The sequence below is a fragment of the Corallococcus sp. CA041A genome, assembly GCF_003612075.1.
GTDB classification, from domain to species: domain Bacteria; phylum Myxococcota; class Myxococcia; order Myxococcales; family Myxococcaceae; genus Corallococcus; species Corallococcus exiguus.
The window spans coordinates 1-52,302 of sequence record NZ_RAWF01000024.1 but is presented as its reverse complement, the minus strand read 5'-3'; the positions used below and the strand labels follow the sequence as shown (position 1 = coordinate 52,302).

General features: G+C 69.1%; 38 protein-coding genes and 1 pseudogene. 22 read left to right on the top strand and 17 right to left on the bottom strand.

What is annotated here, in order from left to right; all coding sequences use genetic code 11:
- From D7V77_RS07040 to D7V77_RS07000, 9 genes and pseudogenes are all read right to left on the bottom strand, one after another.
- Positions 1 to 679 (bottom strand): annotated as a pseudogene (locus tag D7V77_RS07040) (DUF2380 domain-containing protein); the annotation flags it as partial.
- Between the two features lie 211 nt (positions 680 to 890).
- Positions 891 to 2,147 (bottom strand): protein kinase, encoded by a 1,257-nt coding sequence (locus D7V77_RS07035; protein ID WP_120575494.1) that lies wholly within the window; start codon positions 2,145 to 2,147, stop codon positions 891 to 893.
- Positions 2,148 to 2,320: 173 nt separating this feature from the next.
- Positions 2,321 to 4,144 carry a serine/threonine-protein kinase gene (locus tag D7V77_RS07030; RefSeq protein ID WP_233596737.1) on the bottom strand — a complete coding sequence of 608 codons (1,824 nt, stop codon included), beginning with the start codon at positions 4,142 to 4,144 and terminating at the stop codon, positions 2,321 to 2,323.
- Positions 4,145 to 4,153: 9 nt separating this feature from the next.
- Positions 4,154 to 5,038 (bottom strand): DUF2381 family protein, encoded by an 885-nt coding sequence (locus D7V77_RS07025; protein WP_233596738.1) that lies wholly within the window; start codon positions 5,036 to 5,038, stop codon positions 4,154 to 4,156.
- Positions 5,039 to 5,297: 259 nt separating this feature from the next.
- Complete coding sequence (locus D7V77_RS07020; protein ID WP_120575493.1) at positions 5,298 to 7,577, bottom strand: RTX toxin; 2,280 nt, start codon at positions 7,575 to 7,577, stop codon at positions 5,298 to 5,300.
- Positions 7,578 to 7,643: 66 nt separating this feature from the next.
- On the bottom strand, positions 7,644 to 10,049 hold the full coding sequence (locus D7V77_RS07015; protein WP_233596736.1) for an RTX toxin: 2,406 nt from the start codon (positions 10,047 to 10,049) through the stop codon (positions 7,644 to 7,646).
- Positions 10,050 to 10,132: 83 nt separating this feature from the next.
- A complete protein-coding gene (locus D7V77_RS07010; RefSeq protein WP_233596735.1) occupies positions 10,133 to 12,478 on the bottom strand; it encodes an RTX toxin in 2,346 nt (781 codons plus the stop codon).
- A 580-nt stretch (positions 12,479 to 13,058) separates the two neighbouring features.
- On the bottom strand, positions 13,059 to 14,354 hold the full coding sequence (locus tag D7V77_RS07005) for a serine/threonine-protein kinase (protein ID WP_120575490.1): 1,296 nt from the start codon (positions 14,352 to 14,354) through the stop codon (positions 13,059 to 13,061).
- A 114-nt stretch (positions 14,355 to 14,468) separates the two neighbouring features.
- The gene (locus D7V77_RS07000; RefSeq protein WP_120575489.1) at positions 14,469 to 15,683 is read right to left on the bottom strand and encodes a serine/threonine-protein kinase; all 1,215 of its coding nucleotides are present in this window, start codon (positions 15,681 to 15,683) and stop codon (positions 14,469 to 14,471) included.
- A 230-nt stretch (positions 15,684 to 15,913) separates the two neighbouring features.
- On the opposite strand from D7V77_RS07000, the gene D7V77_RS06995 reads away from it, so the two are divergent.
- The 6 genes from D7V77_RS06995 (at position 15,914) to D7V77_RS06970 (ending at position 23,777) form a co-directional block, all read left to right on the top strand.
- Positions 15,914 to 16,291 (top strand): helix-turn-helix domain-containing protein, encoded by a 378-nt coding sequence (locus D7V77_RS06995; RefSeq protein ID WP_120575488.1) that lies wholly within the window; start codon positions 15,914 to 15,916, stop codon positions 16,289 to 16,291.
- A gap of 53 nt (positions 16,292 to 16,344) precedes the next feature.
- Positions 16,345 to 16,800, top strand: coding sequence for a helix-turn-helix domain-containing protein (locus D7V77_RS06990; RefSeq protein ID WP_233596734.1), 456 nt, complete (start codon positions 16,345 to 16,347; stop codon positions 16,798 to 16,800).
- Positions 16,801 to 16,937: 137 nt separating this feature from the next.
- Entirely contained in the window at positions 16,938 to 18,518 is a 1,581-nt protein-coding gene (locus D7V77_RS06985) for an ATP-binding protein (protein WP_120575486.1), read from the top strand.
- A 68-nt stretch (positions 18,519 to 18,586) separates the two neighbouring features.
- Positions 18,587 to 18,961 (top strand): response regulator, encoded by a 375-nt coding sequence (locus D7V77_RS06980; protein ID WP_014400722.1) that lies wholly within the window; start codon positions 18,587 to 18,589, stop codon positions 18,959 to 18,961.
- Complete coding sequence (locus D7V77_RS06975) at positions 18,961 to 21,753, top strand: ATP-binding protein (protein WP_120575485.1); 2,793 nt, start codon at positions 18,961 to 18,963, stop codon at positions 21,751 to 21,753. Before D7V77_RS06980 ends, D7V77_RS06975 begins: the two co-directional genes overlap by 1 nt.
- Positions 21,750 to 23,777 carry a response regulator gene (locus D7V77_RS06970; protein WP_120575484.1) on the top strand — a complete coding sequence of 676 codons (2,028 nt, stop codon included), beginning with the start codon at positions 21,750 to 21,752 and terminating at the stop codon, positions 23,775 to 23,777. The genes D7V77_RS06975 and D7V77_RS06970 overlap by 4 nt, the downstream gene beginning before the upstream one ends.
- A 10-nt stretch (positions 23,778 to 23,787) precedes the next feature.
- Here the strand turns inward: D7V77_RS06970 and D7V77_RS06965 are convergent, their stop codons facing one another.
- The gene (locus D7V77_RS06965; protein WP_120575483.1) at positions 23,788 to 25,353 is read right to left on the bottom strand and encodes an LVIVD repeat-containing protein; all 1,566 of its coding nucleotides are present in this window, start codon (positions 25,351 to 25,353) and stop codon (positions 23,788 to 23,790) included.
- Between the two features lie 117 nt (positions 25,354 to 25,470).
- Between D7V77_RS06965 and D7V77_RS06960 the strand changes: the two genes are divergently transcribed.
- Entirely contained in the window at positions 25,471 to 26,229 is a 759-nt protein-coding gene (locus D7V77_RS06960) for a hypothetical protein (protein ID WP_120575482.1), read from the top strand.
- 8 nt (positions 26,230 to 26,237) lie between these two features.
- Here D7V77_RS06960 and D7V77_RS06955 read toward each other — a convergent pair whose 3' ends face one another.
- On the bottom strand, positions 26,238 to 27,854 hold the full coding sequence (locus D7V77_RS06955) for an LVIVD repeat-containing protein (RefSeq protein ID WP_120575481.1): 1,617 nt from the start codon (positions 27,852 to 27,854) through the stop codon (positions 26,238 to 26,240).
- Between the two features lie 262 nt (positions 27,855 to 28,116).
- Here D7V77_RS06955 and D7V77_RS06950 point away from each other — a divergent pair, with 262 nt between their 5' ends.
- The 7 genes from D7V77_RS06950 (at position 28,117) to D7V77_RS06920 (ending at position 38,411) form a co-directional block, all read left to right on the top strand.
- Positions 28,117 to 29,400, top strand: a complete 1,284-nt coding sequence (locus D7V77_RS06950) for a hypothetical protein (protein WP_147452005.1) — start codon at positions 28,117 to 28,119, stop codon at positions 29,398 to 29,400.
- On the top strand, positions 29,397 to 31,286 hold the full coding sequence (locus D7V77_RS06945) for a hypothetical protein (RefSeq protein WP_120575479.1): 1,890 nt from the start codon (positions 29,397 to 29,399) through the stop codon (positions 31,284 to 31,286). The genes D7V77_RS06950 and D7V77_RS06945 overlap by 4 nt, the downstream gene beginning before the upstream one ends.
- Positions 31,283 to 34,006: a helicase-related protein gene (locus D7V77_RS06940; RefSeq protein WP_147452004.1), complete on the top strand. Its 2,724-nt coding sequence runs from the start codon at positions 31,283 to 31,285 to the stop codon at positions 34,004 to 34,006. The genes D7V77_RS06945 and D7V77_RS06940 overlap by 4 nt, the downstream gene beginning before the upstream one ends.
- Before the next feature lie 89 nt (positions 34,007 to 34,095).
- A complete protein-coding gene (locus tag D7V77_RS06935; protein WP_120575477.1) occupies positions 34,096 to 35,190 on the top strand; it encodes an AAA family ATPase in 1,095 nt (364 codons plus the stop codon).
- Positions 35,187 to 36,083 (top strand): tRNA pseudouridine(55) synthase TruB, encoded by an 897-nt coding sequence (gene truB / locus D7V77_RS06930; protein WP_120575476.1) that lies wholly within the window; start codon positions 35,187 to 35,189, stop codon positions 36,081 to 36,083. The genes D7V77_RS06935 and truB overlap by 4 nt, the downstream gene beginning before the upstream one ends.
- 12 nt (positions 36,084 to 36,095) lie before the next feature.
- Complete coding sequence (locus tag D7V77_RS06925; protein ID WP_120575475.1) at positions 36,096 to 36,692, top strand: GNAT family N-acetyltransferase; 597 nt, start codon at positions 36,096 to 36,098, stop codon at positions 36,690 to 36,692.
- A 207-nt stretch (positions 36,693 to 36,899) separates the two neighbouring features.
- Entirely contained in the window at positions 36,900 to 38,411 is a 1,512-nt protein-coding gene (locus tag D7V77_RS06920; protein WP_120575474.1) for a hypothetical protein, read from the top strand.
- Between the two features lie 104 nt (positions 38,412 to 38,515).
- Here the strand turns inward: D7V77_RS06920 and tkt are convergent, their stop codons facing one another.
- From tkt to D7V77_RS06900, 4 genes are all read right to left on the bottom strand, one after another.
- The gene (gene tkt / locus D7V77_RS06915; protein ID WP_120575473.1) at positions 38,516 to 40,573 is read right to left on the bottom strand and encodes a transketolase; all 2,058 of its coding nucleotides are present in this window, start codon (positions 40,571 to 40,573) and stop codon (positions 38,516 to 38,518) included.
- 137 nt (positions 40,574 to 40,710) lie between these two features.
- Positions 40,711 to 41,643, bottom strand: a complete 933-nt coding sequence (locus D7V77_RS06910) for an arginase family protein (RefSeq protein ID WP_120575472.1) — start codon at positions 41,641 to 41,643, stop codon at positions 40,711 to 40,713.
- An 8-nt stretch (positions 41,644 to 41,651) separates the two neighbouring features.
- Entirely contained in the window at positions 41,652 to 42,857 is a 1,206-nt protein-coding gene (locus D7V77_RS06905; protein WP_120575471.1) for a VWA domain-containing protein, read from the bottom strand.
- Between the two features lie 20 nt (positions 42,858 to 42,877).
- On the bottom strand, positions 42,878 to 43,726 hold the full coding sequence (locus D7V77_RS06900) for a MoxR family ATPase (RefSeq protein ID WP_120575470.1): 849 nt from the start codon (positions 43,724 to 43,726) through the stop codon (positions 42,878 to 42,880).
- 72 nt (positions 43,727 to 43,798) lie between these two features.
- Between D7V77_RS06900 and D7V77_RS43630 the strand changes: the two genes are divergently transcribed.
- The 6 genes from D7V77_RS43630 (at position 43,799) to D7V77_RS06865 (ending at position 49,524) form a co-directional block, all read left to right on the top strand.
- Positions 43,799 to 44,488, top strand: coding sequence for a vegetative protein (locus D7V77_RS43630; protein WP_158624350.1), 690 nt, complete (start codon positions 43,799 to 43,801; stop codon positions 44,486 to 44,488).
- A gap of 131 nt (positions 44,489 to 44,619) precedes the next feature.
- Positions 44,620 to 45,144, top strand: coding sequence for a hypothetical protein (locus tag D7V77_RS06885; RefSeq protein ID WP_120575467.1), 525 nt, complete (start codon positions 44,620 to 44,622; stop codon positions 45,142 to 45,144).
- Between the two features lie 507 nt (positions 45,145 to 45,651).
- Entirely contained in the window at positions 45,652 to 46,761 is a 1,110-nt protein-coding gene (locus tag D7V77_RS06880) for a 3-oxoacyl-ACP synthase III family protein (RefSeq protein ID WP_120575466.1), read from the top strand.
- Between the two features lie 45 nt (positions 46,762 to 46,806).
- Positions 46,807 to 47,424 (top strand): DUF2378 family protein, encoded by a 618-nt coding sequence (locus tag D7V77_RS06875; RefSeq protein ID WP_120575465.1) that lies wholly within the window; start codon positions 46,807 to 46,809, stop codon positions 47,422 to 47,424.
- A 54-nt stretch (positions 47,425 to 47,478) separates the two neighbouring features.
- Complete coding sequence (locus tag D7V77_RS06870; protein ID WP_120575464.1) at positions 47,479 to 47,994, top strand: hypothetical protein; 516 nt, start codon at positions 47,479 to 47,481, stop codon at positions 47,992 to 47,994.
- A gap of 87 nt (positions 47,995 to 48,081) precedes the next feature.
- Complete coding sequence (locus D7V77_RS06865) at positions 48,082 to 49,524, top strand: hypothetical protein (RefSeq protein ID WP_120575463.1); 1,443 nt, start codon at positions 48,082 to 48,084, stop codon at positions 49,522 to 49,524.
- Between the two features lies 1 nt (position 49,525).
- Here D7V77_RS06865 and D7V77_RS06860 read toward each other — a convergent pair whose 3' ends face one another.
- Positions 49,526 to 50,008, bottom strand: a complete 483-nt coding sequence (locus tag D7V77_RS06860; protein ID WP_120575462.1) for a nuclear transport factor 2 family protein — start codon at positions 50,006 to 50,008, stop codon at positions 49,526 to 49,528.
- Positions 50,009 to 50,067: 59 nt separating this feature from the next.
- Between D7V77_RS06860 and def the strand changes: the two genes are divergently transcribed.
- Both def and D7V77_RS06850 read left to right on the top strand, forming a co-directional pair.
- Positions 50,068 to 50,607 carry a peptide deformylase gene (gene def / locus D7V77_RS06855; RefSeq protein ID WP_120575461.1) on the top strand — a complete coding sequence of 180 codons (540 nt, stop codon included), beginning with the start codon at positions 50,068 to 50,070 and terminating at the stop codon, positions 50,605 to 50,607.
- A gap of 3 nt (positions 50,608 to 50,610) precedes the next feature.
- Entirely contained in the window at positions 50,611 to 51,315 is a 705-nt protein-coding gene (locus D7V77_RS06850) for a sterol desaturase family protein (RefSeq protein ID WP_120575460.1), read from the top strand.
- Positions 51,316 to 51,928: 613 nt separating this feature from the next.
- Here the strand turns inward: D7V77_RS06850 and D7V77_RS44625 are convergent.
- A partial coding sequence (locus D7V77_RS44625; RefSeq protein ID WP_233596733.1) for a hypothetical protein occupies positions 51,929 to 52,302 on the bottom strand: 374 nt, incomplete at its 5' end.

Sequence of the window (52,302 nt, the reverse complement as noted above, 5' to 3'; positions counted from 1 at the left end):
CGCGATGAAGGTCCACGAAGAGCTTCTCGGCGCTGCACATGGGGCAGTTTCTGAGAATGGCGTCCGCGAGGTGGAGGAAGTCCACCCAGGTGGCCAGCAGGAGCGTCCCGAACTGAGCCGCCTGGAGCTTTGGCCCCGTCATGCGCAGCAGGCCCAACTCCATGTCAGTGTCGCCAACTTCCGAGGCCGCCTCCGTCAACGCGGTGGCGCTCCCAAGCGCGCCATGAAGCCACGTCACCTGCTTGGAGCCCTGGTCGAGGTAGCGCGTGAAGACGCCGGTGAGGCTGAAGCCCCAGAGGTCCGGAGGACGGGCCGCCAACTGGGTGAACGCGGCCTCGACGCGGGACAGGGAGCCCTTCACGTCTTTCGTCGCGTCGAGGACTGCCTGCCGCGTCAATGCATTGCTCCGGGCCCCGCCCCCGACAGCGCCGTCTCCCACGGCGGTCACGTCGTCACGCGGCTGCTGGCGGCGCAGGAGCCGTTGCTCAGACCCGGAGAGGACGCGGGGGAGAGCGTTCCATGCGCGCGGGGGCTCGTCGTTCGGAGCCTCCACCCAGGCGGGCGAGGAGTCCTCTCGCGGCGCATGGCTCAAGCTTCGGCCACGCCCATGCGCTTGCGGCACGGAGGCGCATCCCATGGCCATCAGCACCAGGGCCAGCAAGAGGGCATCAGCGCGCATGGTCCACCCCCAGGCCCACCGAGGCGAAGGCCCCCGGCCGCGGCGTCCCCTGCGGCGTGGGGGAGAGCAACTTCGTGTCATTCGCATCCACGCCCCCTGGGCGTGACACCTCCGAGGAGAGCAAAGGACACACGTCTGACATTCAGCCCGGCACCCGCGGGCCCAGCGCTGCCACACAGGGGGAAGGTCGGCTGCGTCGAGCCAGCGACTGTTAATGCCGTGGCAGGCGCAAGGCGCCCGGTCCCGGCTCTGTCGTCGTCTCGTCCGCGCTGCGCAGCGGGTGCGGCTCCGTGCGGATGGCGTCCTGACTCAGCGACGGAAAGGCCGGGACGATGCCGCCCTCGTCCTCCAGCAGATTCAGCTCCTCCAGGGCCTCGCCGCCTTCAAAGAGGGCGGTCTCTACTTCCTTCACCGCATCCGCCGCGCTGTACGGCCCCAGCCGCGCGAGCTGCCCGCGCAACTCCAGCTCCAGCGCCGCCGCTGTCGGGTAGCGAGACGCGGGCTCGCGGCACAGCAGCCGGAGGAAGACGGAGCGCGGCGAGGTGGACAGCCCGAACGCGGCCTCCTTCACGTCCTTCCCGCTGAACACCATGGCGCGTTGGACGGCGTCCTCCACGAAGGGCGGCAGGTTCATGTCCATTGTCGTGGTCATGGCCGCGAGCACGCGTTGGCTCTGCTCCCGCGAGAGCCGAGGGGACTCGTCCTCCACCTTGAGATTCCCCGGGTAGTAGAGGTGTCGCCCCGTGGCGAACTCCAGCAGCACCAGCCCCAGGGAGAAGAGGTCGCTTCTCGCATCCGTCACCGCCCCCACCAGCGCCTCGGGTGAAGCGTAGATGACTTCTCCTGGAGGACGCGGCAGCGTCGTAGCGAGGCGCCCTTGCAGACTGGAGCAAGCGACGCCGAAGTCCGTCAGCACCACGCCCCCACCAGGCCGCAGGCGGATGCAACCGGGGTTGATGTCCCGGTTGACGATGCCCAGCGAGTTGCCCGCGTCGTCCGTGCGGGTGTGTGCATGCGCAAGGGCCGCCGCCACCTCCGCGCCCACGTAGAGGACGAAGGCCTCGGAGAAGTAGCGCCCGCGCAGCTGAGCGATGGTGAGGAGGGTGTCCAGGCTGAAGCCTTCCACGCACTCCATGACGGCGCCCAGGCCTCGTGCCTCTCCAAACTTCATCTCGAAGAGGCCATGGACGCGGGCGATGTTGGGGTGCTGGAGGAATTGCGCCAGCCGCACCTCCTCTTCCAGCCGCGCCCGCGCCCGCTGGAACTTCTCCGGCGCGGCCCCTTCCGGCAGGGGCACGCACTTCACGAGGACCTTCCCCCTGTAGCCGGAGGGCGTTCGGGGCCGGGCGAAGAGGACTCGCTCGCCATTGCGGCCAATGCCCAGCTCCTGGAAGAACTCGTAAGCGGTTCCCGCGTGGGAAAAGAGGACCGTGCCCCCGGCGAGCCGGGAGTCAGCACCACTGGACATGAAGGGGGCTCCTGAATGCCCGCGCGAGGGAGCCGCGCAAAGGCAGACGGAAAGCTACCTCCGGCTGCCTCCACGCGTGAACGACGCTACGGGTCATCTAGTTCGAATTTCCCTGCTATCCCCGGAATGGCCTCCGCAGCGACGGAAACGCAACGAGTCTTTACGTTCCAGACTCAGGGCCAGCGGTCCATGGAATAGGCATACCCGACACGAGAGTAGACAACTGCCCCCGGCTTGGAGCCCTCCCAAGCTCCCTCGGGGCCCTCATCCCCAATGGCAAAGCACACCGGCAGCGTGCGTCCGTCCGGGAGGTGCGCTTCGGTGTAGCGGGCCAGCAGGAACGTCCCGTCTCCCGTCCACAACCGGCCGGAGAACACCGTTCCCTTGGGGATGGTGCGATTGCCCTTGAAGACAACGCCTGTCACGGGGCCATCCCTGAAGACCCCCAAATCACCAGGATCGCCCGGCTGGCTCCTGTCGATGGTGACCTGCACAGAAGAACGGTTCGGCATCAGATCGAGCCCTCCATTTCCAGTTCCTCGGAACATGGCGTTGCGTGCTTCCTCGGGGCACGCTCCTGATTCAGGACGCACCTGGGAGCTGCTAGGGCAGCCGAGTTGCAGGGCGACGGCGGCGCTCGCCGCAGCACACTTCGCGAGGAACTCCGCCCTGGTGCTGGAGGTGGAGTCCTTCTTGGACGGGCTTGCGACGATGGGAGCACGCTTCACGGCGGAGCTTTCCTTCCGGACAGAATCGAGTGGGGGCAAAGCTACCCCAGGGGACGACGCAGCCAGCATGTCGCCCGCGTCAGGCGAGGGGCCCGCATCCTGGAGGGACATGGGTCCTGGAACGAGGGAGGCAACTCCCGCATCCCCAGGCGAAGTGGGCGCGGGCGGATGCTCAACGTCCTCACTGGAGACAGAATGCGACGCAGGACGCAGCCACATGAAGGCCCCCGCCACGGCCGCCACGACGAGGAGCGCCACTCCGGCATCCACGGCGCGGGCCCGCCTCACGCGGCGGGCGGGGGGCGTTTCCTCATCCGTGTTGGAGGCGGGAGCGGTAGGGGGCTTCAAGGAGGGGACGTGGACGGGAACGGTCCATTCCGGTCCCGCTTCGCCCGCGAGGGCCGCCAACTCGCGGCGCATCACCTCCGCCGTGGGGGGGCGCTGCTCGGGCTCGCGCGCGATGAAGCGCATCGCCACGTCACTGAGTCCCGCCGGCACCCGCGCGTTCAACTCCCGGGCGGACCTGGGCACCCAGCGTCCCTCCACGGCCGCCTTCGGGGAACCGCTCGCGGGCTCCGCCGTCGTCAGCACGTCATAAAGGCAGACGCCCAGCGCGTAGACGTCATCCGTCACCTTGAACTCATAGCGCGCGCCCCGCTCGTCTCCATGCTCCTTGAAGAAGCGCGCAGCCTCGGGCGAGCGATAGCGCCGGGTGCCGGGCGGCAGGGGCGCATCCGTCAAATCCTCGGCGTGCGTGTAGTCGCCTGCGCTGAAGTCGAGGATGGCGGGCTCGCCGTCCTTGGCGCGCACCATGATGTTGGCGAGCTTCAAGTCGCGGTGGAAGACGCCGCGCCCGTGCATGTAGTCCATGGCGCCCGCGAGCTTCTCGAAGACGCGGACCACCTCCTGGGCCGTGGGGTGCACCCGCTCCACCCACTCCGCCAGGGTGTAGCCCTCTACGAAGGTGAGCAGAACGTAGAGCCACCCTGTTTCGAAGTCCGGGAAGCGACCGTGACCGTGCACGCCGACGATGTTCGGGTGCGTCAGGTGAACGAGGCAGCCCAGCTCACGCTTCAACCGTGCGTCCGCCTGCTCCGCGTCGCCGCTCCCGGGCCGGTGCATCGCGATCTTCATCGCGAAGTGGCGGCCGTTCATCTCCACGCGATAGACGGCACCATAGGTGCCCGCGCCCAGCAGCTTCACCACGCGCCAGCCGTGAATCATGTACCCGGGCGGGAGCTGCGCGGGGTGGTGAATGACCGTCAACATGACCAACCTCTACAGCGCGACAGATGGAACGAGAAGAGGACGCGTGCCCGTGGCATCCACCAACTCCAAGCGGAACAACGTACCCGCATCCCAGGCAGGCACCTTCGTCTCCACCACAACGGTGCCAACCTCTCCGGGCCCAATCTGCGGCTGCTTCATGTGAACGCCGAGCACCTGCACCGGCACACCGCCCGTTGAATGGGTGAGACGCGCTTCCGTGGGCGTCCAAGGTGTCTTTCCGTAGTTCTTCACCTCCACGGACACCACTCTCCAGGCAGACGCGCGAAGGCTGAGGCCGTCCATGACACGCAGTGAGGACTGCATCTCCGTCTCGGGCTGAAGGCCAACGTTCCTGGCCGATACCCCGTCCGCGCCGAGAAGCCCCGCCAGAGCGAGAGCCGCAGGGCTACCCGCATCGCCGCGTGCACGGAGTGCGGCAAGCTCGGCCTCCTTCGCCGCAAGCTGGGCGCGCACCTCGGACAACTCCGCCTGAAGCGCCTCGGGGGCCAGTGGACGACGGGATACTTCCACGCGGGTGTCCACCACGGCTGGGTGAGACACGAGAGCGAAGACCGCATGCTCGGGGAAGGCTCCATCCGCGAAGCGCACGCGGAGCATCAGATGCTCACCCGCGCCCAGCTCCACCACCGGCTCCAGGTTGATGGAGCGCTCGCCCACGTCTACGAGCTTGAAGCGAGTGCGGCCCTCCAGTTCCATGGAGGCCCGGTCCAGCGCCGAATCGAGGACGAGGGTCGTCAGGATGCCCGCCGCGACTGGAACCTCCAGGATGGGCTCACCAGGGCGAGGGAGCACAACCCGCCTATCCCTGCGCTCGCGAACAGATGATGCTGACTGAGCCTGGGCCGCCGTGAAGAGAAGCAGTCCCCCAAGCACCAGGGGCAGGTTCAACGCGGAGAAGGAGAAGGGCAAGCGGGACGGCCTCCGCCCGAGAAACTACCAGACCAGAAGGAATCACAGGCCTGGAAGCTCCGCTTCCGGTCCACGCGCGCGGGGGGCCGTTCCACGGGCAGGTGCTCCTCATTCAGCTCCTGCGTCACGTCATCGCCCCCTGTGTCCGGCACCCCGCTCCGGAAGCGCCCGCCCGGGCCTGGAGGGCAGGCCGCAAGGCATCAGGGCCCTCCCGTGCGCGGTGTCAGGGCGACACGAGGAGGATGCCCCCGGCGAGCGCGGGTGCCTCGTCATCGCCGATGGCGCGCATGTGGCCGTAGCCGAGCTGTCCGGAGGTGTTGAAGCCCCAGCACAGCGCACGGCCGGAGGAGAGCACTGCGCACGTGTGCTGGCCGCCCGCGGTGACGGAGGTGGCGGGAGCGCCGCCCACGTCGATGAACGCGGTGCCGGGAGCGGAGAGGGAACGAGTGTTGGCGTATCCCAGCCGTCCCCGGGCGCCGTTGCCCCAGCACTGGAGTTGGCCGGACTCGAGCAGGGCGCAGGTGTGCTGCGCACCGGCTGCGACCTGGACGGCGCGGAGGCCCGAGCCCAACGTCACGGCGGTAAGGGGCGTGGCGTAGTCGGGGTTGCCGTTGCCCACCTGTCCGTAGGCGTTGGCGCCCCAGCAGCGCAGGGCGCCGGTGTCCAGCAGGGCGCAGGTGTGGTTCGTGCCCAGGGCCAGCTGCACGGCGGTGCCGCCCACGTCCACGTCACCCGCTGACGACGGCAACTCGGTGTCACCGACATCATCATCACGGTTGTAACCCAGTTGTCCGTAGGCGTTGGCGCCCCAGCAACGTGGGCGGCCGGAGAAGAGCAGGGCGCAGGTGTGGTCGCCGCCCGCGACCAGGTCCTGCACGGGAGCGCCGACGGGGACGTCGGTGGTGGGCGGAGGCTCGTTGTCGCCCAGGGTGTCGGTGTGGCCCAGGCCCAGCTGTCCGTGGGTGTTGTCGCCCCAGCAGCGCACGTGGCCGGAGGAGAGGAGCGCGCAGGTGTGGCGGTCGCCCGCGGTGATGCGCAGCGCGCGTGCGCCGCCCAGGTCGACGGTGCCCACGCTGGCGATGGGTTCGTCGTCGCCGATGGTGCGCGTATGGCCCAGGCCGAGCTGTCCGGAGGCATTGGCGCCCCAGCAGCGCACGCGCCCGGTGGAGAGCAGGGCGCAGGTGTGGCCCAGGCCGGTGGCCAGCTGCACGGCCTTCTCGCTGGGAGCGAGGGGCACGGGGCCCTTCGACGCGGGCGTCTCGTCGTCGCCGACGTTGGCGGTACCGGTGTAGCCGAGCCGGCCCTGCGCGCCGCTGCCGAAGCAGCGCACGGAGCCGTCGTTGAGCAGGGCGCAGGTGTGGCTGTCCCCAGCGCGGAGCTGGGCGACGTCGGTGGGGCCGCCGGTCTGCACGGGAGCGTCGGGGAACTGCTGCGCGCCCAGGCGGTAGGTGGCGGTGGTGCGGGCCCCGGCGGCGTCGGTGACCTGGAGGGACAGCCGGCCCTGGAGCGAGGGTGCGTAATGCTGGAGGACGGTGGGGTTGGCCTGGGTGGTGAAGCCCGGAGCGGGCGTCACGGGCGCGTCCGGGATGAAGTTCCACGCGTAGTCGAGCGTGCGGGCGGGTTGATCATCCGACACGGTGGCGGACCACGCGACCTCGGAGGTGCCCGCGAGGCGGGACGCGGCCAGCCCCTGGATGACGGGCGCGAAGAGGATGCGCACGGTGGTGCCCAGCGAGTCCGTGGATTGATCCGCGGGAAGGACGCGCGTCACGAACGTGGTGCTGACCGAGTGCCCCGCCGGGTTCGTGACGGTGAGCGAGTGCGTGTAGTCCGTGGGGCTGGGGATGCCGAAGGGCGGCAGGTAGCGGGCGACGAAGGCGCCGGAGGTCCCGGTGAGCGTGAACGTCCCGCTGGAGGGCACGAAGGCGCCGCCGTCGTTCGCGGCGGTGAGGGCGAAGGTGAGGGACTCGCCGGAGGTGGCCTCGACGAAGAAGGTGACGGTGGCGGGCTGGCCGAAGACGAGCTCACCGGGGAGCTGGATGCGGGGGATGCGCGGCAGGGTGATGGGCGCGCCGTCGTTGGTGGGCGCCAGCGTGATGGCCACGGACTCCCGGTCCGCGATGAGCGTCTGCGTGGTGCTGCCCTGGAAGAGGAGCGCGCTGTTCCCGTCGTAGGCCCGCGCGATGAAGGTGAGGGATTGATGGCGCGGCAGGGACGGCATGGTGCCGGACCACCCGGAGGGGGAGGGCACCAGGTCGAAGTTGGAGAACAGCGCGCTGTGGCTGGCCGCGTCCTCCACGTCGATGCGGATGCGGGTCACGTCCGCGAAGGAGAAGCCCAGCGCGCGCCGGGTCTGGGATTGGGAGCCGGTGCTGTCCGCCGTGATGTTGAACGTCACCGCGGATGTGGGCTCCAGAGGTGTGTCACCCGTGGACGACGGAGCGGTGCACGCGGCGGCGGTGCACAACAGCAGGAACGTGAGGGCGGCGGCAGGCTTCGTCATGGCTCACACGGGAAGACGGCGAAGCGGGCGCCCGGTGTGTGCCAGGCGCCCGCGAGTGCTCAGGAACTACGGCGTGGGAGGCAGGAGCTGGACGTCGCCGAAGGGCAGCTCGTTGTCACCGATGTGGTTGGTGTTGCCGTAGCCGAGCTGACCGTAGGTGCCCCGGCCCCAGCAGCGCGCCTTGCCCGTGGAGAGCAGCGCGCAGGTGTGATTTCCGGAGGAGGCACTGATCTGGTAGGCCGTCGCGCCGTCCAGGTCCACCGCGCCGCCCGGAGTGCCCAAACTCGTGGTGTTGCCGTATCCGAGCTGTCCGTAGTTGTTGAGGCCCCAGCACCGCACGGTGCCGGTGGAGAGCAATGCGCACGCGTGCTCCGAGCCCACGGACACCTGCAGGGCGGTGACTCCGCCGAAGTTCACCGCGGACGTGGCGTTCTGCACGCCCGGGCCAGGGAGCCTCCGGAACGTGCACCAGCCGGAGTAGTCAGCGCAGGAGGAGTAGTAATCGTAGGTGGGGCTATCTCCTCCCAGCTTGCCGTTGGTGGCGCTGCCCCAGCAGATGACGGAGCCGGAGCGAAGCAGCGCACAAGTGAAGTTGTGGCCCGCGCCGAGCTGGGCCACAAGTCCCGTGGGCTCCACCGGCGTCTGGCTGCTGGGCTTGTTGGAGAGGCCCACGGTCTGGAGGTGCGTGTAGCCGAGCTGCCCGAAGGTGTTGAGGCCCCAGCACAGCACCTTGCCGGTGGAGAGCAGTGCACAGGTGTGCTCTTCGCCTGTGACGACGTCGGTGGCGGTGTTGTCGCCCAGGTCGACGTCACCCGCGCTCCAGGGCTGCTCGTTGTCGCCGATGTTGTCCGTGTTGCCGTAGCCCAGCTGGCCCGCGTTGTTGCGTCCCCAGCAGCGGACCTTGCCGGTGGCCATCACCGCGCAGGTGTGGTCCTTGCCAGCCGCGATGCGGATGGCGGGCCCGCCCAGGTTGACATAGCCGAACTCGGTCACGGCCTCGCCGTCGCCCAGGTTCTGCGTGGTGTTGTAACCGAGCTGACCGAAGTCGTTGCGTCCCCAGCAGCGCACCAGGCCCGTGTCCAGCAGGGCGCAGGAGTGGTCACCGCCCGTGGCCAGCTTGGTGGCCTTGCCCAGGATGCCCACCGGGCCCGCCAGATACGGCAGCCGCGGCTGGGTATCACCCCAGTTGTTGGTGCTTGCGTAGCCCAGCTGGCCGAAGTTGCCGTAGCCCCAGCACCGCACCGTGCCGTCATTCAGCATCGCGCAGGTGTGATTGCTGCCGCCGCGGATGGCGTTGGTGCCGTCGAGGGGCCCTTCGGCGACAGGGTTGTCCGGGAACTGATCCGGGGTGAGCTTGTACGTGAGCGTGGTGGTGCCGTTGTTGCCGTCTGTCACGGCGAGCTTCAGGTCACCCTGCACGGCGGTGGTGTAGTTCTGGAGCGTGGAGGGGTTGGTGTCCCCGGTGAACGCGGGCGCGGGGTCGAAGGTGGTGCCCGTAGCGGGCGTGAAGCTCCACGCGTAGGTGAGCGCTTCCTGGGCACCGTCGTCACTCACGTCCGCCGTGAAGATGACGTTCTGCGTGTCGCGCACCCGCAGGCCGTTGAGGCCGTTGATGACGGGGTTGAAGAGCACGGCGACGGAGGTGTCGATGACGCCGTTGGACGTCTCCGGGGGCTTCACCTTCGTGGTGAAGGTGGTGCTGATGGAGTGGCCCGCGGGGTTGGTCACGGTGACGGTGTGGTTGAAGACCGTCTCCGTGCTCACGGTGGGGGGCGTGTACTGGGAGACGAAGGCACCCGCGGTGTTCAGCAGCGTGATGGAGCCATTGAGCGGAGAGAAGGTGCCGCTGCCCGTGACAGCGGAGGTGATGGCGTAGCGCAGCGCCTCACCGTTGGTGGCCTCCACCGCGAAGGTGATGTTGCCGGACTGCGAAGAGGCGAAGGCGCTGGGGATGCTGATTTTGCGGATGCGCGGCAGGGAGATGACCGCGTTGTTGTTGGCCGGGGCCAGCGGGATGGTGACGGTCTCGAAGTCGAGGTTCAGCGTGGCGTCGAGCGAGCCGGAGAACAGAAGATTCCCGGAGGCATCGAGCGCGCGGGCGAAGAACGTGAGGGCCTTGGCCTTGGGGAGGAAGGGGAGCTTCCCGGTCCACGCCCCGGCGGAGGTGAAGAGGTCGAAGTTCTTGAAGATGACGAGGCCACCAGCGCCCTGCTCGGAGACATCGACGCGGATGCTCTTCACGTCGCTGTAGGAGAAGGCCTGGGCGGAGACGCGACCCTTCACGGCCTGGCTGAAGAGGTCCTGAGCGCCAATGGAGACGGTGACCTGGGACTGCGTCTGGTCGGCGGGCGCGGAGGGCTCGGGTGTACTGGAGCCAGCACTACACGCGGCGATCCACGGCGAAGACAGGGACAGCAAGAGCGCGCCCAACATGCCGCGCGAACGGAACCAACGAGGGGATGACCTCTGCACGGAAGACTCCTGAAGGCGAAGGGAATGACAGGCGAAAACAGGCGGGCGCCCGGTCCTGAGGGCGCCCGCGAGGGAGACGGCGACTACGGCGCGGGAGGCAGGAGCTGGATGTCGCCCGCGGCGGAGGGCTGCTCGTTGTCACCGATGTGATTGGTGTTGCCGTAGCCGAGCTGACCGGAGTTGCCCTGGCCCCAGCACCGCGCCTTGCCCGTGGAGAGCAGCGCGCAGGTGTAGTTTCCGGAGGAGGAGGCCGCCACCTGGTACGCGGTGGCTCCGTCCAGGTCCACGGCCGGGCCCGGCGTGTTGCGCGCCGTCGTGGTCCCGTAGCCCGTCTGTCCGAAGTTCGCCTGCCCCCAGCACCGCACGCTGCCCGTGGAGAGCAGGGCGCAGGTGTGGCTCACGCCCGCGGTGACCTGCAGGGCGCCGGTGCCCAGGTCGATGCTGCCGGAATCCTTGAACAGGAAGTTGCCGCCGGCCTGCCCGGTGCCCAACTGGCCCAGGCCATTGGCGCCCCAGCACCGCAGGGTGCCCGTCTTCAGCAGGGCGCAGGTGTGGTTGTTGCCCAGGGCGAGCTGTGCAATCGGACCGCTCGGTTCGACCGCGGTCTGGCTGCCCGGCACCTCGTTGTCGCCAATGTGGCTGGCGTGGGTGTAGCCGAGCTGGCCCTCCAGGTTGTAGCCCCAGCAGAGCATCTTGCCGTTGGAGAGCAGCGCGCAGGTGTGGTTGGAGCCCGCGACGACATCCGTGGCCGTGACGCCACCCAGGTCCACGTCACCCGCGCTCCAGGGCTGCTCGTCATCACCGATGTTGTTGGTGTGGCCGTAGCCCAGCTGTCCGTACTGGTTGCGGCCCCAGCAGCGCACCTTGCCCGTGGCCATCACCGCGCAGGAGTGCGTCTCGCCCACGGTGATGCGCGTGGCCGGGCCGCCCAGGTTCACGTAGCCGAAGCTGGCCACCGGCTCGCCATCACCCAGGTTGGCCGTGTTGTTGTAACCGAGCTGCCCGTAGTTGTTCAGGCCCCAGCAGCGCACCAGGCCCGTGTCCATCAGCGCGCACGAGTGGTTGCCACCCATCGCGATCTTCGTGGCCTTGCCAAGCAGCTTCACCTCGCCGGCCGTGTAGGGCAGCTCGTTGTCACCGATGCTCTGGGTGTTCTCGTAGCCCAGCTGTCCGAAGGCGCCGTAGCCCCAGCACCGCACCGTGCCGTTGTTGAAGAGGGTGCACGTGTGGTCCCGGCCGTTGCGGATGCTGTTGATACCGTCCAGCGGGCCTTCGGCGACGGGGTTGTCCGGGAACTGATCCGGGGTGAGCTTGTACGTGAGCGTGGTGGTGCCGTTGTTGCCGTCTGTCACGGCGAGCTTCAGGTCACCCTGCACGGCGGGGGTGTAGTTCTGGAGCGTGGAGGGGTTGGTGTCCCCGGTGAACGCGGGCACGGGGTCGAAGGTGGTGCCCGTGGCAGGCGTGAAGCTCCACGCGTAGGTGAGCGCTTCCTGGGCCCCGTCGTCACTCACGTCCGCCGTGAAGATGACGTTGCTGGTCTCCCGCACCCGCAGGCCGTTGAGGCCGTTGATGACGGGGTTGAAGAGGACGGCGACGGACGTGTCGATGACGCCGTTGGACGTCTCCGGCGGCTTCACCTTCGTGGTGAAGGTGGTGCTGATGGAGTGGCCCGCGGGGTTGGTCACCGTGACGGTGTGGTTGAAGACCGTTTCGGAAGACACCGTCGGCGGCGTGTACTGGGAGACGAAGGCGCCCGCGGTGTTCTGCAGCGTGATGGCTCCGTTGAGCGGGGAGAAGGTGCCGCTGCCGGTGACGGCGGAGGTGATGGCGTAGCGGAGCACTTCGCCATTCGTTGCTTCCACCGCGAAGGTGATGTTGCCCGACTGCGAAGAGGCGAAGGCACTGGGGATGCTGATCTTTCGGATGCGAGGGAGGGAGATGACGGCGTTGTTGTTGGCCGGAGCCAGCGGAATGGTGACGGTCTCGAAGTCGAGGTTCAGCGTGGCGTCGAGGGTGCCGGAGAAGAGGAGATTCCCCGAGGCATCGAGTGCACGGGCAAAGAAGGTGAGGGCCTTGGCCTTGGGCAGGAAGGGGAGCTTCCCGGTCCACGCTCCGGCGGAGGTGAAGAGGTCGAAGTTCTTGAAGATGACGAGGCCGTTGGTGCCCTGCTCGGAGACATCGACGCGGATGCTCTTCACGTCGCTGTAGGCGAAGGCCTGGGCGGAGACGCGACCCTTCACGGCCTGGCTGAAGAGGTCCTGAGCGCCAATGGAGACGGTGACCTGGGACTGCGTCTGGTCGGCGGGCGCGGAGGGCTCCGGCGCGCTCGAGCCGGAGCTACACGCGGCAATCCACGGGGAAGACAGGGACAGCAAGAGCGCGCCCAACATGCCGCGCGACCGGAACCAACGAGGGGACGTTCGCTTCACTCGACACTCCTTGGGGAGACAAAGACAGTCAGGAAAAGAGTCAATGGCTTGCAGCGGGCACGCGCCGGCCTCACGTGACCGGGCCGGAGCCCGGAGACACGCTTCCCGTGCCGCGCTCGGAGCGAGCACGGCCGGGGGACGTCATGGAAAATGGAGGGAATGGACAGGCCTACGCCGACCCGGGGGGACCTCCCGGCCCTCGGCGTATGTCTGGACTACAGCTGGAAACGCAATTCACAGTGCCAGCGGGTGAAAATACTGTCACGCCTTTTATTGGTTCCTGTGAAAGTCTGTCAATGTCTGGGTTTGCGCTGACTGGCGGGTGGAATGCGTGTCAGTCGCGGCGGACCCTCGGGTGACAGGATTTGTCATCCCCCCTCGGCGCCCCATCTGGAGGAACGCGCCGGCCGGGTGACGCGGTGGGTTGCTGAGTGAAAGGAATCAAGCAACTCACGGAAGCTTTGCCAAACACTGCAATGTTTTGCGGCTCGCACGAAGTCCGGAAAAGACAGTCATGGCCGCCATTCGGTACCCCGCTGGTCCCGGGGGACTCGGGTGACCCGAGTCCCAGGTACCGGGCTCACACGGGTTGGTGGCCGTCGTCGTCGTCGAAGTCGTCTCCCGGGGCCTCCTCGTCCGGGCTGGCCAGCTCATCCAGGTCCTCCACGGGCAAGGGCTCGTCATTCAGGTCCGGCGTCACGTCGTCCCCCCCAAGGAACGGCGGTGGACCCTCCGAGACGGTGGCCTCGGACGCCATCGCGGCCTCCTCCGCGGTCAGCTCCTCCGGGTGCAGCCCTCCCTCCAGCAGCTCCGCCTGGTTGCGCCGGCCGGTGGCCTCCCGGGCCGCCTCCGCCACCTCCTCCGCCGCGGCCTGCCGCCCGTACGCGGGCGCATGCTCCCGCAGCCACTCCCGCAGCGCGGAAGCCAGCTCCGCCGCCGTGCCGAAGCGGTCCGCCGGGGCCTGACGCAGCGCCCGCACCACCACCGCGCGCAGTCCCTCCGGCACGTCGCGAGCCATGCGCTCCACCTCCCCAGGCCCCACCAGCGCCATCCGCGCCGCGACCTCCGTCAGGGGCATCCACGTGGGCCCCTGCGCCTGCACCAGCGGCAGGTCCGGCGGGGGCGGAGGCGCCGTGTCCCCCTGCGCCAGCGGGTGCGTCCCCGTCAGCACCTCCAGCAGCACCAGCCCCAGCGAGAACAGGTCGCTGCGCGCGTCCAGGGGCTCGCGCCGCAGCGCCTCCGGCGAGGCATACGCCACGTCCCCCTTCACCAGCGGGCGGCTGGTGATCTCCCGCCCCGGCAGCGTGGAGAACGCGGCCGTGAAGTTCGTGAGCTTCACCTCGCCATGCACGCCCAGGCGCAGGTTCCGGGGGCTCACGTCCCGGTGCACGATGCCCAGCGGCCGGTTCCACTCATCCCGCAGCGTGTGCGCGTGGTGCAGCGCCTCCGCCACCTCGGAGACGACCCACGCACCGAAGGCCGGGGACATGGGCTTGCGCCGCATGGCCACCAGGTTGAGCACCGTGTCCAGCGACCGGCCCTCCACGTACTCCATCACCACGTGCGGAACGCCCCGGTACGCCTTCAGGTGGTAGACCTTCGCGATGCCTGGGTGGTTGAGCCGGAACGTCAGCTCCACCTCCTCCACCAGCCGCCGCCGCTCCACGAAGCCGGACGGGTTGCGCAGCCGTTTGATGACCACCGGGCCACCCATCCCGCCCCGGTAGCGCCGCCGCGCCAGCATCAGCAGCTCTCCGGTGGAGCGCACCTCCAGCTTGCGCACGAACTCGAAGGCCGTGCCTCCCACCGTGAACAGCACGCGCGGCCGGCGGGGCATGCCGGGGTTCTCCTCCGTCGTCGTATCGGGCGTCTTCATGGCCTGCCTTCCAACCTCCCAGGTGGAGCGTGAATCGCTCAACCCCGCAGGTAGCACAAACCCTGTCGCCGTCAAACGTCCAGGGTCGGATGGAATCCATGGGACTCCTCGGGTTCACCTGTCCCGGCGCAATCCCAGACGCCGGAGCCACCGCTCCCACCGCCGCCGCCACGCCAGCCGCCGGGCCACCCACCAGGGCATGGGCGGGGGCAGGGGCGCGGCCAGCCCCAGCGTCGGTCCGGGCGGAGGCGGCACGGACGGCGTGGGCGCGCTGGAGTGGGGCGCGGCGCCGGGGATGCGCCGCTCCTGCGAGCGGGTCCAGCGTCGCAGCTCGCGGGCCTCCTCGTTGCCGTCGAAGTACGCGTCGGACTCCTCCGTGACCGCTTCGTGGAGCGGCGGCGTGTTGAACAGCGGCGTGTCCCAGCTGTCCGGAGCGCGCTCCAGCGCCGCGCTCAGGTCGGCGTAGAGATCCGCGCCCATCTGGTAGCGCTCGCTGGCCTCCTGGCGCAGCAGCCGCCCACAGATGTCATCGAGGGCGCGGGGCACGCGCGCGTTGATCGAACGCGCGGCTCGCCCCTTGATGGCCTGGATTCCGCCCAGCAGCGCCGCGGCCGGCAGGTCCGGGGGATAGGGGAAGTCCCCGGTGAGCACCTGGAAGAGCGTGAGCCCCAGCGAATAGAGGTCGTCCGTGGGCTGGTAGTCGTAGCGGGACATGCCGTAGGGGTTGTCCAGCCAGTAGCGCAGGAGCTCCGGGCTGCGGTAGCTGGGCGTGCCCGGCGGCGGCCGACCGTCGGTGATGGCCGGGGCGCAGGCGTGGTCGCTGGAGCCGAAGTCCACCAGCACCGGCCGCTCGTCCGACGCGCGCACGATGATGTTGCTGCCCTTGATGTCGCGGTGGCGCACGCCCGCGCGGTGGATGAAGTCCAGCGTCAGCGCCAGCTCCGCGAACAGCCGCGCCACCTGCCGCGCCGTGGGCTTCGCCTCCATCGCCCAGTCGGACAGCGTGGGACCCTCCACGTAGTCCATGACCAGGAACAGGTAGCCCGTGCGCGGGTGCGGCCAGCGGTGGTAGCCGCGCAACGCCACCACGTTGGGATGGGTCATGCGGTGCAGCACGCTCACCTCCTTGAGCGTGCGCGCGTCCACCTGCGAACCCTCCTCGGAGTCCTGCGGCCCCTGGAGCGCGAACTTCAGCGCCACCTGGAACCCCCCGGTCTCCGCCAGGAACACGGTGCCGAAGCCCCCCGTGGCCAGGCGCTTCAACAGCCGGAAGCTGCCCACCACCTCCTGGGGCTGAAGGAGCAGCGGATGTCCTCCCTCTAGGCTCATGGGGTGGCGCCTCCTACGTGGAAGGAAAGCCCGGATGCTTCGGGACGTGGGGGGTTGAATCCCAGAGGGAGGACGTGGCTGAGAGGATGCATTCGCGCAAGGATGGAAGTGACCTCCAGGGTCCATAGCATGGCGCACGCCCCTTGGGGTAGTGTTGCTGCCGTGTCAGGTAGGATGCCGGACACCTGACTTCATGGGAGACACGGTCCGGCCAGGGGTGGTGAGCGGCAATGAACGAGGAGCTGGCCATCACGGTGGGCACCGCGGCGCGACAGGCCCGCGAGCGGCAGGGCATGACCCAGGGCGACGTCGCCAGCCAGGTGGGCATCGCCATGGAGGTCTACAGCCGCATGGAGCGCGGGCGCGTGCTGCCCAGCTCCACCACCTTGCGCCGGTTGTGCATGGTGTTGCGCATCCGCTCGGACACGCTGCTGGGGTTGGACGGGCCCTCGCCCCCGGACGAGGCGCTCACGCTGGCCCTGGCGGACCGCGAGGAGGATCCCCCCTCCCTGCGCCGGCTGGTGCGCGCCTTGCGGCCCCTGGATGAAGAGGGGTTGAAGGCCATGGGCCTCATCATCCAGGGCGCGCTCGCGCTGCGGGAACGCTGACCGAAAGGCCCCCGAAAACTTGCGCCCCTGGGGAGAGATGCAAGGTTTTGCGCGTGCCTGCCCCGGTGAATGAAAAGCTGAACACGGTGTTTGGAGCCGCCGCCCGAGACGCGCGGCTGCGCTTGGGACTCACGCAGGCGGACGTGGCGGAGCGCGTGGGCATCGCCATGGAGGTCTACAGCCGCATGGAGCGCGGCCGCATGCTGCCCCGCGCCCAGACCCTGCGGAGGCTGTGCGACGTGCTGTCCGTGTCCGCGGACGCGCTGCTGGGCGTGGGGGCCGGCACCTCCCCGGTGCCGCCCCGGGCCTCGCCAGGTCAGGAGGACTCACTGGAGCTGCGCCGCCTGGTGCGCACGCTGCGCGACCTGGAGCCCCGCCAGCTCAAGGCCGTGGCCCGCGTGGTGCGCACGGTGGTGTCCGTCATGCCCCCGAAGACGGCGCCCGGGTCTTCGCCCACTCCCACGCCCCGGAAGAAGCCGCGGGCCGCCCGCAAGCGCCGCGCGGGTTAGCGAGGCGGCAAGAGCAGACAAATCCTCTCGGGCTGCAACAGGATGGCTGCCCGCTCGTCCTCCTGACCCGGGGCCGGGCCTTCGGGTGGGGCCCTCTCCCCAATGGCAGACAAGTGGGGTAGCACGGGAGCTACGCCATGCCTCCTCCCCCGACGCCCTCGGATGAGCCGCGGCGACTCCAGGCGCTGCGCTCGCTGTGTCTGTTGGACACGCCCGCTCACGAGCGCTTCGACCGCATCGTGCGCGCCGCGGCGCACCTGTTCCGCGTGCCCATTTCGCTCGTCTCGCTGGTGGACGAGAACCGCCAGTGGTTCAAGGCCCGCATCGGCCTGGACGGCACGGAGACGCCGCGCGAGCTGTCCTTCTGCGCCCACGCCATCCTCTCGCCCTCCACCTTCATCGTGCCGGACGCGCTGAAGGACCCGCGCTTCCACGACAACCCGTTCGTGCTGGGCGCTCCCTTTGTCCGCTTCTACGCGGGCCACCCCCTGCGCGCTACGGACGGCAGCCGCGTGGGCACGCTGTGCCTCATCGACTCGCGGCCCCGGGACTTCTCGGACGCGGACCGCACCGCGCTCGCGGACATGGCCGCCTGGGCGGAAGGAGAGCTCAACGCCCTGGACGAGCGCGAGGCCCGCGCGGCGCTGGAGCAGCAGGAGCGCTTCTTCGAAGTCTCCGTGGACATGCTCTGCATCGCCGCCATGGACGGCACCTTCCTGCGCCTGTCCCGCGCCTGGAGCCGCACCCTGGGCTTCTCCGACGCGGAGCTCTACAGCACGTCCCTGGTGGACCTGGCGCTGGAGGAGGACCGCGCAGACACCTCGCGGCACCTGTCCCGCGCCCGGGAGGGCATCCCCGTCCTCCAGTTCGAGCACCGCGCCCGCTGCCGCGACGGCACCTGGCGCTGGCTGCAGTGGAACGCCGTGCCGGACCCGGAGGAGGGGCTGCTCTACGCCGTCGCCCGCGACGTCACCCAGGCCCGCACGCTGGAGGAGGAGCGCCAGCGCGTGGAGCGGATGAAGAACGAGTTCATCGCCACCGTGAGCCATGAGCTGCGCACGCCGCTCACCTCCATCCGCGGCTCGCTGGGGCTGCTCAGCGGCGGCATCCTCGGCCCGCTGGACGCGCAGGTGGCGCAGATGGTGGGCATTGCCCACAAGAACAGCGAACGGCTGCTGCGCCTCATCAACGACATCCTGGACCTGGAGAAGATGGAGTCCGGCCGGCTGGACCTGAACCTGGCGCCCACGGAGGTCGCGCCGCTGCTCGCCCAGGCGCTCCAGGCCCACCAGGGCTACGCGGACGAATACGGCGTGCGCCTGGAGGCCGTGGTGGACCTCCCCCACGCCCGCGCCCGCGTGGACGAGGACCGCTTCATCCAGGTGCTGGCGAACCTCCTCTCCAACGCCATCAAGTTCTCCCCCCAGGGCGAGCGCGTCACCCTGTTCCTCACCCGCGAGGACGGCGTCCTGCGCGTGGGCGTGCAGGACCACGGCCCCGGCATCCCGGAGGCCTTCCAGTCCCGCGTCTTCCAGAAGTTCGCCCAGGCGGACGCGTCCGACACCCGCAAGCGCCCCGGCACCGGCCTGGGGCTGAGCATCGCCCACGGGCTGGTGGCCCGCATGGGAGGCACCCTGCGCTTCAGCACCTCCCCCAGCGAGGGCACCCGCTTCTCCTTCGACCTGCCGGAGTGCGAACCCGGGCCCGACGTCGCCTGACGGACATCCACTTCCCCCCCCGCTTCCGTACCGCGATCCAAACCCTTTTCCCTGGAGCACCCCCTCCCATGGCGAAAATCGAGAAGGTCCTGCTCGTGGACGATGAGGATGACATCCGCACCATCGGGCAGCTGAGCCTGAGCCGTGTGGGGGGGTGGAAGACGGTGCTCGCGTCCTCTGGCGCGGAGGCCCTGGAGAAGGCGGGCCAGGAGGGCCCCGACCTCATCCTCCTGGACGTGATGATGCCCGGCATGGACGGGCCTACGACGTTCGGCCGGTTGCGCGCCCAGCCCGCCACCGCGAACACGCCCATCATCTTCATGACCGCCAAGGTCCAGAAGCAGGAGGTGGCGCGCTACCTGGAGCTGGGCGCGGTGGGCGTCATCGGCAAGCCGTTCGACCCCATGACCCTGCCGCAGGAAATCCGCCGCCTGGTGCCTTGATGGAACCCCGCCTGTCCAAACGCTCCGCCGCGCTGGCCGCTGGCGCCCTGGTGTTGCTGTGTGCCCTGTTCGTCCTGGGCCGCCCGGGCTCCACCGCCGACCACGACCACTACCGCACCCAGCTGCGGCAGCTGCGCGTGGCCACGTCGGAGCTGGAACAGGACGTGCTGCGCCAGCGCGTGGGCATGGCGCAGTTGCACGGCTCCTCCGACCGGGACTTCGACGCGCTGGCCGCCCGCGCCCGCCAGCTGCGCACGGCGCCCGGTTTCCTCCCCGCGGAGGGCATGCGCTCGCTCAACGCGTCCCTGGACACGTACCTGCGCGTGCTGGAGGGCTCGCGCGTCCTGCTGGCGGCGGCCCGCGAGAAGGACCAGCAGCTCGCCGCCCTGCGTGAGGCCTTCCCCGGCGTCGTCGCCGCCACCGCCGCCGCGCTGCCTCCGGGTTCGCCTCGCGCGCACGTGGAGGCGATGGACGTGGACGTGCTGCTCGCCTCGCGCGCTCCGGGAGAGGCGTCGGGGGTCCGCGTGGAGGCCTCACTCGCGCGTCTGGCCCGGGCGCGGGAGAAGCAGCCGCTGCCCGCCCCCGCCCTCGCCGCGCTGGACGCCCTGGAGGCCCGCACGCGGGAGTTGATGGCGCTCCAGCGCGCCACGGACGCGTCCTACCAGGCGCTGCTGGACCACGGCGCCACCGGTGAGTCCGAGCGCCTCATCACCACCTACCTCCAGCTCCAGGAGCAGTCCCAGGCCCGCGCGGAGCGCACGCGCATCGTCCTCTTCGGCGTGTGCCTGCTGCTCGTGGGCTACGTGCTCGTCGTGCTGGTGCGGCTGGCGCGGGCGTCCGCGGCGCTGGGGGAGCTCAACCGGGGGCTGGAGGCGCGCGTGGCGGAGCGCACCCAGGCCCTGTCCGCCGCGAGCGCGGAGGCGCGGGCCAGCGACGCGCGCAAGGCCGCCATCCTGGAGGCGTCGCCGGACGGCATCGTGGTGCTGGACGAGTCCGGCCGCGTCGCGGAGTTCAACCCCTCCGCGGCGACCCACTTCCGCCTGCCGTCCGCGCGAGCGGTGGGGGCGGATTTCATGTCGCTGGCGCTGCCCGCGACGCTGCCGGCCTCGCAGCGGGAAGCCGTCCACGCCGCGCTCCTCCAGGAGGACGGCGCGGCTCGGCTGGAATCACCGTGCCTGCGCGCGGACGGCGACGTGTTCCCCGCGGAGCTCACCTTCGCGCGCGTGCACGCGGACGGCCCGCCGCGCACCACCGTCTTCGTGCGCGACCTCACGGAGCGCAAGGCCGTGGAGCGGATGAAGAACGAGTTCGTCTCCACCGTGAGCCACGAGCTGCGCACGCCGCTCACCTCCATCCGCGGCTCGCTGGGCCTGCTGGAGAACGGCATCGTGGGGGAGCTGCCCTCGCAGGCGCTGGACATGGTGCGCATCGCGCGTACCAACACCGAACGGCTCATCCGCCTCATCAACGACATCCTGGACCTGGAGAAGATGGAGTCCGGGATGCTGGAGCTGAAGCTCCAGCCGCAGGCGGCGCAGGAGCTGGTGGAGGCCACGCTCGCGGGCGTGCAGGGCATGGCGGAGACGGCGCACGTCACCCTGCGCTCGGACGTGGAGGGCGGGCCGCAGGTGAAGGGCGACCGCGACCGGCTCATCCAGGTGCTCACCAACCTGGTCTCCAACGCCATCAAGTTCTCCCCGCAGGGCGCCTCCGTGGTGGTGGCGGCTGGCTTCACGGTGGACGGCCAGGTGCGCTTCAGCGTCACGGACCAGGGCTCCGGCATCCCGGAGGACAATCTTCCCCGCCTCTTCGGCCGCTTCCAGCAGCTGGACGCGTCCGACACCCGCTCCAAGGGCGGCACCGGCCTGGGGCTGGCCATCTCGCAGGCCATCGTGGAGCAGCACGGCGGCCGCATCGAGGTGTCGAGTCCCCCGGGCCAGGGCGCCACCTTCCACTTTACCCTGGAGGCCCTGCGCGCTCCCTCCGTCGCGCCGCTGCCCCGGGACGAGTCGCGCCACAACGTGCTCATCGTCACCGCGGACACGGAGCTGTCCGCCCTGCTGCGCGGCCTGCTGTCGCACGAAGGCTACCGGGTGGTGCGCTCCGCCACGCTCGCGGAGGCCGTGCAGGCGGTGGAGCACGCGCTGCCGGACGCGCTGCTGGTGGACACGCGGATGCCGGACGGCGCCGTGCTGGACTGGGTGCGCCGCATGAGGGAACAGCCGCGCACGCGCGACCTGCCCGTGCTGGCCCTGTCCGGGCGCTCGCAGCCGGGGGCGAAGGACGCGGGCACGGCGCTGCTGGTGGACTGGCTGCCCACGCCGGTGGATGAAACCCGGTTGCTGAAGACACTGCGCTACGCCATGCGCCAGCCGGGCCAGGCGCGCGTGCTGGTGGTGGATGACGACGCCACCACGCGCCGGGTGCTGTGCGCGCAGTTCGAACGGCTGGGCGCGCTGTGCATCGAAGCGGCGGATGGAGAGAGCGCGGTGGCGCTCGCGCGTGACACGCCTCCGGACCTCATCGTGCTGGACGTGGGGCTGCCGCGGCTGGACGGCTTCGAGGTGGTGGACATCCTGCGCCAGGGCAAGGGCCGCGCCACGCCGCTCATCGTCTTCACCGGCCGCGAGCTGTCTCGCACCGACCAGCGCCAGCTCACCCTGGGCATCACCCGTCACCTGACGAAGGCCCGCGCTTCCGAGGAGGAGCTGGTGGCCTCCGTGCGGGAGCTGCTCAACGGACTGCTGGCCCGCCGCGACGCCGCGGCCGAGCCCCGAAAGGCGATGCCATGAGCACCGCGCGCAACGACAAGACGCTGCTCTTCCTGGAGGACGACCGCGACCTCCAGGCCCTGGTCTGCACCTTCCTGCGGGACAGGGGCTACCAGGTGACCCCCGCGCGCACCGCCGCCGAAGCGCGCGCGGTGCTCCAATCCAAGCCGGTGGACGCCGCCATCGTGGACGGCCTGCTGCCGGGCATGACGGGCGCGGACTTCATCCGGGAGCTGCGCAAGACGAAGCCGGACCTGCCGGTGCTCTTCGCGTCCGCCTTCTGGAAGGACCTGAAGAGCCACGAGCTGCTCACGCGCCAGCTGGGCGTGGCGCGCGTGGTGCACAAGCCCTACCGGCCGGAGGAGCTGGCGGTGTGGCTGGAGCAGCTCTTCGCGGTGGCACAGCCGCCGCCCCCGCCGCGGGAGTCCCTGGACGCGGAGGACGCGGAGCCCGTGGACGACTTCGCGGCCAGCCTGGCGCGCTTGAGCGCGGACTACGGCGCGAAGCTGCCGGAGCGGCTGGCCATGCTCCAGGCCCTGCTCGGCAAGGGGCGCCACGGCGACGCGGAGGCCATGGAAGAGGCCTACAGCGTCGTGCACAAGCTGCACGGCACCGCGGGCAGCTACGGCTTCCGCGACGTGAGCATCGCGGCGGGCGCGCTGGAGGACGTGCTCCGGCCGGTGAAGACCGGGGGCACGCTGGACTGGGCCCAGGTGGACGCGGGCTTCCGCGCGCTGGAGGACCGGGTGTCGCTGCCCGTGCTGACCCCGGAGCCGGAGTCCGAGGAGGCCGTCGTCGCCGCCATGGGCACGCTGCTCGTGGTGGACGAGGACGCGGGCGTGCTCGCGGACGCGAAGCGGATGGGCAAGCGTGAAGGGGTGCGCGTGGTGACGGCCGCCACGCCCCAGGAGGCCTGCGCCGCGGTGGAGCGGCAGTGGGTGGACGGGGCGCTCTTGCACATGGGCGCGGCGGGGCTCGCCACCGCGAGCGCGCTGCGCGCGATGGAGGGACACCAGTCCCTGCCGCTGGCCTTCTCCAGCACGGGCGGAGGTCTGCAGGAGCGAGTGCGCGCGGCGCACGCGGGCGCGTCGCTGTTCCTGCCCCGGCCCTTCACCCAGCAGGACTTCGCCACCGCGGCGGAGCGGCTGGTGGCCACGCGCCGGCTGGAGCGCTCGAAGGTGATGGTGGTGGATGACGACCCGGAGGCGGTGCGCGCCCTCTCCCAGGCGCTGGTGAGCGACGCCGTGGAGGTCGTGGGGCTGGAGAACGCCTACGGCCTGCTGGACGCGCTCGCGCAGCACCGCCCGGACCTGCTGCTCCTGGACGTGCAGATGCCCGGGCCCAGTGGGTTCGATTTGTGCCGCATCCTGCGCCTGACGCCGGAGTGGCAGGATCTGCCCATCCTGCTCATCACCGCGCAGGTGGGGCTGGAGTTCCGGCTGGCCGCGTTCCAGGCCGGCGCGGATGACTACCTGGCCAAGCCCGTGCTGAAGGAGGAGCTGCGCGCCCGCGTGCACGCGCGGCTGGAGCGGGCACGGCTGTCGCGCGAGCGCACGGAGCGAGACGCGCTCACGGGACTGATGCTGCGCCGTCCCTTCGTGGAGGCGGTGGCGACGCGGCTGTCGGAGGCGCGCCGGAGCGACCGGCCGCTCGCGCTGTGCTTCCTGGACGTGGACCACTTCAAGAAGGTGAACGACCAGTACGGCCACCTCGCGGGGGACCGCGTGCTGATGCGGCTGGGACGGCTCCTGGGGGCGCGCTTCCGCCGCGAGGACCTGCGCGCCCGCTGGGGCGGCGAGGAGTTCGTCGTCGCGCTGCTGGGCGAGACGCCGGAGAGCGCGAAGGAGATCCTCTCCCGCACCGCCGAGGAGCTGTCGGCGATGACCTTCGAAGGCGACGCGGGGGAGACCTTCCACGTCACCTTCAGCGCGGGGCTCGCGGTGGCGCCCAGGGACGGCACCACCCTGGACGAGCTGCTGCGCGCCGCGGACGCCCGGCTCTACCGGGCGAAGGAGAACGGCCGCAACCGCATCGAGACGGAGTGACGCCCGCGCGTCACGGCTCCGCCAGCACCAGCAGTCCGCGCGACAGGTCCACGACGTACACGTGCCCGTCGCCCGGCACGCGCATGCCGATGGCCCCCTGGTAGAGGCTGTCGGTGCTGCGCGGGTGTGCCTCCTGGAAGGAGTCGAAGGCGGCCACCTCCTTCGGGTGCTCGGGGTCGGCCACGTCGAAGACGCGCACGCCCTCGTGGTACCAGGCCACGTAGAGCCGCGTGCCCACCAGCACCATGTTGTGGATGGACGTCTGCGGGCGCTTGCGCACCTCCGCGATGAGGCGGATTTTCGCCGGGTCGGTGACGTCCAGCACGCGCAGGTGCGCGCCAGGGCGCTCGCCACCCTCGAAGGCGATGGTGCGCCCGTTGATGGTGCCCACCGCGTTCGCGTGGCTGTACTGGCCGGAGAAGGCATACATGCCCAGCACGGGCGTCACGTCCGTGCGGGTGACATCCACGACGACGTAGCCCGTGGTCGAGTGGTTGATGTAGAGCCGCCCCTTGTAGGCGAACGCGTCGTGCGGGTAGGCGCCTGGCTCGTGGGGCACGGTGATGCGGCTGACCAGAGAGGGCTCCAGCGGCCGGAACACGTCGAACACGAACGTCGTGCCGCTGGGGGACGGGGACATGGCGTACAGCCGGTCGCCGTCCACGAACACGGTGTGCACGTTGATGGCGCCGCCGGGCAGCGCGCGCACGTACCGGGGATCCGCCGGGTTCGTGATGTCGTAGATGATGACGCCGGAGTCGCCGCTGGCGACGTAGAGCGCGTCTCCCTTGGCCCAGACGCCGTTCCAGTAGTTGTCGTTGGGCAGGCTCAGGCGGGTGACGAGGACGGGGTGGGCCGGGTCGCTCACGTTGATGACGCTCAGGCCGCCGGGCTCCTCCTTGCCGCGCGGCAGGGACACCACGTAGGCGTGGCCCTTCGTGACGTAGACGTCCACGGGGTCGCCCACCGGAACGGCGGTCTCGGAGACGAGGCGCATGGGCTGGGCGCCGGTGTCCGCTTCATGGGCCAGGTTCATCCGCCGGGCGTCGAAGGTGCCGGAGTAATCCGGTACGCCATCGGTGCAGCGCACGAAGCAGCCGGTGATGCGGCCGGGCTCCGGAACGCGGCAGCCCGCGAGCGCGTACCGCTGCTGCTTGTTGGCGGAGGTGATGTACTCGCCGGTGACGAAGAACCCCTCGGGGCCCACCTGGTTTCGCACCAGGGGCTTGCCCAGGAAGCTGGGGGTGGTGTCCAGGCGGAAGCCCGTGCCGAACGCGCTCACGGAGGTGTAGCGGAAGACCGCCTGGTAGACGCCGGAAGGCTCCACGGCGCGCACCGCGTCCAGGTCACAGCCCGTGAGGGGGAAGCTGGCCGGGTCGGTGCAGTTCGCGCGAGGGGACGCGTAGCTCGAGTCCATGCAGGGCTCGTTGGGGACCACGTCGATGTAGTCGGTGAGCTCGACGAGCGGCTTCGGATCCGACGGTCCCGGTCCGGGAGGGTTGGAGTCGCTACAGCCGGAAAGGGACAGGGCGCAGGCGAAGAGGCCCGTGCCCAGGAGGCGAATAGAGGACGTCATGGGGTGCAGGCTCCTGCGCGGGGCTTCGCGGTCCACGGCCGACGCGAAGCCTCGGGGAGTCTAGCCCATGGCCCGTAGCGGATGCGCGAGCCCTCCCTGAGGCGCTAGAAGCCCGTCATGCACCCACGCCGCCCGGACATCGACGCCGCGCTCACCGACCTGCGCAACCGCTTGCCCGGGGGGAAGATTGTCGACCACTGGCACAGCGAGCCCCCCTGGCCCACGCCGGAACAGCTGCGCCTGCGCGACGCATGGTTCGACAGCCTGGCGGAGGCGCTGGAAATGGCGCTGACACGGCAGGACTTCGTGCCCATCGTCATCCCCGAAGCGCGGAGTCCCCCGGACTGGGAGTTCATTCTCGCCCACGCGCTGGCGCGTCACAGCGGACCGGTGGCGTCCTACCCGCACTTCTCGGAGACCCGGCGGAAGGAGGGGGAGCCGGTCATCACGCTCGGCACTGCCTTCGACGAGTTGGTCATCTTCCAGGGCCCCCTGGAGCTTCACGGCCATGTCGACCTCCGGGGCACCGTCGTCGTGCTGGGAGACCTCATCATCCATGGGGCCCTGATGGATGGGGACCCGGCGGACTCGGGGCTCGTGGTCATTGGCAACGAACGGGTGTGCGCGCTGTACACCAGCTCGGATCACCTCATGGTCGGAGACCTCGAAACGGACCTGCTGATGCTGTCCGGCGGAGAAGGCTCGTGGGTCGTGGGTGGCGAGGTCCGTGCCCGCTTGCAACTGGAGGAGTCCAGGGCCAGTGAGGAGGCGCCGCGCTGGTTGGAGCCCGTGCCGTCCGACGAAGTCCTCGAGGACGGCTGGGCGCTGTGCAAGGAGGTGGGCAGCGGCCGGACGAAGGTGCGGCCCCCTCCGTAGGCCTCGGCTCAGCGCTGCTCGGAGAGGATGAGCAGCCCCCGGGACGTGTCCACGACGTAGATGAAACCATCATTGGGCACGCGGATGCCGATGGCGCCCTCGAGCGAGGAGCCGGTGCGGTCCGGATCCGTCTCCCGGTACGTGTTGAAGTACGCGACCTCGCGCGGCTTCGTCGGCAGCGACACGTCCAGCACCCGCACGCCCTCCTGGTGGTACGCGATGTACAGCTTCGAGCCCCGGAGGAGGATGTCGTGGATGGAGGTCTCGGGGCGCAGGCCGTACTCGCCAATGAGCTTCATGTTCGCGGGGTCGGTGACGTCCAGCACGCGCAGGTGCGAGCCGGGGTACTCGCCGCCCTCGAAGGCGATGGTGCGGCCCGCGAAGGTGCCCACCGCGCTCGCGTGGGCGTACTGACCGTCGAAGGAGTATCCGCCCAGCGGGTACACGTGCTCCGCGTCCGCCACGTCGAAGGCGTGGTAGCCCGCTTCCGTGTGGCTCACGTAGAGGCGCTCTTCGTACACGAAGGCGTCATGGGGTCCGCTGCCGCCGGCGCCCAGGGACACCCGGTTGAGCTCCACGGGCGCGAGCGGTGAGGACACGTCGAAGATGAGCACCGCGTTGCCGGGCGACGGAGCCATGGCGTAGAGCCGCTTGTCGTCCACGAACACGCTGCGCACGTTGAGGGGCGCGTCGGGCACGGCCCGCACGTACCGCGGATCCGCGGGCTTGGAGATGTCATAGACGATGACGCCCGAGCTGGCGCTCGCGATGTATAGCGCATTGTCCTTAGCCCACACGCCGTTCCAGTTCGAGTCCCCGGCCAGCTGCACGGTCTTCGTGAGCACCGGGCGCGAGGGGTCCCTCACGTCGAACACCGCCAGGCCTCCGGGCTTGCTGGCCGTCCCCACGGCGACCACGTACGCGTGTCCCTTGGTGACGTAGACGTCCACGGGCATGCCCAGGGAGACGGAGGCCTCGGACACGAGCTTGAGGCCGGAGGACTCGGACTCGCCGCGCGTCCGGATGCCCGGGCGCGAGGCGGTGAAGGTGCCCACGGTGCCGACCTTGCCCTGTGCGCACTGGACGTAGCAGCCGTTGATGCGGTCGGGCGTGGGCCGGGTGCAGCCCATGAACACCAGGTCCTGGGCCGGCGAGAAGGGCGTGGCGGAGAGGGTGGCCGCGGTGAAGAACGAGCCCGCGCCAATCTCCCGCTGCTTCAGCGCCTGGCCGGAGAGGGTGCCCTTGCCACCATCGAGCGGCAGCTGGAGGGTGTAGTCGGAGGAGGCGGTGTTGCTCGAGGAGGGACGGGCCTTCAGGGAGTAGAAGCCCACGGTGTCCAGGTCATCGAACGTGCCCGGTGCGCAAGAGGACCGGTCGAAGAGGGACGCGTCGTCGCACGCGGGGACCGCGTCACCCACGGCGAGGTTGAAGGCACAATCCGAATAGGGACCCAGGTCCTCGGAGTCGGTGCGTTCGGGAATCGCCTCCGCTCGGCCGTCCCAGGGCGCGGTGTTCCGTTCGGGAATCACATCCGCGTCACCGCTGAAAGGGGACGAGGACGAGGAGCAGCCGGTCAGGGCCAGGGCGGTGGGGAGCAGCAGGAGCCAACGGGAGAAGGGAGCCATGCGGAGCGTCCTTTGGAATGGGTTCGGACGCAGGAACGCTCCCGCCGCGCGGAGTGACTGAAGTGCCCTCCATCCCGCAAGCATCTCCCTGCATGAAGGGAAGGCTCTTGCGCTCCGGGCCATATAGGCTCGCGCGCACGCCATGCCCCTCACGCGTCAGGTGGGTGAGTCGTCGAGATCGGGCCGCGCAAGTGGCTGACTCGGTGGGTGTCTACCCGCAGTATGATGGCGCGCCTCCAGCATCCGCGTGGGGCGCCACCTCATGAGCGACGCAGCCACATACTGGTTCTCTCCCGCACCGAGCGAGGTCATGTCCTCGCGGGTCTCCCTCGACTTCGATCTGCGCACGGCTGACCTGTACTTCCGCGAGCTCGTGGTGCCCGAACTCGGTCGCATCTGGTTTGCGCGGCAGCTCTCGTGGCCGCTGGCCGCGCTCGCGCTCCACGAGGAGCTGGCAACCCATGGTTCGAACGCACTGAAGCCTACAGCCATTTGCCATGGCATCGAGGCGCTCGCGTGCAAACTGGAGTACCTCGTCGATCCGCGGGACCCGTCGCCGCGCATCCTCGGGCGGCGCGCGTTCGGTCGCGACGCCGAACGAGAGGTGTGGTCGTCCCATCGGCTCCGTCAGGCGACGAACTACGTGAGGAATACGCATCGGCAGGCTGCGGCGCGCGCCATCCGGGTCGATGGTGGGCTCGGCTTCGCGAGCGGCTCGCGTTTCGATCTCCTCGATTTGGAGCCGGTCGGGCGCGCTCTGGCCAGAGCATTCCTTGAGCAACGCGTCGGACAAGGCGGCACCAGCCTGCGGAAGTGGCTGCTTCGGTGGTTCGACGGCGACAAAGAGATTTCCGGTTTGCCCAAAACGCTCCTGAAAGCGCTCTCGCCCGAACACGCCACCGACGAGGAGCGAGCACAGGTCCGGTCACGGCTCCTCGGAACGTCGACGGCCGCATGCGAGAAGCGGCAGCGCCTGGCCCGCGCGATCGGGCGCGCGGCGGACATCCCGGACATCGAGAGTACCGTCGTCGCACGCCTGCGCGAGAACGGTCATCGTGAGCAGGCCGACGAGGTCATCGCCGCGCGCGCGTTCGGCGCGGTGCTCGATCGTGCCCGCGATGCGCTCGCCCCCCTGACCCGTGCGGTGGAGTCGGGACGCGGTGGCGTGAAGCTCGCGATACTGGCCAACGACGGAGCCCTCAAGAAGGCCATCAAGGACCTACGAGCGGCCGCGAAGAAGTTCCTTGAGAAGGCAGACGCCGCCAACGTGAAGGAGACCACGAGCCGCACCTTTGCCAATGATGTCGGTGCCACCGATGATGCCGAAGCGATTCGGCTGCTGGTTCGACGCACTGACGAGATACTCGGGCTCGCCGACGGTTCTGTCGTCCGAGGCCCGCTGTTCCGCGTCGTCGGCAGCACGGATGAGGTTAGCGACCTCGAAGACGGAGCAGCGAGTATCGAGCCTGATCGGACAGGGCGGACGTTCCGCATCGCGAACTTCCACTCGCTCCTGCGCGACGTCGACCAACGAGGTGCGCGATGAGCGCCGAGACGCTGCTGGACATCTTCGTGCCGCCCGAAGGCATGTTCGGGCACAGCGCGGCGCTCGTCGCCATGACTGGCGCGGAGGACTTCCTCGAGGAAGCCGTGCAGCGGTTCACGGGGCTCCGCCCACGGCAGCGCTCGGAGCTGGGCAATGTGCTCGTGTACTTGATGCTGGATGGGCATGCGTCCTCGTCGCGGCAGGCGGTTTTTCCGCCTGGGCGCATCCCTGGCCTCCACGAGTTCCAGCCGCGCACGGTCGATCCCGGCTCGCTCCTGCACGCAAAGGTCGCGCTGCTCGCATTCGCTCCAAACCGGACGGGTGCTCCCGTCCATCTCCGGCTCGCCGTCCTCACGGCCAACTACACGTACACCTCGGCGCGGCAGCAACTCGAGCTGGTATGGGTCGTCGACCTTCCGCTCAGCGACAGCGCCCGCGTCGAGGACCGCGCTGACGTCGCGGCGGCGGGTGCATTCGTCGAGGCACTCCTCGCGCGGCGCTTCCATCGTGACGAGCAGACGCTTCCCTCGAAGGAGCGCAAGCTGACCTCACGGCTCGACGTGCTCCTCGCGGCGGCAGCTTCGGTTGCTCCTGGGGATCGCAAGCCGCGCTTCATCCACTCACTCTACAGGTCCCTGTACGACCAGATCCGCGAGTGCTTCCGAAATGCGATCGACAAGCCGAGGAACCTGCTGCTGTGCGGCTCGGGGTTTTACGAGGAGCCGTCCACCCAGGCGCGCAAGCCCGACGTCTTCGCCAAGCTTGAGGGCCTGGGTGTGTTCACAGCGAACGTGCAGCGCGTGGCGCTCGTCGAGCCCGACGAAGCGGGCGCGGTGGCGACGTGGGCCATGGAGGGCGACACGGAAGGCTGGGAGGTCGTCCGCCCCTCCGACGCACTCGACCAGAACCGGCGGCTTCATGCGAAGTTCGTGTACGTGGGCTATCTCCGCGATGGCCACGTGAGCAACGGCTGTCTCTATCTCGGCTCCGGCAACCTCTCGCGCCGCGGCCTCCTCACGCACGGCGAGCTGGCTGAGGGGAATGTGGAGACCGGTGTGGTCTTCGCACTCGACGAACGGCTCGATGGTGAGGCGCTCGCGCGCCGACTGTTCTGGTCGGACGAAGCCGAGACCGTAGGCGTCGAGGAGTGGGCCATTGGCCAGGTGGGCGACGCGCCGGGCACGCAATCCATCCTGGACTCACCGCCGATCCTCTCGGCGATGATCGAGGCTACGCCGGTCAGACGGCTACGGTGTTTCTGGCGCGAGGATGGATCGGCCTCGTCTCGCGCGAGCATCTCCTGGACGGGACGCGACGGGTTCAACGTGACGCAAGGGGACGACGTCCCGCTGCGGGACGACGAGACCCCAACCGCACTCAACGTCTACGATGAGAGCAACCGCAAGTGGGTCGTGCCCGTCGTGGACGTCATGGGGCGTGTTGGCTGGCAGCCTCCGCGCTTCGACACCTATGCGGACGCGCTCGCGGCGCTCCTCGACTTCCCGATCCGTCCTGCCGAGGCCACCGACGACGGAGAAGATGACGATGAGGGCGACGGTGGCGGAACCAAGGGCAAGGGCACAGGGGCGGCGAGCGAGCAGGAGAAGAGTTATGCGATGCACGCCGCCGCCGAACTCGTCGAGCAGGTTGCCGCGCTTCAGGCGGCACTGCCGGAATCGATGCTCGACGACTGGCTCGAGCATCTCGACCGAATGTTTTGCGCGTCGTTCCCTCAGTCCCTCATCGCGACGTGGCGGATGCATCGGCTCAACGTGTTCGAGCACCTCCGCGAGCCCGAGCTGCGCTCTCCGCACCTGACGGACAAACAGCGAGCCAGGTACTTCGAAATCCTAGACGGAGCAGCGCGTGCATGGGGGCTGCGATGAGCTTCACGTGGACCCGTGCCGCCGATGCGCTTCGGAGGCTCGTCGCGGAGGACGCGGCCAAGCCGTGTGAGGAGCAGCACCTCGACGACGGCCAACGCGCGTCGCTCATCTGGATGGCTGAGCGGTTGCCGCAAAGTGGTGTCGTGCTTGCCGACGAGGTCGGCACCGGCAAGACGCGCCTCGCGTGCGCCGTGGTCCACGCTGTCCTCGATGCAGGGGGGCGCGCGGCAGTTGTCGTTCCGCACGGCCTCATGCACCAGTGGGCCGCCGAGTCACGGAAGCTTCGCGTGAACAGCCCGGTGCCTAAGGAACTCACGACCTTCACGGAGTTCCTGCGCGAGGTGTCGCTGAACGAGGCGTCGTGGATGGACCTCAGCCCGCGCCCCGACGAGTCCGAGTGGTGGCTCATCTCCCATGGGTTCCGCGCGCCGTTGGTGCGCAGCAACTCTGATGAATGGCGTGCGGCGCTGCCTGCATTCGTCGAGCTCCATCTCGCCTCACGTGTGGAGCGCGAGGACGGGCGGACCCGGTTCGGAAAGCTTCAGCGCAAGATTGAGAATGCGCCAGCGTCGCGGTGGGGCTGGAACGGGATGGCCCGGATCGCAAGCGAGGTTGCCCCGCGAGTGCGCGGGCTTCGTGACCTTCGTAAGCGTATCGAGTCTCTGCCTCCGCTCAACGTGTCGGGTTGGAACAACGACGCGCTTTTCGCCCAGTTCGGCAACAATGGCGACGGCCGGCCGCTGACCGAGGAGTTGTTGGGGCTCTGGCTCGGCGAGTTCGATCTCATCGTCATCGACGAAGCACACAAGAGCCGTGGTGAAGTGGGCGTTGAAGACACCGCGCTAGGTGCTGCGTCGGGCACGGTCCTCGCGCGGCTGGTTGACGCGCTGTTGAAGCAGCCCGAGAGCGGGCGGCGGCTCTGCCTCACTGCGACGCCGATGGAACTCGAGCTGACGCAATGGCTCGACCTGCTGGGGCGCACGCGCAGCGGACTCGATCGGGAGCGCGGGGGGCAGGTGGTGAAGCGCCTGCACGACGCGGCGGTCCGTGCGGCCGTGGCACCCGACGAAGGGAGCCGCCTCGACGAGCTGTGCGCGGCCGCGAGAGACTTCACCAGGACGCTGGCTCCGCATGTAACGCGGCGTCGACGTGACGACGACCCGCTCGTCACGAGCTTCCGCACGGGCGCGGCGCTGTCCGCGAGATTGCCTCATCCGCACCGACGGCTTCAGCGCGTACGGATCGGGTGGAGCGAGACAGTGGGCCAGGACTCGCCCTGGCTCAATGTGCTCTTCGCCGCCGAGTGCATGAGCCAGTGCGCTCGCGGGCTGACGCTCAAGGACACCGCGGACTGGCCCCGAGCTGTGCGCGACGCCTACACGAAGCTGTCGGCGGGGCATGTCAGTATCGATCTGTCGGAAACGAGCGAGCCGCTCCGTGTACCCGAGCCCGGCGTCGTCGATGATCACAAACGCGGGAAGATCGCGCGCGTAGCCTACTGGTATCGTCGCCTCCGCGATGGTCGAAAGCGCGTGCTCGATGGACTGCCGCCCGTCAACGGCGCCGAAACTGACCCTGACGCCGAGCATCCGCGCATCCTTGCTGCCGTGGAGGAGATTGAGCGCTGGACGCTGATACGCGAGAAGGTGCTCGTCTTCGGCGTCTTTCTTCGCCCACTCAGGCTTCTTCGTGACGTGCTCAATGTGAGGCATGCGCTGCGCGCGGCCGATGCGGGTAGGCCGATTTCTCACGATGTTCATACCGACGCGGCGTTGCTCGGGATCGCGCTCCGCCAAATCGAGCGCATGCGCGCGAAGGGCACACTCTCGGGTCGCCTGTGCGCGGGCAACGGCGCCGATGTGCGCCGCGCGCTGAGCGACAGCCACAAGGCCTACGAGCGGCTTCGGCGGCAGGTACGCGAACGTGCGAAGAAGGTAGTCATAACGTGGCGCACCGACCCGACGCTACTCGGTGGAGCTCCGGCCGACCACGAACTCGAGAGCGCGCTCGAGGATCACCTCGTCTCGTTCGTCCTCGACGACTTCCTGGCGACGGACTCGCAGTCCGGCGAAGTCACCCACGAGCGCTTCGACGCACTGACCGCCGAGTTCGTCGAAGAGCGCCTGCGACCGCTCCTGGGTGAGTTGGGCGACGAAGACGTCGACGAGGAACAGGCGGTGCTTCGGAAGGAAGCGCTCCGGGCGCTCATTGAGGACGACGACGGGCGACAGAGCTTTCACGCGCGTCTGCTCCAGGGCGCTACGCGCTGGGAGACGCGTCGCTACCTCCAAGCCGCGTTCAACCGTCCAGGGGCTTCGCCGTGGGTGCTCATCGCGCAGAGCCAGGTGGGGCGCGAGGGGCTCAACCTGCACGAGTCCTGTCGAGTGGTCGTGCAGTTCCACGCCGAGTGGAACCCGGCCATCCTTGAGCAGCAGATCGGCCGCGTCGATCGCAAGGGTAGTTTTTGGGAGCGGCTCGCCCGGAAGTGGCTCGACGAAGGAGCTCAAGGCGAGCCTCCGTTCATCGAGGTTCGGCAGCTCGTCTTCGAGGGCACTTATGACGCTTTCCAGTGGGATCGGGTGATGCGCCGGCAGCATGTCTTCGACGCCAGCCTCTTCGGAACGCTCCTCCCATCCGACGCTTGGGACCGCGTGCCCCAGGAACGTTTGCTGGAGCTACTGGCCGCGGCGCCGTCGTTCCGACCTCCTCGGGTCGAATAACCGGTTCTACTACCGTGAAACGCCGTGGTCGCGCATAAGCCGGAGCTGGCCCACCGAAGCCCCGGTCCGGATAGGCTCGCGCGCACGTCATGGCCCTCACGCGTCTGGACATCGCAGGCTACCGCTCCGTGCGTCAGCTCCACCTGGAGCTGGGGCCGGTGACCGTGGTGGTGGGCCCCAACGGCAGCGGCAAGACGAACCTGTACCGCGCGCTGTACCTGCTCGCGGCGGCGGCGGAAGGCCGGCTCGCGCGCACGCTGGCGGACGAGGGCGGCACCTCGAGCGTGATGTGGGCCGGCCCCCGTGACCCCAAGAAGCCGGCGCGCATGCGCGTGACGGTGGACCTGGACGACCTCACCTACGAATTGCAGTGCGGCGTGGTGCCCACGTCGCCACCCCAGACGATGTTCACCCTGGATCCGGAGGTGAAGGAGGAGCACCTCTGGGCGCACTCCGGAGGCCGGCATCTGGTGTTGATGGAGCGCAAGGACCGCACGGCCTTCCTTCGCGACGCGGACGGGAAGCGCGTCACGTTCCCCGCGGAGCTGTGGGGCTCGGAGTCGGTGATGGATCAGCTCGCCGAACCGCACCGCTTCCCCAGACTGGGCGAAGTCCAACGCACGTTGAGCGCGTGGCGCTTCTACCACCACTTCCGCACGGACCCGGACGCGCTGCCCCGGCACCCGCAGGTGGGAGTGCGCACGCCGGTGCTCGCGTCGGACGGGCGCGACCTCGCGGCGGCGCTTCAGACCCTCTGGGAGATTGGCGATGACCGCGCCCTGGAGCAGGGCATCGACGACGCCTTTCCCGGCTCCAGGCTGGAGGTGCGAGCGGAGGACGGACGCTTCAGCCTCTTCCTGCACATGCCCGGCCTGTCGAGGCCCATGTCCGCGCCGGAGCTGTCGGACGGGACGCTGCGCTACCTGTGTCTGCTGGCGGCGCTGCTCAGTCCCAGACCGCCGCCGTTCCTCGCGTTGAACGAACCGGAGACCAGCCTGCACCCGGACCTGCTGGAGCCCCTGGGCAGGCTCATCGTGCGAGCCTCCGAGTACAGCCAGGTCTGGGTGACGACGCACGCGGAAGCCCTGGCGACCGTCATCGCGGACAAGACCGGCACCTCGCCCGTGCACCTGGAGAAGCAGCAGGGCGCGACGACGGTGAAGCGGAACGGAAACGACGAATGACCCCCGGCCTCTACCTCACGCACAAGCCCGTGGGCGCCACCAGCTTCGCCACCGTCCGAGCCTTCCAGGAGGAAGCGCAGGCGACGCGGCCCGGCCGCCGCACGGCGCTGTGCCACGGCGGCACGTTGGATCCGTTCGCGGAAGGGCTGCTGTTGATGCTGGTGGGCCCGGCCACGCACCTCTTCGAACACCTGCACGCGGCGCCCAAGGTCTACGAGGCCCGCGTGGAGTGGGGCACGGAGATGGACACCGGAGACCTGCACGGCCGCCCCGTGCACCAGGGAGACGCGACCGCGCTCACCCCCGAGCAACTCGAAGCAGCGCTGCGCCCGTTCCTCGGCTGGACGGATCAAATCCCGCCCGCCACCAGCGCGAAGAAGCTCGGCGGTGAGCCCGCCTACCGCAAGGCCCACCGGGGCGAAGTCGTGGAGCTGCCTCCCTCGCGCGTGTACCTGCACACCGCGCGCTGGCTTTCGCACGACCTGCCCAAGGCCAGCACGTTGGAACTCACCTGCCGTGGTGGCTACTACGTCCGCTCCCTGGCCCAAGACCTGGGACGCGCACTCGGCTGCGGCGCGCACCTCTCCACGCTGAAGCGCACGGCCATCGGCCCCTGGAAGGACCCGGGCCCCGGCGCGCGCATCGAACGGCACGGCCGCGACCTGCTCCCCTGGACGCCCTCGCGAGCGCTCACGGACCAGGACGTGGGAGCCCTGCGCCAGGGCCAGTCCATCGCCACCACACCACTCCAGCCCCCGGACTGGCTCCTGCCACCGGGTTACCCGGAGCCCACGGGCCCGGTGCGCGGCTTCCACCAGGGGAAGTTGACCTTCCTGCTAACCCCGAGGGACGGAGCCCTCTGGCCCGAGACAGAGCTGCGCGGCGGCGTCTAGAACGGGCGCCCCATGGCGCCACCCGACCTGAAGACCGTGGAGCTCACCCCGGAGCTCTGGCCCGACCTCGAGAAGCTCTTCGGCCCCAACGGCGCCTGTGGCGGCTGCTGGTGCATGTACTGGCGCATCCCGGAGGGCGAGCGCTACGACGACGTGCGAGGCCCTGAAGCAAAGCGCCGCTTCAAGGCCCTGGTCGCGAGCGGAGAGGCGAAGGGCATCCTCGCCTACGCGGACGGAGTACCGGTGGGTTGGGCCGCCTTCGGCCCGCGCCGCTCCTTCTCGCGCCTGGACCGAGCCCCCAGCTTCACGTGCGACGACGCGGACACCGTCACCTCCGTGCCCTGCTTCTTCATCCACCGGAACTGGCGCAACCAGGGCGTGGCCACCGCGCTGCTCGCCGCCGTGGAGGCCGCGGTGCGTCGCGAGGGCCCCGCCACCCTCGAAGGCTATCCGGTGAAACCGCCCAAGGGCTCAGCGCGTATCAGCAACGGAATGGCCTACACGGGCACGCTCCCGTTCTTCCTCAAGCGGGGCTACGTCCACGTCGCGGACCGTCCCGCCGGCAAGCAGCGCGTGCGCAAGGCGCTCAAGCCCTCGCGCCGGAAGTGATGCCTTTCGTCACCACCCCGGGGCGGGGGGGATGGTGACAGTCATCACCGCTGGTGACTGTTGTCACCACCCCGGCTCTCGCGTCATCGCAGCGTAACCCCATGGAATCCTTCAGGGTGTGCTGGCCCGGGGAGCTGGCACGACGCGCGCAATAGGTCCCGGCATGACTGCTTCCGCAACGGAAGCCGCTCCCACCGGAGATCAAAAATGACCATCGCCAAGTCCGCTTCCACCGCCGTCGCCACCTCCCTCAACGGCAAGCCGGCCCTCGGCAACAAGGAGCTCGCGGTCCTGCGTGGCAGCTCGTCCCCGGCGAAGCAGGCGGCGGAGATGAAGGCCACCCTCAACAACATGAAGTCGCAGATGGCGGGCCTGAAGTCGCAGCTCCACGACCTCCAGTCCCGCCACGCGCACCTCGGTGACCGCTTCTCCGCGCAGGGCCACGGCTGCGTGGGCCCGCGTGACAACTGGCAGCCCAAGGACCTGGGCGCCATGGTGGAGATGAACAAGCTGAACAAGACCTCTGGCTCCATCGGCGCGGAGCAGTTCGCGGACAGCATCGAGGCCGCGGTCGGTGACCTGGACGGCCAGGCCGCCTCCGGTGAGTACCGCGCCGTCGCGGACTGGGCCGCCAACAACCGCGAGCGCCTCACCCCGGAAGCCCGCCAGGTGATGGACATCTACAGCAAGTATGCGGCGGTCTCCCAGGCGCGCGGCGAGTCCGGCATCCCCCAGGGCGACTTCAAGAAGATGCTCGCGGAGATGCGCGACGTGGGTGACGCCAGCGCGAAGAAGGCGCTCGCCAACCTGGACAGCAAGAGCCACGGCGGCACGGTGTCCGGCCAGGACATGGCCCGCGCCATCAAGACGGGCACCGCGGACCACGACGGCCAGGCCGGCGGCGCGGAGCTGAAGGAGTTCGAGAAGTGGGCCTCCAAGAACGAGAGCCGCCTGTCCCCGGAGGCCAAGGAGGTCCTGGATGTCTACCGCAAGCACACCCAGGCGGCGCAGGCCCAGGGCCGCACCGGTCTCACCGACAAGGAGACCGCCGCCATGAACAAGGAGCTGAGCAAGGTGGGCGCCGGTGACGTGAGCGCCCGCAAGGCCACGGAGGCGCTCGACAAGCAGAGCGGCCCCATCTCCGGCGAGGACCTCACCAAGGCCATCAAGGACGGCATCTCCGACACGGACGGCCACTCCTCCACCTCCGAGCTGAAGGAGTTCGAGAAGTGGGCCGCCAAGAACGAGAGCCGCCTCACGCCCGAGGCCAAGGAGGTCCTGAAGACCTACCAGCAGGCCGCGAAGAAGGCCGGCCCGGAGGGCATGACGCAGAAGGAGGCGGACGCCATGTTCAAGAAGATGGAGGGCTTCAAGACCTTCCACGACAGCTCCATGCGCGACGCGCTGGAGGGCCTGGACTCCAAGAAGGGCAAGATCTCCGGCAACGACCTGACCGCCGCCATCGAGAAGGGCGCGGGCGACCTGGACGGCAACGCGGCCGGCACCGAGTTCACCGACACGATGAAGTGGGCGCGCCAGAACTACGACCGCCTCACGCCGGAGGCGAAGAAGGTGGTGGACACCTACGAGAAGTACGCCACCCGCTCGCAGGCCCAGGGCTCCACGGGCATCGACCAGAAGGACTTCAAGAAGATGATCAACGAGATGAAGTTCGTCAGCAACCCGCGCCCCACGCGCCCCGTGTTCTACGCGGCCTGATGTGAAGCCGGGGGGAGCGAAGTCGAAGAAGGGGGGATTGGAAGTCAGAGGGGTCCCGGACCTTCGGGGGAGGGTCCGGGGCCCTTCTTTTTTCTACAGGCGCGTCAGTGCTTCTTCGCCTTGGCGATGGTGGCGTGCGCTTCCTTCACCACGTTCTCCACGGTGAAGCCGAACTTCTGCTGCAGCGCCTTGATGGGGGCGGAAGCGCCGAAGCTGCGCATGCCGATGATGCTGCCGGTGTGTCCCGTCCAGCGCTCCCAGCCGAACGCCGCGCCCTTCTCCACCGCGACGCGAGCCTTCACGCCCGGGGGCAGCACGCTGTCCTGGTACTCCTGGGGCTGCTGCTCGAACAGCTCCCACGAAGGCATGCTCACCACGCGGGCCTTCACGCCCTCGGCCTTGAGCTTCTCCGCGGCCTCCACCACCAGCGCCACCTCCGTGCCCGTGCCGATGAGGATGACGTCCGGCGAGCCGCCCTCCGCCTCCAGCAGCGTGTACGCGCCCTTGGCCGTGCCGGAAGCGGGAGCGAACTTCGTGCGGTCCAGCGTGGGCACCGGCTGGCGCGACAGCACGAGCACCACCGGGTGGTGCTTCTGCTGCGCGATGTAGCGCCACGCCTCGGCCACCTCGTTGGCGTCGCCGGGGCGCAGCACCACGTTGCCCGGCACCGCGCGCAGGGACATCAGCTGCTCCACCGGCTGGTGCGTGGGGCCGTCCTCGCCCAGGCCAATGGAGTCGTGCGTGAAGATGTGGATGGACGGAATCTCCATCAGGGACGACAGGCGCATGGAGGGGCGCTCGTAGTCACTGAAGATGAGGAACGTGGCGCCGTAGCCGCGCACGTGGCTCAGGTTGAGTCCGTTGACGATGGAGCCCATCGCGTGCTCGCGCACACCGAAGTGGATGTTGCGGCCCGAGTACTCGCCCGGCTTGATGGACGTGGACGCGGAGATGTACGTCTTCGTGGACGGGTTCAGGTCCGCGGAGCCGCCGACGAGCCACGGGTAGTTCTTCGCCAGCGCGTTGAGCACCTTGCCGCCGGACTCACGGGTGGCCATGCCCTTCGCGTCCGCGGGGAACACGGGCAGCTCCTTGTCCCAGCCCTCGGGCAGCTCGCGCTTGAGCAGCGCCTCCAGCTCACGAGCCAGCTCCGGGTGCTGCTTGCGGTAGTCCGCGACGGACTTCTCCCACGCGTCATGCAGCGCCTTGCCGCGAGCGCCCATGCGCTCCTGGAAGCGCTCGCGCACGCCGTCGGGCACCAGGAACTGCGCGTCCTCGGGCCAGCCGTAGGCCTTCTTGGTGGCCTTGATTTCGTCGGCGCCCAGGGGCTCGCCGTGAGCGCTGGCGGAGCCCTGCTTCTTGGGCGAGCCGAAGCCGATGAACGAGTTGACGATGATGAGCGTGGGCTTGCCGCGCTCGTCCTTGAAGGACTTGTAGGCCTTGGACAGCGCGTCCAGGTCGTTGGCGTCGGTGACCTTGAGCACGCGCCAGCCGTAGCCCTCGAAGCGGCGGCCCACGTCTTCGGTGAAGGCCAGGTCGGTGCTTCCGTCGATGGAGATGTGGTTGCTGTCGTAGATCCAGCACAGGTTGGGCAGCTGGAGGTGGCCCGCGAGCGAAGCGGCCTCGGACGCCACGCCCTCCATCATGTCGCCGTCGCCGCAGAGGGCGTAGACGTCATGGGTGAACAGGTCGAAGCCGGGCTTGTTGAAGTGGGCGCCCAGCCACTTGCTGGCGATGGCCATGCCCACGCTGTTGGAGACGCCCGCGCCCAGGGGGCCGGTGGTGGTCTCCACGCCGGTGGTCCAGTGGTACTCCGGGTGGCCGGGCGTGGCGGAGTCCAACTGGCGGAAGTTGCGGATGTCGTCCAGGGACACGGCCGGCACGTCGGTGACCTTGGCGTCCTTCACGCGCTTCACGCCAGCCAGGTGCAGCAGGCTGTAGAGCAGCATGGACGCGTGGCCATTGGACAGGATGAAGCGGTCGCGGTCCGGCCAGTTGGGCTGGGCCGGGTCGTAACGCAGCTCCTGCTGCCACAGCTGGTAGGCCACGGGAGCCAGCGCCATGGGCGCGCCCGGGTGGCCAGAGTGGGCCTTCTCCACCGCGTCCATGGACAGCGTGCGGATGGTGTTGATTGCCTGGGTATCGATTTTCTCGGTCGTCATGCGGCCTCCCGCGCAGGACTGCGTCGCGGGCGCACCATGCCGTAACTGGAGCCGCCGCGCCGCACCAAACGCGCCCGTCCGTCGGCAGTCACACCGACGGCCGGGCAGGGGGCCGGGGCTCTTTTTCCGGGAATGCGCTACGGGACGCGACCGCTATGGACGAACGCCGCGACCACTGCATCGGTGAAGGCCCGGGCGCAATGGCCTTCCGGGTCCAGGTCGGGGTCCAGGATGGTGAGCTCCAGGCCCACCGCCTGGGGGCTCGCGAGCAATGACGCCAGCAGCGCGGTCAACTCCTCCAGGCGCATCCCGTCCGGATTGGGAGAATCCACGGCGGGCATGACGCTCAGGTCCAGCACGTCCGCGTCCACGTGGATCCAGAACCCCGTGAGCCCTCGGGCCTCCAGCCGGAAGCGGGCCTCGTCGCCCACGGACTTCGCGCCGCGCTCACGGATGACGGTGAGCGGCAGTGAAGCAATGCGGGAGGTGTCGAACTCGTGCACCGCGGCTTCGGCGGTGTCCTCGGCGGTGCGGGACAGGCCCAGGTGCACGACGTCCTCTTCGCGCAGGTAGGGCTTGAGGCCCTCCAGGTCGCACAGGGCATCGGGGCCATGTCCGGTGGCCAGCGCCAGGTCCAGCCCCGCCGCGGTGAACCAGCCCGCCATGCGGGCGCGGTCCTTCACGTAGGAGAAGTCATCATGCGCGTCGATGAACGCCAGCCCATGCGTCCCGGCCCGCCGCAGCGCGAGCGATGAGCCCACGAGCACGCTGCAATCCCCACCCAGCAGCAGCACGAACCGTCCCCCGGCCCGCAGTGCGCCGACGCGGTCCGCGAGCGCCACGCTGTAGCGGCCCAGCGCCGCGCCGTTGCGAAAGCCGATGTCCGGCTCCGCCTCCGGTGAGTACGCAGGTGGCGTCACGACGCCCGCGTCCTCCGCGCCCAACCGCGCCACGATGCCCTGCGCGCGCAGGACCCGGGGCAGTTGAAACACACCCGGAATCGCGCCCGGGGAAGCGGGCCTCAGCCCCAGGTTGGACGGCGCATCCAGGACGCTGATGGGCAGGAACATGGGCGTTGCTACCTCCGGGCCGCCGCACCGCGAGGCGTCTTCCCCCGGGTGAGGTGGTTCACCGCCTCACCCAGGCCCTCCACGGTGAGAGCGAACATGGGGAACACGTTGGCGATGACCGCGATGCTGCCCGAGCGCCACGACCCACGAGGCTCCGGGTTGAGCCACACGTTGCGCTCGAAGTGCTGCGCCAGTTGCATCAGCCACGTGAGCCCTTCCAGGCCCTCCTGGCGGTACTGGCCATTGGCATCCGTGCGGATGCCCAGCTCATACGGGGCCATGGACGCATCGCCCACCATCACCAGCTTGTGATGCCTTCCCACCTGCGCGGTGAGCTCCGGCACGGTGATGCCGCCCGTCAGCTGCGGCGTGGCGTACAGCTTCCCGTAGACGCAGTTGTGGAAGTAGTAGGTGCGCAGTTCCTTGAAGTGCGTGGCCTGGCTGGCGACGCTGAACAGCCGGCTCACCAGGTGCGCGTACGGGTCCATGGACCCGCCCACGTCCATGCACAACACCACGCGCGTGTTGGGCCGGCGCGGCGGACGCGTGACCACCTCCAGCTCGCCCGCGTTCTTAGCGGTGGCGGCGATGCTCTCGTCCACGTCCAACTCTTCAGCCACACCCTCACGCGCGAAGGCCCGCAGCTTGCGCAGCGCCACCGCCAGCTGCCGCGTGTCCAGCACCAGGTCGTCGCGGTAGCCCGCGTACTTGCGAGCCCCGGCCTGCCACAGCGCCTGCCCCTGCCGCCCGCCCGTGCCGCCAATGCGCACGCCCTGCCGGGCCACGCCGTTGTTGCCAAAGGCAGACGCGCCGCCCGTGCCCACCCAGCGGTTTCCGCCGTCGTGGCGCTCGGTCTGCTCCTTCAGGCGCTGCTCCAGCTGCCGCCGCAGCTCTTCAGGGTCCCACTGCTCCAGGAGCGCGATCTCCTCCGGGCTCAGGTCGGTGCGCTCCTTCGCCTCCTCCAGCCAGGACAACAGCTCCTCGGTGAGCTTCAGCGCGTCGGAAGCGACGCCCTGGAAGTGGGAGAGGAACGCCTGGTCAAAGGCATCCAGCTGCGTCTCCGAGTGCACCAGGAGCGCGCGAGCCACGTGGTAGAACCCATCCAGGCTGCTGTCATGCAGCCCGGCCTTCAGCGCCCCGGCGAGGGCGAGCGCCTCCTGCGCGCCCACCTTCACCCCGCGCTTTCGCAGCTCGTAGAAGAACGGCAGGAACATGGCGTGGCTCCCGGGCTGTCTTAAGCGCGCGTCCGCCGGCCGCGTCCAAAGGCTTCCGCCACCGCCACCAGGTCCTGCTCCTTCTTGAGCAGCGCGCCCAGGAACGGCAGCTGCTCCTCCAGCTTCAACTCCACGACGCCGTTGGCCTTGAGCACGGAAATCCAGTCGATGAGCTCGCTCGTGGACGGCCGCTTGCGCAGGCGCGTCATCGCGCGCAGCTCGTAGAAGACCTTGAGCGCCTGGTCCGCCAGCGAGGAGTCCAACCCCGGGTGGTGCACGTCCACGATGCGCTGCATGAGCTCGCGCTCCGGGAAGTCGATGAAGTGGAACACGCACCGGCGCAGGAACGCGTCAGGCAATTCCTTCTCGTTGTTGCTGGTGATGAGCACCACGGGGCGGTTCTTCGCCACGACCTCGTCGTTGGTCTCGGAGATGCGGAAGCGCATCCGGTCCAGCTCGTGGAGCAGGTCGTTGGGGAACTCCAGGTCCGCCTTGTCCACTTCATCGATGAGCAGCACCACGCGCTCCGGAGAAGCGAAGGCCTCGCCCAGCGGCCCCATGCGGATGTATCGCCGGATGTCTCGCACGTCCCCGTCCCCGAAGCGCGAGTCATACAGCCGCTGCACGGTGTCGTAGACATACAAACCGTCCTGCGCGCGCGTGGTGCTCTTCACGTGCCAGGTGAGCAGCTTCAATCCCAGTCCCTGGGCAATCGCTTCCGCCAGCAACGTCTTGCCCGTCCCGGGCTCACCCTTGACCAGCAGGGGGCGCTGGAGCGTGAGGGCGCAGTTGACGGCCGCCTGCAGGCCCTCGCTCGTGAGGTAGGAGTCGGTGCCGCGGAAGCGAACGGGAGTGGGAACCGGAGTCATGGATGGTTCCTTTAACATCCTGGGGAATGTTTCCATCCCTAGACGGGCGGATGGGTGTATATCCTGCCCCACATGGCCCCACTTTCCCTTGAAACCGAACTTCGCGACATGGTCCGCCGCGAGTTGCAACTGCAACTGGCTCCCGTTCAGAAGGCCGTGGCCCGTATGGCCAAGGGGCTGGATGCGTTGGATGCGCTGCGCGCGGTGACCGACCGCCTGGCGCCGCTGTCCAGCCGCCTGGGAGCCGTGGCGGGCGTGCGCACGCCCTCGCTGGCGCCGGAGCCGGTTGCCCGCCGCCGTCCGGGCCGTCCGCCGAAGTCCGCCGCGAAGGCCGCGCCCGTGAAGGCGCCCGCCGCGAAGACGCCGGCCGCGAAGGCCGCGCCCGTGAAGGCGCCCGCCGCGAAGGCCGCGCCCGTGAAGTCGCCCGCCGCGAAGTCCCCGGGCCGTCCGCCGAAGGTCGTCGCCGCGGAAGACAACCAGGCCTGCGCCGTCATCGGTTGCAAGCGCCAGAGCCGCTCCAAGGGCTACTGCTCGGCGCACTACCAGAAGCTGCGCCTGCTCATCCGCACGGGCCGCCGCCCGGACGCGTGGGTGGATGGCGCGAAGCCGCAGTCGGTCCCGGACCTCACGCTGCCGAGGGGTCGCGCGGGCAGCCAGGCGCTGAAGGAAGCGGCGAAGCCGGCCGCGCCCGCGGTGCCGCCCAAGCCCAAGGCGTGGCTGCGCAAGAAGGGCTCCAGCGGCGGCATGGTGTCGCTGACCTGACGGAGGACGTCGTCCGTGCTCCTCCCCGCGTGACGGGTCGCCCCGAGCGGCCCGCCGTGCGTGCCTCGGGACCGACACGGGTTGCTTCCTTCGATTGACATGCGGGCCGTGGCGGTGTGAATCCCGGCCCCATGAGCGAGCAATATCCAGTCACCGTCGCGGTCCGCCGTCCCGACGGTTCGGTGGAGCAGGTCCGGGTGGGCACGGCGTACAGGAACGACGACGGCTTCACGCTTCAACTGGGCGAGCTGTCCATGAGCGCCACGCCCGTCGCGGCGTCGGCCCCGGCGTATCGCCGTCCCGCGTCCTCGGGCGCCCCGTCTGGTGGCGGCGGCGGCGACGGCATGCTCCTGCCCAACTACGGCCGCAGCAAGGGCGCCCCCGTCTACGGCGCCAGCCTCCAGGACCTGGAGTTCTACGCCAACGGCGCGCGCCGCTCCCTGTCGGACCCCAGCAAGTCGCGCTGGCACGACAAGGAGCGCCAGCTCCTGGCCTCCATCGAGGCGGAGATCGCCCGGCAGCGCGGTGACGGCGGCGGTGGCGAGCCCCCCGCGCGCGGTGGCGGAGGAGGCCGGGGCGGTGGCTACGGCTTCGGCAACCCGCCGGACGACGGCGACATCCCGCCCCCCGGCGACGACGACAACATCCCCTTCTGAGGGGAGCGATCCAATCGGACCCGTCCCGCGCAATATTCGAAGAGAAGTCCGGCGTGTCCGGCGGGAGATCCGATTTTCCGTGCCCTGCGTAGTGCGAGCCGGGCCCGGTGCGACCTGCTGGCAATGGGGGGGAGGCGCGGCGGGCTTGTCGTCAGTCCACCGCCCGCCCGGCAGGGGGCGGCGGACCCTTGCCGACGCGAGGGCCATTGACAGTATTGAGCAATGGCAGACACCATGAGTCTCCTCGGTGTCCACTGTCAGTGAATTGACACATCGCGTGTGATTCATTCCACGTCGATAGCTTCACTTCTGAAACATTCCGCATCCTGCGGATTTCACAGGCTTTCGGGGCTGTTCTGTCCTGGCGTGTGCTTCACGAATGACGCGTCCAGAAACAGGAACTCCGTCTTTCCAAGGGCTTAGGAAGTGGCCTGGAACGTGCTCTATGCACGCGTGCCAGGGAATCCATCCCGTCCGGCAAGGCTGTGAAATCGCGAGGCCATGGTAATGACCGAACGGGTGTGTGTGGTGGGCGCGGGTTCGTTCGTCCCAGCACGGACCATCTCCAACGAGCGGATCGCGAAAGCCATCCCCGGTTGGTCGGCCGCCCGCATCGAAGAGAAGATTGGCATCAAGGAGCGCCGCTTCCTCTGGGACTTCGACGACGAGACGGGCCGCGCCATCCCCCCGCCGGACGACGTGCTGGGGCGCTTCTATCCGGCGACCAACACGGACATGTGTGAGGTGTCGCTGCGCCAGGCCCTGTCCCGCGGCGGCGTGGATCCGAAGGAGCTGGACGCGCTCTTCGTGGTGACGTGCACCCCGGACGCGCCGCACTTCAACCACGACGCCATGGCGTTGCACGAGCGGCTGGGCCTGCGCGAGGACGCCTTCGCGCTGGTGGTGGATGACGGCTGCGGCGGCACGCCCTACGTGCTGGACCTGGTGCGCAAGATGATGGACGGCGGCCGCTTCCGCACGGTGGCGGTGGTGGCCTCGGCGTTCACGTCGCCGCTGCTCAACCGGGAGGTCTACACGGACGAGTTGCCGCCCACGCCGGGCCGCCCCAAGGCGCTCAACGCCTACCTGTCCATGTATGTCTTCGGTGACGGCGCGGGCGCGGTGGTGCTGCGCAAGCAGGAGGGGGACGAGGACGGTCCGGGCATCCTCTCCTCGTTCTCCGGCAACGCATACGCGGAGCTGGTGACGCGCCGTGGCGGCGGCATGCTGAAGCTGCCCTACCAGCCGGGCCGCACGCGCCCGTCCGACATGGCCTTCGTGGTGGACGGCTTCAAGGTCGCGCGCAGCTACCCGGAGTACATGCAGAAGTGCCTGGACGCGGTGCTCACCCCCACGCTGCGTGAACAGGTGAAGCGCTACTACTTCCACCAGCCCAACAAGCGGGTGATGGACTCGTTCGTGACCCGGGCGGGTCTGCCCAAGGAGTCGGTGGCCTGCAACGTGGATCGCATTGGCAATACGTCCGCGGCCGGGATGTTGATTCTTCTGGCGGACGACCTGGAGCAGGGTCGTGTTGCACTCGGCAGTGGGGACCTGGTGGTGGTGGCGGCTGTCGGAGCCAACGTCCATTATGGGGCCCAGCTCGTGCGGCTGTAGCGCGCACGCGTGTTCATCTCCTCCCCCCCGGAGATTCCCCCCTCTATGAGTGAGCAGCGCAAGGAAGTCACGGTCCTGGAGCCAGCCATTGCCCAGGATCTCGAGAAGCGTTTGGCCCTGGCGACCCCCGACGACACGGCCCGAGGAATGTTCTTCAACGGCGCGTTGAACGCGGTGCGCATCCAGGGCGGCGATGCCGCGGTGGAGAAGTGCCTGGCGGTGGTGCAGGAGAAGAAGTTCGTCGACTTCTTCAACTACCCCGTGGCGGGCTTCCTGAAGTTGTCCTTCACGGGAGCGCAGTTGATGGGCCCGCAGCTGGGCGGCTTCGACGCGATGTTGCGCAAGATGGGCACGCAGGCGACCACGGACTTCCTGTCGTCGGCGGCGGGCAAGACGCTGCTGCTGCTCGCGGGTGACAGCCCCAGGCGGCTGGTGACGAACCTGCCCACGGGCTACCGCGCGGCGGTGAGCTACGGCGAGCGCAGCGTGGAGTGGTCCAGCGACCGCGCGGGCAAGCTCATGATGAAGCGGGACTTCATGCCGCCCGCGTACCACGAAGGCGTGCTCCAGGGCGTCATCGAGGCGCTCGGTGCCCGAGGCGTCCAGGTGAAGGGCCGGCAGACGGGCCCGGTGGACACGGAGTACGCGCTGTCCTGGCAGTGACCGGAGCACGAACCCAGCGGTCCTCGCTGTCCTCGAAGAAGGATGGGTTTGAACATGACTCAAGGACAGGCGGGGGCCCCGGTGCGGCTGCAGTCCGGCGACGAGTGGGTGTATGCCTTTCGCTCGCAGGAGGACGCCGCGACGCCACCGGATGACGCGGTGTGCGTGGCGGCGCCCTTCACGCCCACCGTGAAGCTGGGCGCGGGCCTGTATGTGCCCGCGGGCGACGGCGGCTACGAAAGAGTGGGCTCGGCCACGGCCTGCTTCCGGCTGACGGACCGGGCCTTCACGCCAGGCACGCAGGTCCCGTTCTACGCACGCTTCCTCCTGCCGGTGGGAGCCTTCACCGCGCAGGGCGAGTGCGTGCTCGTGAGCAACGACCAGCCCCAGGCGGGCGTGGTGCTCGCGGGGGGGGCGCTCAAGCTGGTGGAAGTCCCGCCGGGCTTCGTGGGCGGCGTGATGACGAACCTGAGCGTGTTCAACCCGCTCAAGCTGCCCGGCTTCGCCACGGGCTCGTACTACACGCTCTACACCTTCCGGAAGGAAGGCACGGGCACCGCCGCGCCCTGAGCGGCACCCCAGGATGAGCAGGAATGTCGGGGATGCCTGGGAGAATACGTCCCTGGGCATCCGACGCCATCACCAGGGGGACGACGCATGGAAAGCAGGTGGAATCCGCTCTACGAAGCGCTCGGCTATTGCCCGCCCGCGAGCGGAAGGGCCGTGCCGGCGGGAGCACCGCCGCCGGAGGACACGGACCTGCCCCTCCTCGGCCCGGAGGAGCTGGAGGCGCTCAAGACCGCCTTCCTGCGGGAGCCGGAGGACGTGCTGCGCTGGACGGAGAGTGGCCTGGGCGCGAGGGTCACGGTGGGCGCGTTCGTGGAGTCGCTGCGAGAGCTCGAGCTGCTCTTCACGGACCCCGGCCAGCTCCAGGAGCAGCTGGACGCGACGGAGCGCCACGCCCGTCAGGGGACGGGAGGTCTGCCCGCGGACTCCACCTTCCCGCTGAGGACGGAGGAGATCCCCATCGACCCCACGCGCACGCGCTTCGAGCCGCAAGCGGACCTGCGAGGCTGGCTGTTGTTCAGCGGCCCCGTGTGGCTGGAGCAGGGAGCGGCGGCGCGGCAGGCCCCATTCCGCTGGCACTTCGGAGCGAAGAGCCGCTTCGTCTACCCATTGCGAGAGCCGGAGCCCGGCCGCCCGGTGGAGGTGGCGCTCTTCGGAGATTTCGGCACGGGCGAATACTCCTCCCGGTACATCGCCCGGCAGCTGGTGATGCGCGGCGAGCGCCTGGACTGCGCGGTGCACCTGGGCGGTGTCTTCTACTCGGGCCGCCAGGGCGAATTCGACGCGCACCTGGCGGAGCCGCTGGAGCCACTGCTCGGGACGACGGCGCTGCTGACGTTGAACGCGCCGCCGGAGATGCGCTCGGGAGCGGGGGCCTACTTCCGCTACCTGGACGAGCGGCGGGGCGCGAGCTCCCGTCACCCGCAGGAGGGCAGCTACTTCAGCCTCGCCGCGGAGCGTTTCCAGCTCATCGGTCTGGACACCGCGTGGTTCGAAGCGGGCCGTCACCGCGAGCCCGCGCTGCTGCAATGGCTGGAGCAACGCCTGTCGGAGGGACGCCGGCGGGGAGCGATGAACATCCTGCTGACCCACGCCGCGCCCTACGGTCCGGGCGCGGAGCAGCTCGCCCCGCTGGTGACGGAGGACCTGCGCACCCTGGTCGTGGAGCGCGAGTGGGTGGACCTCTGGTGCTGGGGAGGCGCCCAGGCCGGAGCGCTCTACGACCGCGCCCCGGGCCTCCCCTTCGTCGGCGCGAGCCTGGGCCACGGAGGATTTCCCTCCGAGCGCAGGGATGCCCCGGAGTACCCGGTGGCACCGGTTCGCTTCTTCGAATCCCGGCCGCGCTTCCCGGAATGGACGGGCGTGCGCCAGGACCGGGGCAACCACGGTCATGCGTCGCTGTGGCTGCACGCGGACGGCAACGCGTCGCTGCGCTACACGGACTGGATGGGCCAGGTGCGCTGCGAGGCGACCCTCTCACGCCAGGGCCCCAAGGGACCGGTGACGCTGAAGGCGCTCGACGTGAGGGAGTGAGTCACGGCCCCTGAATGCCGCGCTCCTTCATGTACTTGCGCAGGCCCGCTGCGCCCTGGGCGCGCACCTTGTTGTGCAAGAGCGGCGTCCACCCGAGCGCCCATCCCACCGGCCCCAGCGCCTGCCGCGACCAGGTCCAGAAGGGGAACCGGTCGGTGTGGCGGATGATCTTCCCGTCAGCGAACTCGAAGGTCGCGTCGATGCGGTTGAGCACCTTCCGGCCCGTCTGGCTGAAGGTGTAGGTCGCATCCCAGTGGGCGCTGCCGGTGCGGTCATCGGCCTGGACCTGACTGAAGACGAGTTCCAGGTCCTTGCCGCGCTCCAGCAGCATGCGCCACATGGAGGTGGCCCCCGCGTAGCGCAGGCCCTGGAACACGGCGTCGTTGAACTCCACGTCCGGGTGGTAGCAGGCGGCCATGCCGTCCGCGTCGCGCCGCTGGAAGGCCGAATAGAAGTCGGTGATGAGCTGGGCGTTCGGGTGCATGCCGCCGGTCTAGCGGAACTGCCGAGCAATGGAAGGGGCCGCATGGCAGAGTCCGCCGCATGGCTCGCGACATCGTCATCTGGCCCCACAAGGTTCTCACCACGTCTACCCAGCCCGTCACCGACTTCGGCCCGGCGCTCGAAACGCTCCTCCAGGAGATGGCGGAGGCCATGGCGGAAGCCAAGGGCATCGGCATCGCGGCCAACCAGGTGGGAGTTCCCCTGCGAGTGGCCATCGTCGGCCGCGAGGACGGCACCCAGTTCGAAATCGTGAACCCCCAGATACTCTCGAAGGAGGGGAGCGTGAAGCTGGAGGAGGGCTGCCTCTCCGTGCCGGACGTCTGGGAGAAGTGCTCCCGCGTCGAGCGCGTGAAGGTCCGCTACCAGGACAAGACGGCCCAGTGGCACGAACTGGAGGCGGACGGCCGGCTCGCGCACGTGCTCCAGCACGAAATCGACCACCTGGACGGCCACGTCTTCGTGGACCACCTCTCCAGCCTGAAGCGCACCCTCATCCTGGACCGCATGAAGAAGCTGCAGAAGTCGCTCGCGCGCCGGAAGGAAGAGCCCGCGGAAGGCAAGGGAACGAAGCGCTCCTGACGCATGGAACCGCACCCCGTCCCCCGCAAGGTCCTGGCCTTCCGTGAGGAGTACCGGGCCCAGGCCATCGGGCCCGGCTACCGGGGGCAGGTCCACTTCGCCTTCACCAGCCTCGTCTGCCTGGGGGGAATCGCCCTGGCGCTGAGCCAACTGGAGGCCCCCCGCCTCTGGGAGCTGCTCGGAGTCCCCGCGGTCATCGCGCTCGCGAACGTGGTCGAGTTCCTCGGGCACCGGGGCCCCATGCACCACCGCACCCGGGGCCTGGGCCTGATGTTCGAGCGGCACACCGTCCAGCACCACCGCTTCTTCACCCACGAGGCGATGGCGTACGAGTCCAGCCGGGACTTCAAGATGGTGCTCTTCCCGCCGGTGCTGCTCCTCTTCTTCCTGGGAGCCATCGCCGCCCCGCTCGGAGCGCTTTGCTTCCTGCTGATTTCCCCCAACGCGGGCTGGCTCTTCGTCGCCACGGCGCTCGGCTACTACCTGGCGTACGAGTGGGTGCACTTCACCACGCACCTGCCGGGCAACCACTGGAGCGCCAGGCTGCCCGGCATCTCCTTCCTCCGGCGCCACCACCAGGTGCACCACGATCCCAGCCGGATGGGCCGCCACAACTTCAACATCACCTTCCCTCTGGCGGATGGGCTCTTCGGGACACGATGGCGCGCCCCACTGGATGAGGAGCAGGCGGCGCGCCGAGGGAAGTGACGGGGAAAGAAGAAAGCCGGAGCTGGGGGTTCACACCCTGGAACGGCGTGTCCATATCCCCGGCGGCTGGGACGAATGATCAGGCCCGGATCAATCAGGGTTTGACGTCGCCGAACCGAAGCGTTAGAGACTGAACCCCCGCGCAACGAGCCGCTGGCCCTCGGGCCTCGGGAAGTCAGCGCGGGGGAAGAAAAGGATCGACGAAGGTTGTTGATCCCGAACGCGGCAAAGAGGTAGAAGCCGCGCCCCGCCCGAACCGGACCGAAGGCAGCAACTCGGAACGCAGAGAGCGGACAGCAGCAAACGGTCACCACCAAAATGGTTGATCGCGGATGCGGTGGTGGTACAAGCCGCGCCCCTCGCCTCGAAGCCCGCGCGCTGGCGCGGAAGGCACTTCGTGGAGAGAGCAGCACCGACAAGAAAATAGGGCAGTCAACGAGCGAGTTGACAGCGAACGCGGCGAAGAGATAGAAGCCGCGCCCCACCGAAGAAGCAGCGGTCCGGAAGGCAACACAACGGACGCAAAGCGGTGAGGAAAGCTGACAGCAAGCGGTTGACAGGGAAGACGGTGCTGAAGTAGAAGCCGCTCCCCTTCGAAAAGAAACGGCGGAAGTCACTGGACGGCGCCGATGAATTTCGAAGCAGCCCGCAGGACGCAGGACGCAAAAAAAGCGAAGTTGACGCTGAATGCGAACTGAAATAGAAGCTGCAACCCCGCTGGTTGAAGCAAAACCAGCAACGAAGTAGACGGTAGCAAAAGTCGCGAAGCAAGACAAGCGGCTCGGTCTTTGAAAACCAAATAGCAAGCCCAAGCAGTAATGGATTGCGGAAACCCGCAGTCAATTTTTTGAGGGCGCTTCACCTCAAGAGCAGCGCTGAAAAGCGCAGCGAGAGGGAAGTGCCGACGAATCAGCGAGCCGAGACTCCTTAGCCGGGTCTCGGGGAACGCCGGTTCAAGCAAACCAAGAATACAATTGGAGAGTTTGA

Coding starts and splice junctions, on each gene's coding strand:
- D7V77_RS07005 (WP_120575490.1), bottom strand. CDS start 14,354: ATGAAGACGCCCGATACGACGACGGAGGAGAACCCCGGCATGCCCCGC.
- D7V77_RS06985 (WP_120575486.1), top strand. CDS start 16,938: ATGCCTCCTCCCCCGACGCCCTCGGATGAGCCGCGGCGACTCCAGGCG.
- D7V77_RS06860 (WP_120575462.1), bottom strand. CDS start 50,008: ATGCACCCGAACGCCCAGCTCATCACCGACTTCTATTCGGCCTTCCAG.
- D7V77_RS06980 (WP_014400722.1), top strand. CDS start 18,587: ATGGCGAAAATCGAGAAGGTCCTGCTCGTGGACGATGAGGATGACATC.
- D7V77_RS06865 (WP_120575463.1), top strand. CDS start 48,082: ATGGAAAGCAGGTGGAATCCGCTCTACGAAGCGCTCGGCTATTGCCCG.
- D7V77_RS06870 (WP_120575464.1), top strand. CDS start 47,479: ATGACTCAAGGACAGGCGGGGGCCCCGGTGCGGCTGCAGTCCGGCGAC.
- tkt (WP_120575473.1), bottom strand. CDS start 40,573: ATGACGACCGAGAAAATCGATACCCAGGCAATCAACACCATCCGCACG.
- D7V77_RS06995 (WP_120575488.1), top strand. CDS start 15,914: ATGAACGAGGAGCTGGCCATCACGGTGGGCACCGCGGCGCGACAGGCC.
- D7V77_RS06965 (WP_120575483.1), bottom strand. CDS start 25,353: ATGACGTCCTCTATTCGCCTCCTGGGCACGGGCCTCTTCGCCTGCGCC.
- D7V77_RS06945 (WP_120575479.1), top strand. CDS start 29,397: ATGAGCGCCGAGACGCTGCTGGACATCTTCGTGCCGCCCGAAGGCATG.
- D7V77_RS06920 (WP_120575474.1), top strand. CDS start 36,900: ATGACCATCGCCAAGTCCGCTTCCACCGCCGTCGCCACCTCCCTCAAC.
- D7V77_RS06960 (WP_120575482.1), top strand. CDS start 25,471: ATGCACCCACGCCGCCCGGACATCGACGCCGCGCTCACCGACCTGCGC.
- def (WP_120575461.1), top strand. CDS start 50,068: ATGGCTCGCGACATCGTCATCTGGCCCCACAAGGTTCTCACCACGTCT.
- D7V77_RS07030 (WP_233596737.1), bottom strand. CDS start 4,144: ATGTTGACGGTCATTCACCACCCCGCGCAGCTCCCGCCCGGGTACATG.
- D7V77_RS43630 (WP_158624350.1), top strand. CDS start 43,799: ATGGCCCCACTTTCCCTTGAAACCGAACTTCGCGACATGGTCCGCCGC.
- D7V77_RS06970 (WP_120575484.1), top strand. CDS start 21,750: ATGAGCACCGCGCGCAACGACAAGACGCTGCTCTTCCTGGAGGACGAC.
- D7V77_RS06975 (WP_120575485.1), top strand. CDS start 18,961: ATGGAACCCCGCCTGTCCAAACGCTCCGCCGCGCTGGCCGCTGGCGCC.
- D7V77_RS06875 (WP_120575465.1), top strand. CDS start 46,807: ATGAGTGAGCAGCGCAAGGAAGTCACGGTCCTGGAGCCAGCCATTGCC.
- D7V77_RS06880 (WP_120575466.1), top strand. CDS start 45,652: ATGACCGAACGGGTGTGTGTGGTGGGCGCGGGTTCGTTCGTCCCAGCA.
- D7V77_RS06910 (WP_120575472.1), bottom strand. CDS start 41,643: ATGTTCCTGCCCATCAGCGTCCTGGATGCGCCGTCCAACCTGGGGCTG.
- D7V77_RS06850 (WP_120575460.1), top strand. CDS start 50,611: ATGGAACCGCACCCCGTCCCCCGCAAGGTCCTGGCCTTCCGTGAGGAG.
- D7V77_RS07000 (WP_120575489.1), bottom strand. CDS start 15,683: ATGAGCCTAGAGGGAGGACATCCGCTGCTCCTTCAGCCCCAGGAGGTG.
- D7V77_RS06900 (WP_120575470.1), bottom strand. CDS start 43,726: ATGACTCCGGTTCCCACTCCCGTTCGCTTCCGCGGCACCGACTCCTAC.
- D7V77_RS07035 (WP_120575494.1), bottom strand. CDS start 2,147: ATGTCCAGTGGTGCTGACTCCCGGCTCGCCGGGGGCACGGTCCTCTTT.
- D7V77_RS06950 (WP_147452005.1), top strand. CDS start 28,117: ATGAGCGACGCAGCCACATACTGGTTCTCTCCCGCACCGAGCGAGGTC.
- D7V77_RS06935 (WP_120575477.1), top strand. CDS start 34,096: ATGGCCCTCACGCGTCTGGACATCGCAGGCTACCGCTCCGTGCGTCAG.
- D7V77_RS07020 (WP_120575493.1), bottom strand. CDS start 7,577: ATGACGAAGCCTGCCGCCGCCCTCACGTTCCTGCTGTTGTGCACCGCC.
- D7V77_RS06925 (WP_120575475.1), top strand. CDS start 36,096: ATGGCGCCACCCGACCTGAAGACCGTGGAGCTCACCCCGGAGCTCTGG.
- D7V77_RS06940 (WP_147452004.1), top strand. CDS start 31,283: ATGAGCTTCACGTGGACCCGTGCCGCCGATGCGCTTCGGAGGCTCGTC.
- D7V77_RS06955 (WP_120575481.1), bottom strand. CDS start 27,854: ATGGCTCCCTTCTCCCGTTGGCTCCTGCTGCTCCCCACCGCCCTGGCC.
- D7V77_RS06905 (WP_120575471.1), bottom strand. CDS start 42,857: ATGTTCCTGCCGTTCTTCTACGAGCTGCGAAAGCGCGGGGTGAAGGTG.
- D7V77_RS06885 (WP_120575467.1), top strand. CDS start 44,620: ATGAGCGAGCAATATCCAGTCACCGTCGCGGTCCGCCGTCCCGACGGT.
- truB (WP_120575476.1), top strand. CDS start 35,187: ATGACCCCCGGCCTCTACCTCACGCACAAGCCCGTGGGCGCCACCAGC.